The organism is Mucilaginibacter sp. (assembly GCF_036568825.1).
GTDB lineage: Bacteria > Bacteroidota > Bacteroidia > Sphingobacteriales > Sphingobacteriaceae > Mucilaginibacter.
Genome location: NZ_DATCRU010000090.1, coordinates 1 through 57,671, shown reverse-complemented (window position 1 = coordinate 57,671; position 57,671 = coordinate 1). Strand labels below are relative to the sequence as shown.

The 57,671-nt window shown below is 43.6% G+C and carries 32 protein-coding genes (1 of these 32 running past the window's edge); 20 read left to right on the top strand and 12 right to left on the bottom strand.

Features of this window, described 5'->3' with window-relative positions; all coding sequences use genetic code 11:
* Positions 1 to 2,010 carry the 3' portion of a TonB-dependent receptor gene (locus tag VIM89_RS19805; protein ID WP_488157919.1) on the top strand. Its footprint begins 663 nt before the window's first position, so 2,010 of the gene's 2,673 nt are visible here — the last part of the coding sequence; its start codon lies off the left edge, out of view; its stop codon occupies positions 2,008 to 2,010.
* A 79-nt stretch (positions 2,011 to 2,089) separates the two neighbouring features.
* On the opposite strand, the gene VIM89_RS19800 is transcribed toward VIM89_RS19805, so the two are convergent.
* Entirely contained in the window at positions 2,090 to 2,698 is a 609-nt protein-coding gene (locus tag VIM89_RS19800) for a super-infection exclusion protein B (protein WP_488157918.1), read from the bottom strand.
* Between the two features lie 230 nt (positions 2,699 to 2,928).
* Here VIM89_RS19800 and VIM89_RS19795 point away from each other — a divergent pair, with 230 nt between their 5' ends.
* Together VIM89_RS19795 and VIM89_RS19790 are read left to right on the top strand one after the other, a co-directional pair.
* Positions 2,929 to 3,126 (top strand): hypothetical protein, encoded by a 198-nt coding sequence (locus VIM89_RS19795; protein WP_488157917.1) that lies wholly within the window; start codon positions 2,929 to 2,931, stop codon positions 3,124 to 3,126.
* A gap of 193 nt (positions 3,127 to 3,319) precedes the next feature.
* Positions 3,320 to 3,523: a DUF2683 family protein gene (locus VIM89_RS19790; protein WP_488157916.1), complete on the top strand. Its 204-nt coding sequence runs from the start codon at positions 3,320 to 3,322 to the stop codon at positions 3,521 to 3,523.
* 128 nt (positions 3,524 to 3,651) lie between these two features.
* Here the strand turns inward: VIM89_RS19790 and VIM89_RS19785 are convergent, their stop codons facing one another.
* Genes VIM89_RS19785 through VIM89_RS19770 form a run of 4 tightly spaced genes read right to left on the bottom strand, consistent with a single transcriptional unit; the run spans position 3,652 to position 10,620 of the window.
* Positions 3,652 to 4,854 (bottom strand): PQQ-dependent sugar dehydrogenase, encoded by a 1,203-nt coding sequence (locus VIM89_RS19785; RefSeq protein WP_488157915.1) that lies wholly within the window; start codon positions 4,852 to 4,854, stop codon positions 3,652 to 3,654.
* Positions 4,855 to 4,882: 28 nt separating this feature from the next.
* Entirely contained in the window at positions 4,883 to 6,313 is a 1,431-nt protein-coding gene (locus VIM89_RS19780; RefSeq protein ID WP_488157914.1) for an efflux transporter outer membrane subunit, read from the bottom strand.
* 17 nt (positions 6,314 to 6,330) lie between these two features.
* On the bottom strand, positions 6,331 to 9,483 hold the full coding sequence (locus VIM89_RS19775) for an efflux RND transporter permease subunit (RefSeq protein ID WP_488157913.1): 3,153 nt from the start codon (positions 9,481 to 9,483) through the stop codon (positions 6,331 to 6,333).
* A 15-nt stretch (positions 9,484 to 9,498) separates the two neighbouring features.
* Positions 9,499 to 10,620 carry an efflux RND transporter periplasmic adaptor subunit gene (locus VIM89_RS19770; RefSeq protein ID WP_488157912.1) on the bottom strand — a complete coding sequence of 374 codons (1,122 nt, stop codon included), beginning with the start codon at positions 10,618 to 10,620 and terminating at the stop codon, positions 9,499 to 9,501.
* 563 nt (positions 10,621 to 11,183) lie between these two features.
* Between VIM89_RS19770 and VIM89_RS19765 the strand changes: the two genes are divergently transcribed.
* From VIM89_RS19765 to VIM89_RS19740, 6 genes are all read left to right on the top strand, one after another.
* The gene (locus VIM89_RS19765; protein WP_488157911.1) at positions 11,184 to 13,808 is read left to right on the top strand and encodes a carbohydrate binding domain-containing protein; all 2,625 of its coding nucleotides are present in this window, start codon (positions 11,184 to 11,186) and stop codon (positions 13,806 to 13,808) included.
* 345 nt (positions 13,809 to 14,153) lie between these two features.
* Positions 14,154 to 14,711, top strand: a complete 558-nt coding sequence (locus tag VIM89_RS19760) for an RNA polymerase sigma-70 factor (protein ID WP_488157910.1) — start codon at positions 14,154 to 14,156, stop codon at positions 14,709 to 14,711.
* Between the two features lie 74 nt (positions 14,712 to 14,785).
* Positions 14,786 to 15,955, top strand: a complete 1,170-nt coding sequence (locus VIM89_RS19755; RefSeq protein WP_488157909.1) for a FecR family protein — start codon at positions 14,786 to 14,788, stop codon at positions 15,953 to 15,955.
* A 264-nt stretch (positions 15,956 to 16,219) separates the two neighbouring features.
* A complete protein-coding gene (locus VIM89_RS19750; RefSeq protein ID WP_488157908.1) occupies positions 16,220 to 19,621 on the top strand; it encodes a TonB-dependent receptor in 3,402 nt (1,133 codons plus the stop codon).
* Positions 19,622 to 19,641: 20 nt separating this feature from the next.
* Positions 19,642 to 21,138 carry a RagB/SusD family nutrient uptake outer membrane protein gene (locus VIM89_RS19745; RefSeq protein WP_488157907.1) on the top strand — a complete coding sequence of 499 codons (1,497 nt, stop codon included), beginning with the start codon at positions 19,642 to 19,644 and terminating at the stop codon, positions 21,136 to 21,138.
* A gap of 143 nt (positions 21,139 to 21,281) precedes the next feature.
* Complete coding sequence (locus VIM89_RS19740; RefSeq protein ID WP_488157906.1) at positions 21,282 to 22,607, top strand: MutS-related protein; 1,326 nt, start codon at positions 21,282 to 21,284, stop codon at positions 22,605 to 22,607.
* Between the two features lie 64 nt (positions 22,608 to 22,671).
* Here the strand turns inward: VIM89_RS19740 and VIM89_RS19735 are convergent, their stop codons facing one another.
* Together VIM89_RS19735 and VIM89_RS19730 are read right to left on the bottom strand one after the other, a co-directional pair.
* Entirely contained in the window at positions 22,672 to 23,547 is an 876-nt protein-coding gene (locus tag VIM89_RS19735; protein WP_488157905.1) for an alpha/beta fold hydrolase, read from the bottom strand.
* A 205-nt stretch (positions 23,548 to 23,752) separates the two neighbouring features.
* Entirely contained in the window at positions 23,753 to 25,180 is a 1,428-nt protein-coding gene (locus tag VIM89_RS19730) for a DUF1593 domain-containing protein (protein ID WP_488157904.1), read from the bottom strand.
* A 281-nt stretch (positions 25,181 to 25,461) separates the two neighbouring features.
* Here VIM89_RS19730 and VIM89_RS19725 point away from each other — a divergent pair, with 281 nt between their 5' ends.
* The 10 genes from VIM89_RS19725 to VIM89_RS19680 all read left to right on the top strand — a co-directional run bounded on the left by VIM89_RS19725 (position 25,462) and on the right by VIM89_RS19680 (position 43,350).
* Entirely contained in the window at positions 25,462 to 27,834 is a 2,373-nt protein-coding gene (locus VIM89_RS19725) for a glycoside hydrolase family 31 protein (RefSeq protein ID WP_488157903.1), read from the top strand.
* A gap of 244 nt (positions 27,835 to 28,078) precedes the next feature.
* Positions 28,079 to 29,611, top strand: a complete 1,533-nt coding sequence (locus VIM89_RS19720; protein ID WP_488157902.1) for a GH35 family beta-galactosidase — start codon at positions 28,079 to 28,081, stop codon at positions 29,609 to 29,611.
* A 288-nt stretch (positions 29,612 to 29,899) separates the two neighbouring features.
* Positions 29,900 to 30,703: a hypothetical protein gene (locus VIM89_RS19715; protein ID WP_488157901.1), complete on the top strand. Its 804-nt coding sequence runs from the start codon at positions 29,900 to 29,902 to the stop codon at positions 30,701 to 30,703.
* A gap of 92 nt (positions 30,704 to 30,795) precedes the next feature.
* Complete coding sequence (locus VIM89_RS19710) at positions 30,796 to 31,389, top strand: RNA polymerase sigma factor (RefSeq protein ID WP_488157900.1); 594 nt, start codon at positions 30,796 to 30,798, stop codon at positions 31,387 to 31,389.
* Between the two features lie 92 nt (positions 31,390 to 31,481).
* Entirely contained in the window at positions 31,482 to 32,462 is a 981-nt protein-coding gene (locus tag VIM89_RS19705) for a FecR family protein (protein WP_488157899.1), read from the top strand.
* 114 nt (positions 32,463 to 32,576) lie between these two features.
* The gene (locus tag VIM89_RS19700; protein WP_488157898.1) at positions 32,577 to 36,236 is read left to right on the top strand and encodes a SusC/RagA family TonB-linked outer membrane protein; all 3,660 of its coding nucleotides are present in this window, start codon (positions 32,577 to 32,579) and stop codon (positions 36,234 to 36,236) included.
* Between the two features lie 23 nt (positions 36,237 to 36,259).
* Positions 36,260 to 37,792, top strand: a complete 1,533-nt coding sequence (locus VIM89_RS19695) for a RagB/SusD family nutrient uptake outer membrane protein (RefSeq protein WP_488157897.1) — start codon at positions 36,260 to 36,262, stop codon at positions 37,790 to 37,792.
* A gap of 53 nt (positions 37,793 to 37,845) precedes the next feature.
* Entirely contained in the window at positions 37,846 to 39,147 is a 1,302-nt protein-coding gene (locus tag VIM89_RS19690; RefSeq protein WP_488157896.1) for a YdcF family protein, read from the top strand.
* Between the two features lie 151 nt (positions 39,148 to 39,298).
* The gene (locus VIM89_RS19685) at positions 39,299 to 41,752 is read left to right on the top strand and encodes a bifunctional YncE family protein/alkaline phosphatase family protein (RefSeq protein WP_488157895.1); all 2,454 of its coding nucleotides are present in this window, start codon (positions 39,299 to 39,301) and stop codon (positions 41,750 to 41,752) included.
* Positions 41,753 to 42,153: 401 nt separating this feature from the next.
* Positions 42,154 to 43,350, top strand: coding sequence for a serine hydrolase domain-containing protein (locus VIM89_RS19680; protein ID WP_488157894.1), 1,197 nt, complete (start codon positions 42,154 to 42,156; stop codon positions 43,348 to 43,350).
* 101 nt (positions 43,351 to 43,451) lie between these two features.
* Here VIM89_RS19680 and VIM89_RS19675 read toward each other — a convergent pair whose 3' ends face one another.
* Genes VIM89_RS19675 through VIM89_RS19665 form a run of 3 tightly spaced genes read right to left on the bottom strand, consistent with a single transcriptional unit; the run spans position 43,452 to position 51,130 of the window.
* Positions 43,452 to 46,823 (bottom strand): DUF5107 domain-containing protein, encoded by a 3,372-nt coding sequence (locus VIM89_RS19675; protein WP_488157893.1) that lies wholly within the window; start codon positions 46,821 to 46,823, stop codon positions 43,452 to 43,454.
* Between the two features lie 16 nt (positions 46,824 to 46,839).
* On the bottom strand, positions 46,840 to 48,198 hold the full coding sequence (locus VIM89_RS19670; RefSeq protein WP_488157892.1) for a sugar porter family MFS transporter: 1,359 nt from the start codon (positions 48,196 to 48,198) through the stop codon (positions 46,840 to 46,842).
* Between the two features lie 58 nt (positions 48,199 to 48,256).
* Positions 48,257 to 51,130 (bottom strand): glycoside hydrolase family 2 protein, encoded by a 2,874-nt coding sequence (locus tag VIM89_RS19665; RefSeq protein WP_488157891.1) that lies wholly within the window; start codon positions 51,128 to 51,130, stop codon positions 48,257 to 48,259.
* A gap of 493 nt (positions 51,131 to 51,623) precedes the next feature.
* Between VIM89_RS19665 and VIM89_RS19660 the strand changes: the two genes are divergently transcribed.
* A complete protein-coding gene (locus VIM89_RS19660) occupies positions 51,624 to 52,514 on the top strand; it encodes an AraC family transcriptional regulator (RefSeq protein ID WP_488157890.1) in 891 nt (296 codons plus the stop codon).
* Between the two features lie 50 nt (positions 52,515 to 52,564).
* Here the strand turns inward: VIM89_RS19660 and VIM89_RS19655 are convergent, their stop codons facing one another.
* Both VIM89_RS19655 and VIM89_RS19650 read right to left on the bottom strand, forming a co-directional pair.
* Complete coding sequence (locus VIM89_RS19655; RefSeq protein ID WP_488157889.1) at positions 52,565 to 54,091, bottom strand: RagB/SusD family nutrient uptake outer membrane protein; 1,527 nt, start codon at positions 54,089 to 54,091, stop codon at positions 52,565 to 52,567.
* A 19-nt stretch (positions 54,092 to 54,110) separates the two neighbouring features.
* Positions 54,111 to 57,179, bottom strand: coding sequence for a SusC/RagA family TonB-linked outer membrane protein (locus VIM89_RS19650; RefSeq protein WP_488157888.1), 3,069 nt, complete (start codon positions 57,177 to 57,179; stop codon positions 54,111 to 54,113).
* Positions 57,180 to 57,671: the final 492 nt, after the last annotated feature.

Below are 57,671 nucleotides of genomic sequence, written 5' to 3'. Positions count from 1 at the left end.
GCCCTGAACCTGCAAATTAAAAAGGGCGCCAAACTGCAGATGGTAGGGCAGGAGAGCATTGGTGCGGGCTTACCGGGCAACTATGATGCAGAACTGAACGCGATGATGTTTAAGGACAAATATAAAGCGATCAATTATCTGAATGGAAACAATATCGGCTACGATTTGACACAGGATTTGGCATCACATAATTATAACGACTACATGCAGCGTATCGATAACAACATACCGGCAACGATGCTTTCTGTCGGATCAGTGAATACGCCTGCTTTGGCCGAGAGTCGCTACCTGTTTAACCAATCAGGCATTTTAAACCTGAACAACCTGGTGAGCCTGAAAAACGGAGTCAAGCTAAGGCTGAATGCCTATTACCTGCACGATACCCAAAAGCAGGATTACAGCCAGCAAACTACTATTTTTCTGCCGGGAGATACGGTACATTATACAGAAACGCAGCATAACCAATACAAACCAGATATATTTCATGCTGAATTTACCCTGAATGTGAACCAGGACAAGTATTACCTGAACGATGCCCTTTTGCTGGACGGCAATCGCTCGGCCTGGAATTCGGCGCTCAACACCAATGGAAATATGGTGGGACAAAATTTGAAGGATAATGCGACGAGTTTTTCCAATGAGTTTAACCTGATCAAATCCTTCAAGTCTAATAACGTCATCCAGGTATATTCTTATTTTAGCCATACTACCGAACCGGAGAATCGGGCTATATACCCTAATTATAATGATTCGCTGTTTAACCATGGTGTGCCTTATTCGCAGCTGGTGCAGAATGTGAATGTGCCTACCTGGTATACCAACAACTATCTTTCGTTTAAAATACCGGGGAATGTTGTTACGCAAAGTTTCAGGGCCGGTTTTAGTGTGCAATCGCAAAAACTGACATCTGATTTGGGCATTGTTCAGAGTAATAACAGCATCAACCTGGAATCAGATAGCGCGGTTAATCGCCTTAACTGGATGAAGAAGAAGGTATATACCGAACTGGCCTACGATATACCAGGCGATAAGCTCAAGGCCAATTTGACGCTGCCGCTCATTTTGCAGCAGATCAATTATTCAGATACCACTTATGCACTGAACAAGAGTTTGACCCGCCTGTATTTTAACCCGCAATTCAGGATGAAATACCAGGTTGGTCTGGAAAATTACCTGAACCTGATGTACAGCTATCGGAACCAGGTTGGTACGATAGAAGATATTTACCAGGGAGATATACTGAAAGATTACCGCTCGCTGTATGCCAATAGTCCCGAACTGACCTTGCAGCAAAGTCAGCAGGCCGGGGCAGGGTTCAATTACCGAAAGGCGCTTACGTTGTTCTTTTTCAGCATCAATGCACTTTATAGTCATACCAGCGCTAACAATATCGCATCGAGTGTCATTACCAACAATATACAGGAACGTGTGATGCTGCCTTATGCCAACAGCACCAATTCGTGGGCGCTGAGTAGCGCTGTCAGTAAATACTCATTTGCATTGCGCACTACCTTTAGCGCTGGCATTCAATGGCAGAGCAACCGCTCGGTGCAGATACAAAACGATGCGCTGTTGCCCTTTAACACAGTCACCGAAACGTTGACGTTTGGCGCCGAAACCAAGGTGAGCGACCACGTAAACTTCAGCTACAAAGCTTCCGGTATCCAAACCGAAAGTCATTCGACAGTGGAGGCTTCGGCTTTTCACATCGATCAATTGCAGCAGCAGGCCTCGGTGTACTATAACCCAACAGACGAACTGCAATTCAAATTAGCCGGCGAGCATTACTTCACCCGCCAGCGGGGAAACCCTGATCTGAAATACTTTTTTGCCGATGCCTCAGCCAAATTCAAGATCAAAAAATGGAAAACAGATTTTGAGCTCAGCGCCGTGAATTTTCTCAATGTGAAAACTTATAATGCGCTGTATCTATCGGCCAATACCCTAACCGCCAATTCTTACCAATTGCCGGGGAGGATTTTATTGTTGAAGGTGTTGTTTAATTTGTAGGCCACTTATCAAGGGTTATCAATAACCTTGTATGGCTCGATATCTTAAAATATTTTACTGATGCATAATTAATATAGGTTTACCATCCCGAATTATACATGTTATCCCATTTGGTTTTTTCTTTTGCCCAAGCTGGCCTATTTTCGATAATTTTTCGTATATCTTCTTCGGCAGGATTCTGTGGTAAATCGATTAGCTGAAGGGTTAAATTTTCTCGAGCTATTTTTGTTAAGGAATAGGAGAAATAGATACTACGTAACTGAGTAAAACCGGTGCCAGATGCTTGATATATAATATCTTTATTTAAAAGGCCAATAACAGTTTCATTATCCATGGGCATTTGCAATGTTTGCTTTTTATTGATAAAGAATTCCCTTAATAAAGCTTTTTCATGAATGTCAAGATATTGAATGTCTCTAAGTATACGTTTCCGTATTTTTTTTCTATGCGTCTTAATACTAAGTTGACTTAAAACATAACTTATAAGAGCAATTACTAAAAAAGCTGAACTTACTATGAATGAAATACCGATGTATTTCCCATAATCCTTGAGAAAATCTTGGAGATTAAGTTTAACTAAAAAGCGTTCAGGTACAAAAAGAATTAATCCGGAACTTAAACAGATTACAAAAAGTAATTTAGTCGGTATCCGTTTTAAATCAAATAGCTTTTCTAAAAATTTTTCCATAACCAAATTATTTGGAAACCGTCTACGTTCGTTAAAATCCTTTATACAAGAATAACGATATCTTCCCGATTTTTCGATAAAGATTTAGTTGCTTTGCTAATTGGTTTAAGTTATAGTCCATAATTTTGCAAATTATTTTAAATTTTATCGAATAAATATAAATATCAATAAATCAGCAAGTTAATTGTTCTTTATTATTATATTTGATTGTTAAACTAATTAAATACATCATGGAAGTAGAATGCGATAAATGTTATGGGAGCGGTATGGTTGACTGCCCTACATGTGATGGACGTTATTCTGTGGCAAGACTTTTGGATGACGTTGCAGGATTGGAACATGAAGTGTGTCCAAATTGTGATAACGAATTTGAAGTAACGTGTAATAAATGCGGCGGCACCGGAACGATTGAAGAAGATGATGACTAATATAGTTGTTGATTAAATAGCTCTTTTTGCAATCATTTCGAAAAAAAATCTAATCAAATAACAGTAGAAGAATTTTTCGGCCCAATGATATTTTACTGCCAGATTCTTGAAGTCAAAAACCCAGCCTATCTTAAAGAGATACCAGCCCGCAAACTGCCAATCAAATCCGTATTATTTTAATTAAATTTGTTTTATGGAAACATTGATCATGCACCCCAAAAACGAAGAGCAGCTTTCTGCATTGAAAGCCATCGCCAAAGCATGGAAAATAAGCGTTGAAACAAGCCCATATAATCCGGATTTTGTTGCCCAAATAAAAGAAAGCACAAAGCAAGTTAAAGAAGGAAAATTTACTACGCTTGATCCCGGTAAATCCGTATGGGAAAATTTAAGGTAATCGTATCCGACAAAGCAAAAAAAGATTTCCTTACAATACAAATATCCGGTGACAAGGCTTCTATAAAGTTATACGTTTTACCCGCTAACGTATAACGTCTCGCGTAAAACGTATAACACATCGCCCACTTACTTCCCAATCCTATACAAATTACCATTATCCGTCACCCCATAAAAGGCACCATCCTTGCCGGTAGCAAGGGAGCGCCAGCGTTCGTTCTTGTCTTTCAACAAACGCTCTTCGGCAACAACTTTGTCACCTTTCAAGATCAGGCGCGCGATATGCTGACCGCTTAAACAGCAAACAAACAAATTGCCTTTCCATTCGGGGATCAGGTTGCCTTCGTAAAAAGTGATGCCACAGGGCGATATACTTGGGTTCCAGTAATAAATAGGTTGGGTCATGCCTTCTTTTTGCTGAATGCCTTCACCAACTTTCACACCCCTGTATTCGATGCCGTAAGTGATAACCGGCCAGCCATAATTTTTACCGGGATGGATCACATTGATCTCATCACCCCCACGTGGACCAAATTCTGATTCAAACAGCTCCCCGGTTGCCGGGTTCATGGTCATCCCTTCAGGATTCCTGAAGCCATAAGCATATATTTCGGGTAAGGAATTTGCTTTTTGTGCAAACGGACCGCCGGGAACTGGTTTGCCATCCCTGGTGATATGCAGAACTTTGCCGATGGCAGTGCTCAGGTCCTGTGCTTTTACGCGCATTTCATCCGCACTATGTTCGCCTGTGCTAACGAACAGGTTACCTTCTTTATCAAAAACAATCCGCGAACCAAACTGAAGATTGCCTTTATAAGCCGGTTTTGCGTGATAGATCACTTTAACATTTTCCAGTTTGCTTCCATCAGCCGACAAGGTTCCTTTCGCAACAGCCAATTGAAAACCTTCGGGAACCTCCTCAGAATAAGTCCAGAACAATGTCCTGTTTTGAGTGAATTTAGAGTCGAAATTCACATCCAGTAATCCACCCTGACCGCCAACCGCAACTTTCGGTAAGCCGCTTATCTCTTTATCAAAGCTGCCGTCAGCTTTTAAAATCCGCATCGTACCTCCTTTTTCAGTCACTATAAAGCGGCCATCAGGCATGCAGCGTAACGAAAAAGGTTGTTTGAGGTCGTGATTGATCACCTTAACATCAAGCTTAGTTTTAGTTTGTGCGCCGGGAGCTCTTGTTTGACCGGGGAAGGCGGGTTTATAATCTGCTGTCGGTGATTGTGTCTCAACCGGTGGCAACGACTGTGCTTTGGACTGAGAGACCGTAAACATCAGGCATGACAGCGCCAGCGCCCCTGTAATAAATAGTTTTTTCATAGTAATGTATTTGGTAGATGAATATCTTTTATTGCCAGCCTCCGCCTAATGCTTTATACAGATCGACTATTGCCTGCAATTGCTGCAAACGGTCGTTAACGCCATCCAATTGCGCTGATAACAACGACTGCTCCGAGGTCAACACGTCTGTATAATTTGTAGCCGAACTATACCGAAGCAGTTCTTTAGTAAAGTCAACCGCCTTCTCAAGCGATGCGATTTGATCTTTGCGTGTACCCTGTTTTTCAATCGCTGTTTGATAACTGTACAGGCTGTTTGAAACCTCCGAACCCGCGTTAAGCAAGGCTTTCTGATAAGCGTAAAATGCTTCCTGCTGCTGCGCCTGCGCTACATGCAGCCTTGTTTTATTTTGACGCTTATTGAAGATTGGTTGAGTCAAACCTCCTATGATATTATAAAATATCGAATTGTCAAAAAAGTTTTTGATGGTTAGGTTGGAAAAACCGCCCTGGGCTGTTATCGTTAATTGCGGGTAGAAATAAGTCTTCGCCACATTCACATTTTCAAATGCAGCACGAAAGGCAAATTCAGCCTGTTGAACATCCGGCCTGTTTCTCATTAATTGCGAAGGCACCCCTGTTTGAAGATTTTGATAAGGTTGTTGTTCCATTAACGAACCTCTTCTGATCTCGCCCGGCACACGTCCCAAAAGTAAACTCAACGTATTCTCTGTTTCCCTGATGTTTTGTTTGATATCCGGTACCAACAGCTCAGCTGACGAACGATTGGCTTCACTTTGTGCCACTGCTGCACCGTTTGAAACACCACTCTCTTTCAGGGCCTTGATCGTCGAAACGTCTTCACGCCTGTTCTTTACTGTTTGCTCGGTTATTCTTAGCTGCTCATCGTAGGCAAGGAGTTTATAGTAATTGGTAGCAATGTCAGAAATAAGCTGTGTCTGTATAACCCTTTTTGCGGCGTCACTTTGCAAAAACGTTGCCAGGTAACTCCTTTTTGAGCTGCTTAACTTACCCCATATATCGGCCTCCCAGCTTGTGCTCAGATTTGCCTGGTAGGATGTGGTGGTTAATGGATAAGCGTTTATGAATTCAGGCGGAAGATTTTGAGATGCAGCCGATAGCTTAGACCGCGTAACCGTTGCACTGGCACTCAGATCGGGCAGCAATGCCGCTTTTGCTTGCTGGAGGTTTTCCCGTGCTTCAGTCATCCTTTGCATGGCGACTTTCAGATCTAGATTCTCTCTCAGTCCCTCAGTGATTAGTCCCTGTAGGATAGTATCAGCAAACAATGATCTATAAGGCAATGTTGCAATCGTGGTGCTGTCTGTGGTATTCGCCGAGCGGTATAATTCTCCATGAACCGCCATTCCCGGTTGCTGGTATTTTTTTGTCACGCATGAGCAAAGGACTACCGTCGCCAGCGTAAACAGGGTCAATCTTTTGTTCAATGAATATTTATGCAATGTATTTGTCGTCATTAAAATTCTTTCTATGGTTATTCAACATCGACTGTAGCTGGTTCAACCACGGCAGGCTTCCGGCTTATCCGTTCCTGTATATTCTGGAAAATGATAAATAAAACCGGTATCACAAACACGCCGAAAATGGTGCCTATAAACATACCGCCAACTGCACCTGTACCGATTGATTTGTTCCCGGCTGCACCCGCGCCTGTAGATACCATCAGGGGCATGATGCCGAAAATGAAGGCAAAGGAAGTCATCAAAATTGGCCTCAAACGGGCAAGCGCACCGTCAATGGCTGCCTGAACGATTGACTCACCCGAACGTCTTCTCGATACCGCAAACTCGACGATCAAAATAGCATTCTTGGCTAACAGACCAATCAGCATGATCAATGTGATCTGCAGGTAAATGTTGTTCTGCACCCCAAAAATATTCGCAAAAATGAAGGCTCCCGCAAGTCCGATCGACAGTGATAAAATTACTGCGAACGGCAGGATATAACTTTCATATTGGGCGCTCAACAGGAAATAAACAAACACAAGACACAACACAAATATTAAAAGTGTCTGGTTGCCGCTGGATAATTCTTCCCTGCTTAATCCCGAAAACTCAAATCCATATCCAACAGGAAGATTTTTAGCAGCCACCTCCTGTATAGCCTTGATGGCATCGCCCGAACTATAGCCCGGCTTTGGCGCCCCTGAAACGGCTATGGATGTAAAGAGGTTAAATCGATTGATAAACTCCGGACCGTATACCCGCTTCAATGTGACAAACTCAGTAACCGGAGCCATTACATTATTAGCATTCCGCACATATATCTTATCCAGGCTTTGAACCGTGCCGCGATAAGCTGCATCGGCTTGTATCATCACTCGGTATTGTTTACCGAATTGATTGAAGTTGGAAGCATAAAGTCCGCCAAAATATCCCTGTAAAGTATTGAGCACGGTGGCTGGCGAAATGTTAGATTCTTTACATTTAGCTACGTTAACATCCACCTGGTATTGTGGGAAATTGATATTAAAGAAGCTGGTGGCGTATTGTATTTCAGGACGTTTGCTCAATGCGGCCAAAAAGTTATTGGTAACCTCGCTGAAATGCGCAATATCTCCACCGGTATGGTCTTGTACCTGGAATTCAAAACCGCTGGTATTACCGAAACCCTCCAAAGTAGGCGGGGCAATGAAGAAAACGTTGGCACCTTTAATACCCGACGTTGCACCGAATAGCCGACCAATGACTGCATCAACACTATGGTCAGCTCCCGGGCGCTGCTCCCAGGATTTCAGGTTCATAAATAGTGAACCGTAAGAACCGCCGTTGCCACCGCTCAATATGCCGGAACCTGCAATTTCTACTACAGAGTTCATTTCAGGCTGTTGTTTGGATATCGTCACTACCTGGTCTGCGATTGCTTGCGTGCGCTCCAGTGACGAAGCAGGGGGCAAGCTGATATCAGCCATAATAAAGCTTTGATCCTCATTAGGCACAAAACCGGAAGGCGTAACCTTGAGCAAAAACGCAAACAGGGCCATAAAAACCAGCACAGCTGCTACGGCGATCCACTTTCTGCGGGATAAGAACAGGACGGCCCGTTTGTATTTTTTTGTCGTAACCTCAAAAGCAGCATTGAAGGCTGAGTAAAACCGTTGAAGGAAACCCTTACGCAACTTATTCTCATGGTGAGGTTTTAGAAGCAATGCACACAATGCCGGGCTGAGCGTTAATGCGTTCAACGCCGAGATAAGAATAGCCACGGCCAACGTTAACCCAAACTGCTTATAGAATACACCTACCGAGCCTGTAATAAAGGTAACCGGGATAAACACTGCCGCCATTACCAGTGTAATGGATACCACTGCGCCGCTTATTTCACTCATCGCATCCAATGTTGCGGCCCTGGCAGTAGGCACATGCTGGTCCAGTTTTGCGTGAACCGCTTCTACCACCACGATGGCATCGTCCACCACGATACCGATTGCGAGCACAAGCGCGAACAAGGTGAGCAGGTTAATAGTGAATCCAAACAACTGCAAAAAGAAAAACGTACCCACAATAGCTACCGGCACTGCAATAGCCGGAATGAGGGTGGATCGTAAATCCTGTAAAAAGATAAATACAACGATAGAAACCAATATGAAGGCCTCGATCAATGTTTCCACTACCTTATGGATCGATACATCCAAAAACTGGTTGGCCGTAAAGATCATATTGTATTCGATACCCGAAGGGAATCTTTTTGAAGCTTCTTCCAGGGTCTTTTCGCAATCTTTGATCATCGCGTGGGCGTTGGAGCCTGCCGTCTGAAATACCGCGATCACGATAGATGGTTTTTTATCGGTAGTAGAAGTAACCGAATAATCCAATGAACCCAGTTCAACACGCGCCACATCCTTTAATTTTAGAAGCTGGCCATCAGGCGTTGCTTTGATGATGATGTTTTCATATTCCTGAGGAGTCTTAAGACGTCCCTTATATTTAAGAACATACTGAAAGGACTGATCGCTGTTCTCGCCTATCTTCCCCGGGGCAGCTTCAATATTCTGCTCGGCCAATGCGTTATTGATATCATCCGGCACCAGTTTATAGGCAGCCATTGCATCCGGCTTCAGCCATATTCTCATAGAATAGTCATGCGTACCAAATGCAGTAACATCACCTACGCCATTCACCCGTTTCAGCATTGGGATCACGTTGATGTTGGCGTAGTTCTGAAGGAAGGTGGCATCGTATGCCTTACTGGTACTGTTGATAGAAAATACCATCACCATACTGCTTTGACGTTTGCTTGTACTAACGCCGGCCCTGGTAACTTCGGCAGGCAACAGCGGCGTTGCCCTCGACACGCGGTTCTGCACGTTTACGGCAGCCAGATCGGGGTTAGTGCCTTGTTTGAAAAATATGGTGATACCTGCAGAGCCGTCATTACCTGCGGATGAAGTCATGTAGGTCATGTTCTCCACACCGTTGATCTGTTCTTCCAGTGGTACGATAACGCTATTTAGTACTACATCAGCGTTTGCGCCGGGATAGGAAGTGGAAACCTGCACCGTTGGCGGAGCTATTTCCGGATATTGCGTGATCGGCAGCGAAATAAGGCCCAGGATACCGAGTATCACAATGATCACCGATATCACGGTAGAAAGTACGGGCCGTTCAATAAAAACTTTTAAGGTCATTTTTATGCTGTCGGTTTATTTAATGTCTTTATACACTTGATCTTCCAGCTGCAATTGGGGCTTAATGGCCGTGCCGTCGGCAATAGGTGCAGCAGCTTCGTAAACGATCTGGTCGCCCGCCTTTATACCATCTGTCACTACAAAATATTGACCAGCAGGATCAGGCATGGTCATGATCTCGGCACTTTTTACCTTGTCGCCATTGACCAGGTAAACAAAACGTTTGCCCTGCAATTCGTAAGTCGATCGTTGCGGCACCAGCAAAGCATCTTTTACCGGAACCGGAATAACAACCGTAGCGCTGCCCCCGCTGCGGATCAATCTTACCGGGTTAGGAAATGTCGCCCGGAAACTTGCCGCACCTGTTTCTGAATTGATCTGCCCTCCGATACTTTCAATTTTCCCTTTTTCAGGGTAATCCGTACCGTCAGAAAGGATAAGGGAAACCTCGGGAAGTTGTTTTAGCTTCGCCTCCAAAGTATTGCCTTTGTATTGTCTTGAAAAATCCAATAACTGTTTCTCATTCATTGAAAAGTAAGCATATACGTTTGAGATATTGGAGATCATGGTAAGTGGCGAAGTAGTAGTACTGCTCACAAGACTTCCTAGCTTATAGGGTATCATTCCTGCAACCCCGTCAACAGGGCTGGTGATTGTTGTATAAGACAAATTGGTCCTTGCGTTGGCAAGGGTTGTTTTGGCCTGTAGTAATGCTGCCTCTTTTACTTTTAAAGCGTCTTCAGCCGACTTCAGTTCATATTCGCTGATGATGCCTTTAGCGACCAGCGGCTGCGTTTTTTCAACCTGTAATTTAGCTGTGTTAACATCGGCTTCAGCGCTATTAATAGCAGCAAGGGCGTTTTTAACATCCTGCTCATATTGCGGAGCGTTGATCTTGAACAGCAGCTGACCTTTTTTTACAGTTGCACCTTCGTCTATATAAATATGCTCAACATAACCATCTATCTTCGGACGGATCTCGATGTTTTGCACACCCTGCAAGGTAGCCGGGTATTGCGATTGCAGCGTGGTGTTGTGGGTTGTTACCTTTAATACCGGATAAGCCTGTGCAACCGGTGCTCCGCCTTGCTGGCTTTGTCCGCCTTGTGAATTTCCGCAGCCAAGGTTTGCCATCATTGCACAACCTATTATTATCGCGAGTGCCGGTTTTTTTCTGAACAATGTTTGATTTGGTTTTAATGATGTGGTTATATTCTTAATCATATAGCGCGTACAGGTTGTTTATCGTGCTGATAATTTAAAATTCGTTCAGTTTGAGTATTCAAAAAATCAAGCGCCTTTTATATTGGTCGCTTAGGTATATTGTCGTTGGGGCCGCCGACAGCAAATAAATGCACCCGGCATTCATTTGACCAATTATTGATCTACTTGTTACGTTATAAAGATGTTTTCTCTGTAAAGAAAACCTTTTGTTTATAATTATTGACGGCGCGAAATTAATGCAAACTGATTAAATGCACTCATTTCGACTACAAAAAATCAATTTTAGCACATTTCTTTCGTTTTGATTTGTATTTTCAGACGTTTGGAATATGCCGGCTGGAACTGGAGCCTGGTCACCTGGAAGTAATGCATACGCAATCTATCTATTCGGGTTTTTGTAAAGTTGCAATTACAAACGAGCTCATCTTTCACATAACTGTTTTATTAAATTACCTTAGATGTGTCAATCTGTCTGCATGAAACACATCACCATAAGTTTACTTTTTTTCATACTATCAGTCTTAAGTTTCAGCGCCAACGCCTCAAATAGTCCTGATAGCACAAGGGTATTCAGCAGATATAATTACTATATGCAGGGCCAGCAGGCAAGCATTGTCTATGTCGCTCCGGATAGTGCCGATATTCATTCTTATTCTTTAGAGTTATTCAAGAATAAAAAGATTTTAAAGGCCTCTGTCACAAGATATAACCATAAGATAATCTACGATTTAGCGACCGATGCACTCACGGATACGCTCAATCCAATCTCTTATCATGTGATGAACGGCCAGAAAACAGTTGCATCCGGAAAGGTGGATATTATAAGAAGGCCTGCTAAGGAAAACGCTGTACAGATAGACCTGTTAACAGGTAGCCTGATTGTTGATAACAGGCCATTCTTCCCCTTCGGGTTCTATTGCGGACCGGTCGGGAATTTGCCGGAAACTGAGGTTGCTCATGGATTTAATATGATAGGACCATACCAGGATAATCTGCCTAAAAATTACCAAACCCGCAAAGCCTATATGGACCGCTGCGCCCAGGTAGGCATAAGAGTTCAGTACGGTGTGAATTCACTGATCGGTAGCGGGCACAACGGAAGCAAAGGATTGGACCTGACCGACGCAGAAAAGTTGGATATTTTGAAAAAGGAAGTCATTGCATTCCGCGATCATCCTGCTTTACTATCATGGTATATTAATGATGAACCCGACGGCCAGGGTCGCCCGCCGGCAATACTGGAGCAAGCCTATCAGCTTATTCACCGGCTTGATCCTTACCACCCGATATCGATTGTTTTTATGATGCCCCAGAAGGCGAATGATTTCAGGAATACAATGGATATTGCGATGACCGATCCCTATCCTATTCCTGGTCCGCCTGACAAAGTGATGGACGATTTGAATAAATACGTAAACGCTTATCGTTATCAAAAATCTGTTTGGCTGGTACCACAGGCTTTCGGCGCACAGGAAATGTGGACACGCGAGCCAACAGCGCAGGAAATACGGCTGATGACCTACATGGGCCTGGTAAGCGGTGCAAAAGGGATCCAATATTATGTGCATGCTCCCGGCAATTTAAATCCGCAATCGGTTTCGGCATGGTCAGCATGCAGCGATATTGCCGTTGAAGCCGCACAAATGACGTCGTTCTTATCATCTGCTGATGATGCGCCCGGGTTTAAGTCTTCAGATAATAAATTGCTCATCCGATCTTTTAAATACAAAGGAAACCTGCTGGTAATTGTTGCCAATAAGGAGAATAAGCCAAAAGCATTTCAGATAAATACCACCGAAAAGGATACAACCCTGAAAACGACGGCTGAACTTTGGTTTGAGAACAGGGAAGTGCCATTCAGCAATGGTAGTATTGACGATATAATTGATGCCTATGGCACACGGGTATACCTGATTCGTAACAGCAAAAACACACCGCGATCAGCAACTGATCATAACCTGATGCTCAATCCCGGTTTTGAAAAGATTGTTAGTCCCGGATTGCCGATTGGCAGCAATGTTAACACACGAAGTAATGACAGAGCCGATAAAGGAGCCACTTTCTTTGCCGATGGCACTCAAAGCAAAGAGGGTATGTTTAGCTTAAGATTGATAACCCCGGTAGACAGCGGCGGCAAAAAGATCCGCTTTTTACCTATGGTGATGAATAAGGGAAATAGTTATACAGTGTCCATCTGGGCAAAAGCCAGGTCACAGGAAAATTTGCCATCGTTCAACCTTTCGGTAGATGGTATGCAGCAATCGCATACTTTTAAACTCACTGCAGATTGGAAGCAATACAGCTTCACTTACCAGGCGCCCGGTTCATCAACAACAGCTATCCTAACCCTTGATCTGATACAAAAGGGTATCGCCTGGTTTGATCTTGTTGACGTAAGCCCTGATCCGGTGATCAGCTACAGCATCGCACCAGATCACTCAGCCAATGTTACCGTCAGTGCCAGTGTTGCTAATGGGGTTATAAGATATGCTATTGATAAAGCGCCGGACGAGCATTCACCAGTTTACCACAGCAATATCAACATAAATAAGGCGGGTGTTTTTTATGCTTCGATATTTAAAGATGGCAAGCTGCTGGCATCATCACAAACATTTATCCCGGTTAATAAAGCTCTGGGCAAAAAGGTGAAGTTTGTAAATCCATACGATGAACATTATGTGGCCGCAGGCCATGGTAGTTTGACGGATGGCATAATGGGGACCACTGCTTTTAAAGATAACAAGTGGATTGGCTATAGCGGTAAGGATATGGATGCGGTGGTTGATATGGAAACTCCAACACTGGTAAAAAGTGTTACCGGCAGTTTCCTGGCTGATGCGAACAGTGGTATATTTCTACCTTCCGTGGTTGAAGTTTATTCATCTGCAGATGGTATAAATTTTACCAAAGAAGGCGAGGTAACCAACACCAAATGTACGGTTAGGGGTGAGCCTTATTTACAGAAATATACTATCAACGTCCAATCTAAATCGATACGCTATATACGCATCGTCGCTAAAACGATCGGCACAATACCGGATGGCTATTTATTTAAAGGTACCACAGCCTGGTTATTTACCGATGAAATCCTGGTAGAGTAATCCTCCTGCATCCCATTCCTCATCTAAAGACAAGTTTAAACGTTTTTTTGGCTTTGCTATGCCAGTAATCAGCATTACAAATGCGGTAAACTGTGCAAAAGCCACTGAATAATAAATACTTGCGTAATACTTAATTAAGTAACTGCTAGTAGAGGCACTTTGCCCTTTAATTAAAAAAATAAGGTTTTGCTTGTTTGAAATTGAAACATATCTGTTACATTTGATCTCCATCAACCACCTACTAAATGAGAAACAGTATGCATAGAGACCCTGCTGCGGGTCACTACATTGTACCTTTTGCCGGCAAATACCCCAATAATTCTGTCACTTCAATTATTGGAAATTATGCGCGATTATGATCTGCTGACGGACGGGGAACTAACAGATCTTTTAAAATCAAACAACAGAAGCGCATTTACCGAAATCTATAACAGGTACTGGAAACGATTATTCGGGATTGCCGCCAATAAGATAAAAGATCTGAACGAAGCCGAGGAAATTGTTCAGGACATTTTTGTGTCGCTCTGGCGCAGAAGAGATGACCTGTCGGACATTATTTCCCTGAGTTCCTATTTGGCCGTTTCAGTCAAATACCGTGTGATCAAGACTTTGGAAAAGCAGAACAATGCACAAAAATATGCTGATTATTATGAGTATGTAATGAGCATGGCAGATAACTCTACCGAAGAATGGATGGAGTTTGAGGAGCTGAAAACTCAATTAGCTCAATTTGTGGGTGAACTGCCTGAGAAATGCCAATTAGTATACAAAATGAGTCGTGAATCGGGTTTCCCGCAAAAAAGGATTGCCGAAGAATTAGGTATTTCAGAAAAAACGGTTGAAGCGCATCTTGGCAAAGCTTTGAAAATATTACGCACACGGCTGAGCCAGTTTCTTTTATAAAATCTTAAATTTTTTTTTTCTCCGGCACTAAGGGATTTGGTTTGTTCAGGAGACTTACTATTAAAACCTGTTGAATGAACAGCCAGTCTGACGAAAAACATTATCGGGAACTTGCCCAAAAATGGCTTGATGGAACCATTACTTCTGCCGAAAAGCAGGAGTTTGCAGCATGGTATAATGCAGATCAGGATGCCCCGGTAGATATCCCGTCGGAATTCGCAGAGAGTGAGGAAGTTCTCCGCGAGCGTATCCTGGATAAGATAAACAGCAGAATTTTCAATAAAACTTCAGGCACAGGGAAAAAGGCGCTAGTCTGGCTGGGTTCAATAGCTGCAGGTTTGGCCGTGCTTTTTATGGCAGCGGTTATTCATTTTCATTTAAAAAAGCATCAATCCCAATCTTTTGCCGCCGGTTATCAAAAGCCTAAGGTAAATGATGTAGCACCAGGTGGCGATAAAGCGATGCTGACGCTAGCCGATGGCTCAAAGGTAGTTTTGACCGACGCAAAAAACGGGGTAGTCGCCAGCCAGGGAATCACCACACTTAACAAGACAAAAGATGGGCAATTGGTTTATCAAGCGGATCAGTCATCAAAAACTGCCCCGGTTGTTTATAATACCATTACCACACCTAAAGGCGGTCAGTTCCAGGTGGTATTGAGTGATGGCACCAAGGTATGGCTCAATGCAGCATCGTCCATTACTTTCCCGACAACCTTTTCAGCAACAGAACGAAAAGTAACCATTACCGGCGAGGTATATTTTGAAGTCGCCAAAAATATGCAGGTCCCGTTTAGGGTAGTTACCGGCAAGCAGGAGGTGGAAGATGTTGGCACTTGTTTCAATATAAATGCGTATGACGATGAACGGTCGATCACAACAACCCTGGTAGAAGGAGCGGTAAAGATATCGTCAGGGCAGCAATCAGCTCTGTTAAAACCTGGTCAGCAGGCAAAACTTTCCAATCAGGAATCAGGGTCCATCAATGTGAGAAATGTGGACACCGAAACTGTGCTTGCATGGAAGAACGGCAATTTCGAGTTTGAAAGCGAAGAATTACATGCCATTATGCGCCAGGTAGCCCGGTGGTATGATATAAAAGTTATTTACGAAGGCGACGTAAAACCAAGGCGCTTCACAGCAAGTGTTCCACGAAATGTTAACCTATCCAAATTGCTGGAGATGTTAAAGTTTATGGGCGTCAATTTTAAGATAGATGGGCAAGCCGTAGTGGTTTCCCCTTAGGCCGATCATAAAACTACAGCCTAAACATTTCACAATTAAACCAGCATTACTCCGGTTGCATTACACCAATTGTTAAACATAAACATATACCGATGAAGAAACCCATACAAAGAGCCCCCTGAAAACCGGGAAGGTAACGCAAAAGACACTTAAAAATAAAAGCCGGGGAGCATTGCAGTGCCCGCCCGGCGTACGTCTGGGTTACCCGTTCCTACAATCGACAAATTGAAAAAACCAAGTTAAAAACCCAAACACTACAAACTTATGAAATTAAAAGGTAAGGCTTTGCCTGTGCACAGGTATGGTCTGTTCAAAATTCTATTAGCTATGAAGCTAACAGCCATTTTTATGCTTGTAAGCCTGGTTAGCGTAAGCGCCAAAACATTTAGCCAGGGTATCAGGATCCATCAAAATCAAATATCTGTAGATAAAGTGCTAAAGCTGATCAAAAAGCAAAGCGGCTACAGTTACCTGTATGAGGATGATGTTGTTTCAAGAACGATCAAACTTGATGTCGACGTCGATAATGCCACCGTTGAAGAAACGCTTAACCGCTGTTTCAAAGATCAGCCGTTGACGTATAAAATATTTGAGAAAACCATCGTCATAAAAGCAAGGCCACAGCCTGTAAAAGCAGCTTCGGTTGCTATAAAAGTGCAGGGAACCGTAAGTGACGAGAAAGGCCTGCCGCTTCCCGGGGTATCTGTCAAAGTTAAAGGCACCTCGGCAGGGACAGTGACGGATGCCAACGGAAAATACTCGCTCGCCAATGTGGATGGCAGCGCCACATTAGTATTCAGCTTCATTGGCTACAACACCCAGGAAGTAGCGGTAAGTAACCGGGAGCTGATCGATGTGAAATTGGCTGAAGCATCCAAAGAACTTAATCAGGTCGTAGTAGTTGGTTACGGTACACAAAAAAGAGTTGACCTTACCGGTGCCGTAGGTAGCGTGAGCAGTAAACAATTGCAGGAGCGGCCTGCCCAAACGGTAGAAGAAGAGCTTGCCGGTAAAATTGCCGGTGTCAACGTTTCGACAAACTCAGGTGCACCAGGCGGCGAAACCAAGATCAGGATACGCGGCTACAGTTCCATCAATACCAGCACCGATCCGCTTTATGTTGTGGATGGTGTAGTTTGGACGGAAGGCGGTTCATCCATCAACCCAAATGATATAGCAACTATCGATGTGCTTAAAGATGCATCTTCCACAGCCATATACGGTACACGTGGTGCTAACGGTGTAATTCTGATCACCACAAAAAGAGGCAGTAAAACTGGCGGTTCTGTTAATTACGATGCTTACGGAAGCATAAGCACAATGGCAAAGGAGCTGAAGGTGCTGAATGCCAAACAATTCCTGGCAGTTGAAGACCAATCTTATGCAAACATCAAAAAATATGACCCGGCTGGCTGGGCCGCAGGTAAATATACTGACGATGATCCTAAGGTGATCCGTACCGCGCTGATCGGTAAATTATTTGACGCTAACCTAAACCCTTTGTATGACGTGGACTGGCAAAAAGCAACCACACGTACTGCATACAGCCAAAACCACAACCTTTCGTTTACCAACGGTACAGAAACTCTGAATTACGGATTATTCTTAAACTACGGCGATGACGAGGGTATCATCCTCAATAGCTACCAGAAACGCTACAATGCCCGCCTGACTATTGACAACCAGGTAAAGAAATGGCTGAAAGTTGGCGCAACCCTTAATTATGATTACAGGGAAGTGCGCACAGCAGATGATGGTACCGGTGGCAACAATATTCCTCGTATGCTGATCGAGATGATCCCGATCATCCCGATCAGGTATCCTGACGGCAGCTATGGCAAACGTACCGATTATCCAAACATGGAAGGTGGCGATAACCCTGTTGCGCAGGCAAATGAGATCAAGTCATTGTTCTACTACCGCGTGTTCAGCGGCAACGGCTATGCTGATTTCAACATATTGCCCGGCCTTGACCTTCGCAGTACCATCGGCGTTACTACATCAAGCAACACGAACCCGCACTTTCAAAGCGGCCTGGTGGGTGGTTCAACAGCTAACCAAACTTACAGTTCTGCTTCCATCAACCAATATAACAACACCTTCTGGCAATGGGAAAACCACTTGACCTATAACAAGACATTTGGTAAGGATCATACCTTAAATGCTGTTGCCGGGGTCGAACTGCAAAACTTTTCACAATTAAGCTCTTATGGTTCTACCCAGGACCTTTCCGACAATTACTACGAATACTTTAATCTTGGCGGCGGTCAAATACCGGGGATACCTACCTCGGGTTATGATGCATGGCAAATGCGGTCGTTCTTCGGTCGTGTAAATTATAGTTACAAAGATAAATACCTGGTAACTGTAACCGGACGCGAAGACGGATCATCGCGTTTTGGAACGAATGTTAAAAACGGTTTCTTCCCTTCTGCGGCCGTAGCCTGGAGAATATCGCAGGAAGATTTCCTGAAGGATAACAAAACTATCTCCGACCTGAAACTGAGATTAAGCTATGGCTTAACAGGGAACTCCGAAATTGGAGAATACCGTTCGCCGGCGAATATCAATACCAACAATTATCCGTTTAACAACAGCCAGTCGATCGGAACAAGCCTGACCAGCATCGGCAATAATCAATTGGCCTGGGAAAAAACTGCAGAGTATGATTTGGGTGTGTCATTCGGATTATTCAATAACCGTATCAATGTAGAAGCAGACGCATTCCTGAAACGGACACGGGCATTATTGCTCAATGCGCCACTGCCTGAAACAAGCGGATTCAGTTCTGTATTTGAGAATATTGGACGCTTGCAGAATAAAGGCATCGAGTTGACACTAAATACGGAGAATATCAGGTCCGATAATTTTTCATGGAATACCTCATTTAATATTTCATTCCTGAAAAATAAGATATTAAATCTTGGCGCCTCTAACGACGATATATTCCTTGATCCAACTTTCCTGTCTCAATTTAACCTGATGCGGGTAGGTTTACCTGCCGGTACTTTTTGGGGATATAAAGTGTTAGGCACATGGGGAACTGCTGAAGCTAATGAGGCAGCAAAATATGGCCTGTTACCCGGTGACCTGAAAATATGGGATAAAAATGGTGACGGCAAGATCACTGCTGATGATAAGACTGTCTTAGGAAAATCCACACCTGATGGCTACGGTACTTTCACCAACAGCTTTAAATACAAAAACTTCGATTTTGCTGTCGAACTGCAGTTCGATTATGGCAACCAGGTCATGAACCTGACCCGCCACTCAGGCCAGGACCGTACCGGTCAGGCAAACAGCTACGCTACCGTACTCAACGCCTGGACGCCAACTCACCAGAATACAGACATTGCCGAAGACAGGCCTGCCTATGTAAGGTATCAGACCGAAATTTACTCCACTAAAGTAGAAGATGGTTCATTCATCCGCGGCAAGATGGTGACTTTGGGATACACCTTCCCGCAAACCACCACAAAGAAAATTGGCATGAGCCGTTTGAGGCTGTATTTACAGGCACAAAACCTGTTCCTGATCACCAAATACACTGGTTACGATCCTGAAACATCCACTTACAACGGATCGAGCAACTTTACCCAGGGCATACAGTTTTACGATTATCCAAAACCGAGAACCTTCCTGTTTGGTGTTAACGCAAGTTTTTAACCTAGCTTAAGTAAAAGATCATGAATTTAAATTATAAAAAATTTTGGGTGGGTTATTTCTTAATAATCCTTTCATTGGTGATAAGCAGTTGCAATAAATACCTTGACGAAAAAGACAAGAGCAACTTTATAAAAGACAATTATTTCACTTCAGGCTCGCAGGCGCAGACTTTTGTTAATGGCATATACACGCAGTTGCATCTTTTTCAAAACGGGGACGCTTATGGTGAAAGTCCGTTTATTACGATGGAACTGTTTGCAGGCCACGCCACCTCATTAGGGCAAAGTGTCAATAACGGCAACGTGATCAATCAGCGTACCGATGCCGTTAACCCCGGATTTGAAGATGTCTGGAAAAACAGTTACAATGCCATCGCTAATGCTAACCTGGCCCTTGAGCGCATTCCCGGCATCAGTATGGATGGAGATTTGAAGAGCAAGCTATTAGGGGAGACTTACTTTTTACGCGCATTCTTTTATTACCACCTGGTAAGATTATATGGCGATGTGCCTTTGATCACAACCAGTGTTTCAGTGGGCAGCCCGGATCTTTATCCTTCCCGTACATCGACTGAAAAAGTTTATGAACAGATCATAAACGATCTGCAAGCAGCTGAAAATTCAAAGTTGCCGGAAACCGATCAAACCGGCAGAGTATCACTCGGCGCGGTAAGAACCTTACTAGCCAGCGTGTACCTGACCACAGCAGGGTATCCTTTGCAAAAAACTGCAAATTATGCGCTGGCAGCTGCGGAAGCTCAAAAAGTATTGACTGATTATACCCTTTTTACAGACTATGCTTTTCTGCACGATAATGCCCATAAAAACCAGGGAGAGCTGATCTTCCAGGGTCAATACCTTGTTGGTGTGGCTACAAATGCTATACCGCAATTAACCATCCCTTTTAACTTGCCTGTTGGCGCATATGGTGACCATCTTGGAGCAATGATCCCAACCAATGCATTTTTTGCCAGTTATGAGGCAGGAGATTTGCGTGCTAAAGAACGCCAGTTTTACTTTTCGAGTTACCCGCAATATGGCGATACCACAAAGACAGTTGTTTTTGGCGAACACGCGCTTTATAAATTCTTCCACTTAGAAAGCGCTCTTGGAAATGGTCAGAGTGATGAAAACTGGACATTCTTACGTTTACCCGAAGCCATGCTGATCTATGCAGAGGCAAGCAACGAAGTTAGCGGTCCAACCCAGGCAGCCTACGACCAGGTAAATAAGATAAGAGCAAGGGCACAACTGCCTGCCTTAAGCGGCCTAACCCAGGCCCAATTCCGCGAAGCTATCTGGAAAGAGCGCTATCATGAACTAGCTTATGAAGATAAGGCCTATTTCGATATACAACGCACGCACATGATCTACGATGTCGTGAACAATAAGTTTGGCGACGCCTTTACAACACCAAATGAACAAGGCGTAACCATGAAACAACAATATTTATTATGGCCTATCCCACAACGGGAAATGAATACGAACAACAAGCTCACTCAAAACCCTGGCTGGTAATGAGTAACGGGTTAAATCAAAAGAAGCTGTCCAAGTGGACGGCTTCTTTTGATTATAGGAACAGAAGAATAAAAGACGCCGCTATATTTTTCTCTCGATCTTAACGTTGTCTATCTTTAACCTAAAGATAAACACCCGCTTACATGAACCTGGAAGTTGATAAACAAACTTTAACGGACTTAGCGCTTCTTCACAACAATCAGCAAAAACAGTCGGTATTTGCATTGCTGGGTAAAACGCGGACAATCGGAGGGCATGAGATGTTATCTGCTATGTTTAACAACCCTTTAAGTGATGCGGAGGAAATCAAAGGGCGGATTGCCGTTTTTGTTTACCTGGAATCTAACGAGATCAATTTTAATATAAACAAGAATACCTGTGACTTTGCCGAATTTTACTTAAAGGGATACAGTCCTGATCAAAAACCTTCGCTTTTGATGGATCTTCTGAGCAGGATCGGTTACACCTTCAAGAATAAAAGTGACCGTTATGTCATTCGGCAGGGAGTTACCAGCGTTTTAAAATTACTGGACGAACTGCGGCAGTTTGCAGATCATTTACCCGAAGATGCACCGGAAGTGTTGCTGGCATTCAAATCAGGAATTACTAATTTTTATCAAAAATTTGATCTTGAATGGATTATAAGCAAAAGAGATAGGGAAAGACTTACGGCAGCAGAGATTGCTAAAACAAACCATCTATTCAGAAATACAGCTCGTACTGAGGTAAAACATCTGTTGGATACCATTTACCAATTAGACGCCTACCTAACGGTAGCTGCAAATAGCAAAGCCAGGGGTTTTACCACACCGGTAATAGATGAAAATGATGAACCTGCTTTGGTTTTTAAAGGATTGTTCCATCCATTCATTGAGCAACCTGTCAGTAATAGTATTGATTTCAGCGTTCAAAAGAATATTTGCTTCGTTACTGGAACCAACATGGCTGGGAAATCTACCTTGCTTAAAGCTATGGGAATAGCTGTTTATCTTTCACAATTGGGCTTTCCTGTTCCGGCAGCTTACATGAAGACCAGCCTGTTTAACGGACTGATCACCACGATCAATTTATCGGATAACATAGATCAGGGACATAGCCATTTTTATGGTGAAGTATTGCGGGTAAAACAGGTGGCACAAATGGTTAACCAATCAAAACATGTCTTTGTCATTTTTGACGAGCTTTTCCGCGGAACTAATGTAAAAGATGCATTTGATGCTTCTTCGGCTATTATCGCAGCATTTGCAGGCGTCAAAAGTTGCTTTTTTGTAGTATCGACCCACATTGTAGAAGTAGCACATCAATTGGCAAAGAATGACAGTATTAATTTCAGGTATATGGAAACTACTTTTACAGGCGACAGTCCTGTCAATAGCTACCAGTTGAAAGAAGGAATTACCGAAGAACGCTTAGGTATGTGGACCGTCAACAATGAAAGAATACTGGAAATTATTAAGGGGGCCAAGTGACCAAACGATAAAAGGCCGACTTTCAACGGCCTTTTCTTCAATCTCCTATTGTCTTTCAAGTTATTTACTTTAAAAAACTGTTCAGATAACCTAATATGGTGTTCGTCTGCATCATCAGGCTGACATGGCTTTGTGAAGGAACAATGGCCAATTGCGATTTTGGCATCGGCGCCATATCCGCAACAACACCGCCGCCCAATAATTTATAGGTTTTTGCCAGCTCAACTTTATCCAGTCCGTCATTGTCGCCGGCTATGATTAATACAGGTGCAGAAATTTTAGAAATGTTGGCGTCACCAAAGTCGAATGGCTCCTGGGCGAAAGCGATCATCTGCTCAATAAACTTTGTCCAATTTGTTTTATCGGGCGCCACTGCATCATAGGCGGTTTTCATTGGGGTGTTTGCAAAAAATTCAGGCTTAAATGATTTAAATGCATTGGCTACTTCGGGCAGCCAGCCACTACTTTTATAAGTAGAAGAAATGATCACTAATTTTCTTAACCGTTTAGGACTTTGTATAGCAAACTTATAAGCTACAGAACCACCCATACTATATCCTACTACATCTGCACTGTCAATCTTCAGGTAGTCCATTACGCCTTCCACATCACTTGCCATAGCAGCATGCGATAATTTTCTGTCTGAATATGGGGTGTGCCCATGTCCCTGCATTTCAATGGCAATTACTTTTCTTGTCTTTGCAAGCTCAGGAATTATTTGGCTCCAGTTCCCCTCGATGGTCATAAAAGCGCCATGTATCAAAACTACAGGCCTGCCCTCGCCATAAACCTCGTAATAAACTTTGATGCCATTAACAGGTGCGTAGCCGCTGGCGGAGGGTTTAAGTTGTTGTGCGTTAGACTGAAATATTGTAAGAAAAAGCATGACAATTATTAATGCCGGTTGGAGGATATCAGATACTTTGAATACTCTTTTCATGACAAGCTATTTAAGTTGTTTGACTTTGTTGACAATACAAATATCGAAAGCATTTCAGGATTTCAAGCTGTATAAAAACGACGAACTTACGGGTGGATCGCGACAAAATATTGCCGTTATATACTATAATAGAAAAATTATCAAGTGTTCCTTCGTCGGTGCATGTATGCCCTTTAGCTTTTTACAATAAAATTAAAATTGCCTTCTATTTTGGCAATACGGTCACAATTACTCTTTTGTAACGGGTTAAAGCTGGAGTGCCTTTGTCGGTAACTTTTAAAATAAAATGTAAATTTACTGCGCTATCAACAACGGGAGCAGTAACCGGCACATCATACAAATTGGGCGAATAAGGCGCAAAACTCACATGACTTTTGTAGGTGCCTGCTTCGGGATATTGAAACCATAGATAACTCAATGAATCACCGTCTGGATCAGTTGTACCAACTGCGCTTAGATGGAATTGTTCGCCTGATTTTACCGTCATTTTTTCACCGCTTGCAACTCTTGGCACAGGCGGGTGATTACATTCTTTATAGCTTTTAGTAGTCCACTGCATACGTGCAGCAAAGTCATTCTGATACTCCACTCGCCAGCGCCATATAGTTGCCTGGTTGCTGTTGTACCCTTTTTTATCAACGGGAGAAATTAAAGAATCAGAGGCATTGGTCCAGATTGGCCTTGTTTCCGGTTCATCCTTCGGCCAGTTATCACGGTGGAACCTGCCGGTATTGGAATCCTCAAATTGCGGCAGGTACAATTCATATCTTCCGCCCCAACCACCGTAGTTAGGATGTTCAGGATTATTTAAACCATTGCTGATCAGATTCAAAAAACTGGGTGAATCACCTTCCATACCATAAGCCACGTCGGGATAAGCAGCGCCCATCGGTCCGTGCCCTTGTTGTATGTTTTTTGCCAGCCATTCGTTTGATACAACCTCTGTGTTCGATCCCGGCATACCGAACGACATACCCAGCCAGGTGGCTTTTCCGTAATTATAGCCGGGCGTCACTACAAAGAATATAGAAGGGAAAGTTTTCCTGATCCATGGCCCGCTGTCGTCCTGATCCGAAATAGTATGTACCCGAACTTTCTTGTAAATCTTTTCAGCCTCCTGAGCAGGCAGGTTATTTTTTATTTTCCATAACGCTTGCGCTAAAGTGTTAGGGCCGCCCCAAACAGCAAACCATACCGGACGATCATCATTCTTCCTTAACACGTTCACAATCCATTCCGAGCCTTGTGAATCATGTCCCTGACCCACACCCTCCATACCATACACTGCAAGGCCCTTTTTCACTTTGGCTTTTAATACCAATGCGGTAGGGTATCCAGGTTCGTGTTTGAGCAGATTGGGCTGAACTTTTTCGTAGGCATCTAATACCTTCAATATACTCTCAGGCGCGACGCGTGTTTTTTGGTGGATGGATGTTGTGGCGATCAAACCTTCCACATCCCACTGGTTACAATAAGTCAGGAAACGCACCATCGATTCCGTATCGTCTGGGTCGGCTTCAATATCTGTTAGGACTACGACTCTTAATTTTTCCGGTGCCTGAGCAGATAATACTGATGGCATGCTTAACAAAAGTGCTGTTACAAATGGCAGTAAAAGTTTAACCCTTTTCATAACTTAAATTTGGTGAATGTGTGTTATTAAGTTTAAATAAAACAAAATATATTGAAAATAAAGGGGAAAATCGTTGATCAAAACCTAAGAAACTACCTGCGTGTAACCGTCGGTTAACATTTTTATACCTAGAATGAACTTTTTGTATCACAGCGTTGCATTAATAATCCGGTAGTTTTGGAGCAAACCAATTATAGGATGGCAAAGAATTATTGCATTCCTGTTAGTAACAGTTTATTATAAAATATTAGAATAAAAATCCGTAATATCAGGATCGAAAAATGAGATTGAAAATTACTGCCCTGAATTTTTTTAAACTACTTTCTTTATCGGCCGCTTTTGTGTGTTTTAATGCAATTGCTGCGTTCGCAACCGTTAAATCGTACCAGGTTAAATCAAACGAAGTCGTCTTTAAACTCGATAAAGGCCTGATGAAAATTGTGATCTGCAAAGATGATGTGATCGAAGTGAAATACACCATTTTTGATGAGTTCCCGAAATTCAATTCCCTGATTATCGATCATAAATGGCAACCAACGACTTTTAAATTCGATCAGGATAAAACCAACTATACCATCACTACTCAGCGATTGAAGATCCTCATTAGCAAAGCTACCAACGCTATTACTTATAAAAACCTGAAAGGTGAAACAATCACCTCAGAAGATTCGGAAAATAAAACAATGAAGGCTGCTACTGTAGCAGGTATAGAAACCTATAATGTCAGCACACAGTTTAACTCGCCCTCAAACGAAGCACTTTACGGCCTGGGTTGTCATCCTGAAGATAGTTTATCCATTAATTATAAAGGGCGAAACCAGGATCTGGCCATCCGGTACATGACCGGCGCTATTCCTGTGCTTCTATCTACAAACGGTTACGGCTTGATGTGGGACAACTATTCAGCCTCGAATTTTTATGGCACGGTTGATAATAACACCAAATTCAAATACGTATCGGAGAGCGGTAAGCAGGTAGATTACTATTTCTTCTACGGCCCCGATTTTGACCAGATCATTAACCTGTACCGCATAGCTACCGGCAAAGCACCTATGTATGCGAAATGGGCGTTCGGGTTGTTCCAGTCGCAGGACAGGTATATGAGTCAGAAGGAAATCTTATCTGTTAAAGATAAATATCGCGATAATCATATCCCGGTAGATGTGATCGTACAGGATTGGTATTACTGGGACCCGCTACCTATCGGTTCACACGTAATGAAACCTGAGCGCTATCCTGATCCGAAAGCGATGATGGACGAATTGCATAAGGCGCACATTCATGGCATGATTTCCATCTGGCCGGTATTTGGAAAAGGCACCAAAAACTACGATGCGCTTGAGAAAATGGGCGGATTGACCAGCATCACCTGGGATAATATCGTTACCCATACTTTTGATACTTATTATGATGCGCACAACCCCAAAGCCCGCGAGCTTTACTGGCAGCAGGCTCGCGACAGCCTGGTAAAACGCTATGGCTGGGATGCCTGGTGGATTGATCAATGCGAACCGGATAATGGCACTCTACTCGATGCCCGTCGTCAGGCAACATTTTATACCGGCAGAGGGATAGATTACTTCAACACCTACTCGCTGGAACACACCAAGGGAATTTACCAGGGCTGGCGCAGAGATATCCCTAATAAGCGGGCATACTTCCTTGCAAGGCAATCATTTGCGGGAGTTCAGCGTAATGCATCCACTTTATGGTCGTCGGATATCTTTTGCTCGTTTAAGGCTTTCAAAGAGCAGGTGCCGCAAGGTATTAATGCCTGTGCATCAGGTATACCGTATTGGACGTCGGATATAGGCGGCTACCAATACCATTGGAAAGCCCCGGATTGGTCAAAGCCTGAATTCAGGGAATTGTTTACACGCTGGTTCCAGTTTGGCGCATTCTGCCCAATATTCCGTATTCATGGCAAGGGCGAACGCGCCTTGTTCTCCGACAATTGGGATGCGGATACCAAAGCTATACTGCTGAAATATGACAATCTGCGGTACAGATTGCTGCCTTATATCTATTCTCTGGCTGGACGTGTAACTATTGATAATTATACTATCATGCGTTCGCTGTCTTTTGATTTTAGAAAAGACCCTAACACTTATAGTATTCCTGATCAGTACATGTTTGGTCCGGCATTTTTGGTAAACCCGGTAACCGCAGAAGGCGAAAAGGAAAGAAAAGTTTATCTACCCAAGACAAAATGGTACGACTTCTGGACAGGAGAAGAACTCAATGGCGGGAAAACAATTGACGCACCTGCGCCAATAGCCACTATGCCGCTTTATGTTAAAGCGGGTTCAATTATCCCCATGGGCCCAGAAATGGAATACGCTACCCAAAAGCCTGCCGATAAGATCGAATTACGCATTTATCCCGGCGCCGATGGCTCTTTCAAAATGTATGAAGATGAGAACGACAATTACAATTACGAAAAAAGTGCCTACGCCACTTTCACTATCACCTGGAAGGATAAAGCCCACGAGTTGGTGATATCCAACACCAAAGGAAATTTTCCCGGAATGCTAAAACATCATACATTTAATGTGGTACTTGTTAGGAAAGACAAGGGTACAGGCGTTACCATTGCACAAAAATTTGATACGGTGGTACAGTATTCCGGCAAAGCTATAGTAGTGAAACTGTAAGAAGATATATAAAAACTAAAAACATGTCATTTCGAATCCATAGAATGGGTTAAGCGATGGGGCGGGTGAGAACTTATACGCCTTGTATAGCGGACTTTGCATAGCGCAGAAGATTTCTCCTCACTCTACTGCGCAAATTCTCCGCTGGTTCGTCCGAATGATAAATTTATTTTAAAAAATGACAAAAGCTATATTTTTTTGCCTCGCGTTTGTTTGGTGCGGCAGTATATTCGCCCAAACTACAATGCCAAAAATCATCGAAAAAGATGGTCGCCATGCACTATTGGTAGATGGCAAACCTTTTCTGATGCTGGGTGGTCAAGCTCACAATTCAAGCGGTTGGCCAGGCATGATGCCAAAAGTATGGCAGGCTGTGAAATTGATGCACGCGAATACGCTGGAAATTCCGATTTATTGGGAGCAGATTGAGCCACAGCGCGGAAAGTTTAATTTTTCTATTGTCGATACTTTGCTTACACAAGCGCGTCAACATAAAGTGCGTTTGGTACTGCTTTGGTTTGGCACCTGGAAAAACGGCAGCAGTCATTATATGCCCGGATGGATGAAGGAGGAGCCGGCCAAATATCCAAATATCACCGGGAAAAATGGTCAGCCTATTGATTCGCCTTCGCCACACATCAAAGCGACTTTGGAAGCTGACATCAATGCATTTTCAGCAGTAATGCGCTACTTAAAAAAAGCAGACCCGCAGCATACGGTGATCATGATGCAGGTAGAAAATGAATCAGGCTCATGGGGAAGCGTGCGTGATTATTCCACCATCGCTCAAAAATTATTTGAGGAACCTGTGCCCGCTGAACTTTTAAAACCCGAAGTACTAAAAGCATTAAATGTACCTGAAGGCTCACAAGGCACATGGGCAAAAGTATTTGGCGACCGCGCCGATGAATATTTCCAGGCCTGGTCAATCGCGCGTTTTGTTGGACAGGTGGCCGCTGCCGGTAAAAAGGAATACCCATTGCCGATGTATACCAACGCGGCCCTTCGTGACCCGCTGACTAACCCGCCTGCGACCAATTACGAAAGCGGTGGCCCTACAGATAATGTGATCCCGATATGGAAAGCTGCAGCTCCGGCAATCGATCTGGTTGCGCCTGACATCTATTTATCAGGTAGCGAAAGAATACTAAAAGTGATCGAATTATATGACCGGCCGAATAATGCACTTTTTGTTCCAGAAGCAGGTTTAAGTCCAGAGAAGGCAAGATACCTGTATGATGTTCTTGCTCATGGCGGCATTGGTTTTTCGCCATTCGGAATAGATGATAACGGGAGAGACTTAACGGAAACAGAAGTTAAAACCGAACTTGCGCCTTTCGCGCAGGACTATGAGGCATTATCGTCCATGATGCCGGAACTGGCAAAATGGTCATTTGAAGGAAAAGTAAAAGCTGTTGTTGAGCATGAAGATCACGCGGATCAAACAGTCGACCTGGGCGCATGGCAGGCAATAGTAACTTTCGGTACCCGTCGGGGAGGAGAAAAGTTCCAGAATAAAGAGCCTCACGGAAAAATGATGATCGTTCAGTTAGGCGAAAATAAATTTGTATTGATCGGTTCACTTTGCCATATCACCTTTCATCCAACGGGTAAAAATACCGGCAAGGCATGGCAATATCTTAAAGCTGAAGAGGGAAGTTACCATAACGGAACATTCAAACCATTGCGCATACTTAACGGCGATGAAACCGATTGGGGCGGCCCAGCTTTTGGTGTGAAACCGACTGTTGTGCAAACTGCATTGATTACACGTTAAAAAAATATCCCCTCCATTTTGCTTGCAAAAGGGAGGGTGGTCGAGCGTAACAATGACCGGGTGGGTAAAATATGCGAGCTGCATAGGGTTGTAACTTATTTTTCGCCAATTAATTGTTTAATATACAATTATGGATCCGGGCATAATCATGCTCGGTTAGTATCAAAATAACAATTGGTTAATCCTTCCTTAATATTCCTCGGTGTACTTTTGACACCGAAACTTATGAAGACCTTTTTGATACTTGGGCTTATTTTAGCCCCATCTCTCTTTTTATCGGATGTACATATGTCCATAAAAAAGCAAACAACAGTTGACTCATTGGGTGCCTGCCAGGGCATATCGTATCAAAATGGCAAGGCCTTTCTGTATGGAGACCGGGAGGTGGGTATGATCAGGCAATTCCATTTTTATAACGACAGTTTAATTTATGATGGAAAAGAATGCAGGCTGACTGTTGATGGAAATGATGTAATTAACCATCCAACCGGGATAGCTTACCATGGCAATTTACCTGTTTTTATGGGTAACTCCATCCGCCTTAATAAAGAAGGCACGTCCTGGAAAGCTGTGATCTATAGCATAAACTGGAATGGTTTATGGAAAACAGGCACATTGGACGGGAACCTGCTTAATACGATTGAAGATGATGCCTGCATACAAGGTACCCGGCCTGAGTATGTGAAGTATCAAAACAAGTGGTATGTTGCCACGGCCGATTATGGTAATCATGGTAATGAAGTACGTCTTTATGATCCGGAGCGTTTAAGCAAATGTTCAAAAACCAGCGAAGCGGGAGTATTATACAAAAAGTTCACCTGTACACCCTGGGTGCAAAACTTATATTACCTGGCGGATAAGGGGATCCTGGTACTGATCCAAAATCAGATCGAAGGCCGCAAATGGCGCTTCACTTATGTCGATCTTGAAAAATCTATCCAAACAGGCCGGCAACAGGTTATAAAAGAAGTAAATGTTGATGAACGGGCTGATGAGCTGGAAGGATTTGCTTTTACCGGCAGTAATAGTAAGGGTGTCGCTGTAACATCATCCCGTAAAAACAATGTTAATTATATGGATATTGGCTGGTAGTAATAAATACAGGCGAATATCTTTTTGATAATATGCCCTTAATTGACTATTGATAATGGGGAGATAGATTTGTGGCTTTAAATTCAGGCAATATGGTATATCAAAATTTATCAGAAGAATTGCTGTTGATCAAATGCGGTAATGATGATGCAGGGGCGTTCCGGGAAATTTACCATCGGTATAAAGAGTTTGTATATGCTGTCGTCGCCGCCCGGGTTGAAGATGAGGACGAAGCAAAAGATGTGGTTCAGGATATTTTTACAAATTTATGGGCATCCCGCGCCGGGCTTCATAGTTTAAAAGATTTTAAACCCTGGTTATATGTTTTAAGCAGGAACCAGGTTATATCTACCTACCGGAGAAAGAATATACGCATCAGGGGAGAAGCCTATCTGCTGCAACAACTTTCTGAAATCGAACTTTCAGCCGAAGATCGCCGCCTGGCAAAAGAACTTAATAGTACGATAGATCATGTTGTGGGGCAATTGCCTGAAACGATGCGGCATTGCTATAATTTAAGTAAAAATGAAGGCAAACGGAATGGTGAAATTGCCGGCATTCTGAATATTTCTGAAAAGACAGTCCGGAATAACGTTTCAGAGGCTTTGAAACGCCTTAAATTAAAATTACAAAATAGCCATCCCGAATTGCTGATACTTTTATTGATCCCGGTTTTCTGCGCCTGATCCCTCTTATCGTAATTATTAGTAACATATTCTTAATGTTTTCTTAAAGGACAACCGGGCTTCTGGCGCGTGCTATATTAAAAGCACATTTAGTGGATATCAGAATAAAGGAGTTATTTGAACGCTACCAGGCAGGTAAGGCAACTGCCGAAGAAAAGAAGCTGGTAGAAGAATGGTTTGCCCGCTTTGACAACCAGCAACATGAGATTCTAAATGAGAATAAAAAAGCGGAATTCTTTGATCAAATAGATCAGCATATCCACAGCTCGTTCCCGGTTTATGAAAAGAAATATTGGTTAGCTTCACCATGGCTCCAGGTAGCAGCGGTGTTATTGATCGGCTTGGGTATTTTTTTATTTAAAACTTTCAGAAGCCAGGATAGCGCAATCAAACCGGTTACTTACACACTCATTTCTGCTCCTGCAGGGATGAAAAAGCAATTCACGTTACCCGATGGAAGCTCCGTGTATCTCAATTCGGATTCCCGTGTTAGTGTCCCTTCAGATTTTGGAGTTAAAAACCGGCGAATCTTACTTTCGGGTGAAGCATTCTTTGTCGTAACGCATAATGCCTCGAAGCCGTTCAGTATCGAATCCGGAAAATTGGTTATAGCCGATATAGGCACCTCATTTAATGTTAAAGCATATCCCGATGAAAGCCAAATAAAAGTAGCTGTTGAAAGCGGCGAAGTATGTATTGAAAAAACTGATGCCGGCAACAAACTCAAAACGATTGCCCGCTCACTGGTGCATAATCAACAGCTTACCTACAACAATCAAAGTCAGGAACACATGCTGAATTATGTACAGGCCAGTGACATAAGCTCATGGAAACAGAACAAGTTGCGTTTTGACAATGCTTCATTTAGTGACATAGCCCGGACATTAGAACGATGGTATAATGTAAAATTAGTCCTGAAAAATGACAACCCGCATTTGAGACATTACACGGTCAGCTTCAATAACGAACCGGTTGATAAAGTACTCTATGTGCTGGAAAGGCTTTCCGGCATGAATTACCGGATCAATAATAAAAACATAGTAGTCAACCTCAATAACTGTAAAAAGCAATGAAGTAAAACAGATTTAGCAAAACAGGGAATGTTGTGACCATTCCCTGTATAAGCGGGCGCTACAGTAGCACCAGCATTTTTAAACGACTATACAATCATTAAAAATTAATCGAAAATGCAAATTTTTTATCGAATCAAGTCTCTATTTATTTTATTAAAAAATATTATTTCAGCATCCATACCGCTCCTCATTATCGTCATTTTCCTGTTTAATCCGGCAATCTCCGTTTACGCTGCCGAAGGTCAGACGATCAATAATACCCGTATCTCCATTTCTGCTGAAAATGAGACGCTTAAGGATGTATTTAATATCATTGAAAGAAAAACGGAATTTATTATCGCGTATGACAATTCGGTGGATGTTAAAAAAAGGGTCACTTTAAACATGACCAATAAAACCATCAGCCAGATTTTGCAACAATTATTACAGGATTATAAAGGAACTATTAGCCAGGTGGACGACCACCACATCGTAATCCGGGTAGAAAAAAATCCTGTTTCCCAAAAGACGCCATTAAAAGTTCAGCAGATACAAGTTACCATTAGCGGTACTGTTACGGATGAGCAAAATCTGCCGGTACCGGGGGTAAGCGTTTATGAAAAGGTTACTCATAAGGGTACTGCAACCGATATGAATGGAAAATACACCATTACGTTAGATCAGGGTGCGACATTGGTATTTTCGTTTGTAGGTTATGAAAGCAGGGAGATTGTCGTTAACAATCAGACAGAGCTTAATGTTAAATTAAAACCGTCCAGCAATATATTGAATGAAGTAGTTGCCATCGGTTATCAATCGGTGCGCAAGAGCGATTTCACCGGTGCAATAGCAAGTGTTAAAGCAAATGAGCTTAACAGTACTGCTCCAACGCTTGGACAGGCCCTGGTTGGCAAAGTAGCTGGTGTACAAGTATCGCAGGTAAGCGGTGCACCCTATCAAAGTACCAGGATACGCGTGAGAGGGGTAGGTACCATCAATGCCAGCTCAGATCCTTTATATGTGATTGATGGCTATCCTGCCGGAAATGACCTGTTTATTAATACAGAAGACATTGAATCGATCGATATCCTGAAGGACGCGGCTTCTGCTGCCATCTATGGTTCGAGGGCCGCAGGGGGCGTTGTATTGATCACAACAAAGCATGGCTCCAAAGATGAGAAAGGCACGTTTGAGTATGATTATCAGATCGGCATAAATCAATTGGCCAAAAAAGTAGACCTATTGAATGCCGACCAGTTTGCCCAATTAGTTATCGACGGGCGTAATGATACCTATCATGATCTATGGGTAAATACAGGACATACCTGGAACGATGCTATGTATTCTGACAATAATGCCACCCGTGTAGCAAACGTAGGTAATGCCAGTTCCGTACAGATTCCTACAGGTTTGTATGATTTTGCCACGCAGAGCCTTATTCATCAAACTGTTAATACCGACTGGCAGGATGAATTATACCGGAATGCCTTGACCCAAAACCATAACCTGTCATTTACAGGGAGCTCAACCAATACAAAGTATTACCTGAGTGCAGGTTACCAGGATCAGCCCGGCATTATGCTCGGCACAGGCCAGCAAAAAATAAACCTCCGCGCCAATATCAATGGTAATATTGGTAAAAGATTAAAGATCGCGGCCAACGTAGCTTACACACACAATACCAACCAGGAAACACAGGATGGCCGCTGGGATCACAGCCCGGCAATGGGCGCACTGATCTATATGCCTATTTTCCCTGCGTATAACCCGGATGGCAGCATTGCAACAAACCTGGCCGCTGCACAATCAACAGCTTATGGTTACCAGTCTATCGAAAATCCAATTGCGACTGCCGAATTGATCAAAATCAACCGTACCGGTAACAGGGCAACTTATAATACCCAGGCGACCTATGAGATTCTACCAGGCTTCTCTTTTAAAGCGAACCTGGGCATGCAGACCTACGGAGAAGATTATAACTATTACCTGCCAACCGATATCAGTAACGGAGCAAACCCTCCGGGCTCTCCGCAATCAATCGCAGCGGCTAAAGCAATTCAGCAAACGGTAGCTTTCCAGGATCAGCTGGGAGAATTTACGCTTAATTACACCAAGCAGTTTGGAAAAAACCATATAGACGGGTTAATCGGATACACTGCCCAAAAAACTTCAAACGATGTTTTGACACTACAGGGAATAGGTTTTCAGAATGACAACGTGCCAAACATTACAGGCGCTGCACCCAATAATATAACGCTGATAACCACCGGCGCTCCGGAAGGCGTTCAAAATACTGGGACATCGGTTTATACATTATTGTCTTACCTCGGCAGGGTAAATTATAATTACGACAGCAAATACTTTTTATCGGCATCATTTCGCCGGGACGGGTCTTCAAGGTTTGGACCGAACAACCGCTATGGTACGTTCCCTTCCGTATCCGCCGGCTGGAATTTATCCGATGAGTCGTTTTATCACAATTGGCTCGGAGAACAATCAACTGTAAAACTGAGGGCAAGCTGGGGCCTGAGTGGAAATAATAATATTGGTAATTACAATACGCAGCAAACACTTAATGCACCGGGCAGCGTTGTTTTTGGAACCGGTACGGTTACTTCGGCTAATACACCGGCAGGAATAAAAGATCAGAATCTGGGTTGGGAGTCTACATCGCAATATAATTTTGGTGCGGATATGGGCTTATTTAAGGGCCGGCTTTTCATTATTGCCAACTATTACCTGAGTTATTCCTACAATTTATTGTTTAACCAGCCCGTGTCTGCGGTTTCCGGTAGTTCGACCATTCTGACCAATTTGAGGAATTCAAAGGTAAGCAACAAAGGGTTTGATATCCAGGTAGACGGTAAACCAATTGTCACCAAAGATTTCACTCTCGGCTTATCTGGTAATATATCCATTAACCGGAACAAAGTATTGAACCTTGGCGGTGGCAATACCATTATTACCAATGGCGCCGAACGTTCTTATTTAACCAGTATAACAGAAGCCGGTTACCCGATTGGCATGTTCTACGGCTACCAGGTAGCAGGCATAGTTACCCAAGCAGACCTGGCAAACATCGCCATCGACAAATCACATTATAACGCTGCAACGCAATCCTATCCCGCGGGTTACAAACCCGTAGGGCCACCAATTTCCACCTTTTCAACCAATCCGCTTGCAGAGGGAGATCTTTATTTCAAGGACACCAACGGCGATGGGGTTATCAATAGCAAAGATGCCGGGATCATAGGTAATCCGTATCCTAAATTCACTTATGGTTTTGCAATCAATGCAACTTATAAAAACTTCTATTTCTCATCGGCATTTAACGGATCGTATGGTAACCAGGTGCTTGATGGCCAGGACTATTACCTGTATAATATGGAAGGCTCAGGTAATCAATATGAGGATGTAGCAAACCGTTACCGCAACCCTTCCGATCCGGGGAATGGTACGGTATACCGGGCATCGCGCGGTGGAACGCAGAGCAACAGCACAAGGCTATCTACGTTTTATCTTCAAAACGGTTCGTTCCTGAGAGCCACCAATATCAGCTTAGGGTATAATATCAAATCGGGCTCACTTTTGCGTCAATTGGGTTTCACCGCCCTGAAAGTGTACGGCTCAATAAATAATGCTTTTACGATAACAAAATATAAAGGCTATAATCCGGAAGTAGATTATGATTATTCATACGGTGGTTCACAAGGCGCAAACCTTGCCCCGGGTATTGACTATGGGGTATATCCTCTTGTACGGTCCTATAACCTGGGTATTAAGGCAACCTTTTAATCTATCAATCAACATAGCATAACATGAAAAATAAATATATTAAATTATTGAGCCTGACCATATGCCTTGCATTAGGTTCATGCAAAAAAGACTTCCTGCAGCAAAACAATCCTGATGCTATTGCTGTAAGCAATTCCTTCAGAAATGAAAACGATGTGTTATTAGCGGTCAACGGATGCTATGCTGCTTTAAGAAGCGGCAATACCATTGGTGAAGGTAGTGACTTATGGACCGACCAGCGATCAGACGATACCGGAACGAACGATAATCAGTCGAACGCAGGCGAACCCTTTCAGTTCAACAATTTTTCATTGATACCAACAAACAGCTATCTGTATACCCATTGGCTGGCCATGTATAATGTAATTGCAGATTGCAATATTGTACTATCCAACATCAATAAAGTATCTTTTGCAAACGCTGATACCAAACAGGTGTATAAAGCCGAAGCTGAATCGATCCGTGCCTTGATCTATTTTCACCTGGTGCGCGAATGGGGCGATGTGCCCCTGGTGACTAAACAACTCACCACCACAGCTGACATTACGGCTAATACTTTTCGCTCGCCGCAGGCAGACGTTTATGCTCAAATCGTGAGCGATTTAAAAGATGCCGTTAAGAGCCCGCTTCCATCCACTCAATCTGCCGGTATTATTGGCCGGTTGTCCTTGGCTGCCGTAAATACGCTACTGGGACAGGTATATTTAACAATGGCTACTACAGAAGATCAGAGTAACCGTACGACAAACCTTAACAATGCGTTAACTTATCTTACAGCGGCTTATAACCTTAAGACCTTCAGCAGTCTTTCGGATATTCCATACACTTCTGTATTTGATGTAACCCAAAAATCAACCTGTCCTGAATTAATATGGCAGATTGTAAATAAGCAGGGCGATCCTGTTTATAGTTCAAGTATCGCGGCCAACAGCCAGGCAAAAGGCGAAACGATCAACTCCCAAAAATCTTCGTCAAGCGTGGGCGACAATGTAACCCATGACCTGGTTAACGAATACGAAGCCAATGACCCCCGCGGTACATTTTCTATCAAATATGCCAACGACCCGAATGTTAAGGATTGGTTTGTGACCAAGTTCAGAGACACAAGTCCGGGCGCCGGTATAAACGGCTATGGCGGCAATGACTGGATTTTAATGCGCTATGCTGATGTGATTCTGATGCTTGCCGAGGTGAATATGTATCTGGGCAATAATACCGCCGCAATTCAATACCTCGACATGGTTCGCGCGAGAGCGGGAATGCCATCTTACGAGGTTTCTTCCCAGGACCCGGCGTACAGTGCCAAATTCCCTACGCTTAAACTGGCTATATTGCACGAGCGCCGTGTGGAGCTGGCTTTTGAACACCATCGTTGGTTTGACCTGTTGCGCTTTTTTACAACGGATGAATTGGTTAGCTATTTTCATGCAAAAAACCAGGCCGATTTCGGATCAGCCATCCTGGCTAATTTCGGAACTAAGGACAGGTATTACCCAATCCCATTCAATGAAACCAAGTTAGACCCGGTTAAAATGTTTCAAAATCCAGGTTATTAAATTTCAATACCGGGGAGCCCTAAAAAGCTCCCTTTTTTTATAATAGAAAGAATATGAAAAACACCGGAATCAGCAACATATGGCATTGTATCTGTTTTATACTATGCCTCTCCGTTTTCTTTACCAATTTTTCGGCAGCACAGTCTCAACAAGGTGCCGGCTTCGATAAAAATTATCATTTTTTGCATTCGGGCAATTTGGTTGCCGACAAAAATTTTTACCTTCTCACCGTTATTGACCATTCGCCGGATATTAAAAAAATAATTGCCGGTGATACCTACCTGAAGCAATTGTTTGAGGCAAGGTTAGATCTGATAAAAAAGCACGTTACTGATACGACTTCCATGCCTGCCTCTATGGTAGGCGGTTTTAAATACAGCAAAGAGGATTCTACGCAACTGGCTCAAACCATGCTGGCATTGTATGAAAACCACCGTGCCGAATTTGACAGGCTGATCAATAAACATTTGCGTCCTTCAGGATATTATCAGCGTTTTGTGAGCCTGAGCAACAAGGATCTGTTTTTAAAGGCATTGGGACAATATGTTTATGGCATCAATTATATGATCGATCAGTTTGGGCTGGGAAAGAAAATGCGATTTCCCCGCATTGACACGCCTAACTATCCGGTTAATAGTCGCTACTACCGGATGGTGATGAAGGATATGTTCGCCCTTCTTGATGAACAGAGTGATACGATGAGCATGTTCTACCAGCCATCTCTGGCTGTGGCCATGCATCTTATGGATGCCAACGACCGCGATGAACCGGCCCGTTTCGAGCCAATGGAACAGGGCGAAAATAAAGCGGCGGTCAGCAGCATAAAAACAACACAATGGAGTAAATATGCCTACGCTGCTATCGTTATCCCGGGCAACGGACCTGAGCTGACTACTACCCCGATCAGTCCTGACAATAAAATACATTGCGATGTGGCCGCCATACGCTATCTTAATGGAATGGCTCCTTTTATTATTACCAGCGGGGGGTATTGTTACCCTTTCAGGGGGCCGTATTGTGAAGCCATGGAAATGAAAAAATACCTGGTAAAAAAATATGGTATACCTGCCGCTGCTATTATTATTGATCCGCACGCACGGCATACCACCACTAACTTCAGGAATGCCAACCGGCTGATGATACGCTACGGTATACCCACCGATAAGCCCTCGCTATTTGTAACCAGCAAGAGCCAGCATGATTATGTCATGATGGATGCTTTTGATAAAAGAAATATACATGACCTGGGTTATTTACCTTATCGCGGTAAAAAAAGCATATCCTATCATGACATTGTTTTTTATCCAACCTGGGAGAGCCTGCACATGGATCCGCTGGATCCATTGGACCCATAGCATAAGGTTTGCCTTTTCACCAGATTCCGGATCAAAAAATAGGAGTTAATCTTAAATTCATAATCGGATACGTTCTTTGGATATAAAGCCGACGAAAAACTTACGCCAATGCTAAACACGCCAGGGCGTATCCGAACATATCTTTTATCATATGTCATTAAACAAAACTCTTTTTGTGGCTGCCAGCCTGTTGCTGGCCGGCTGTATTTATGCACAGGCGCAGGAACTCGCTTCCATCGAAAAAAACAGGATAAAATTGCCTAACGGATGGTCGGTTACACCGGTTGGCAAAAGCCTTCCGCTTGGCGACCTGCCTTTGAACATTGCCGTAAGCAGGAGTCATCAGTATGCCGCTGTTACCAATAATGGGCAAAGTACTCAAACTATTCAACTTCTGGACGCCCGGAATGACGTGGAACTGGACAAAGTGGTTATCAGTAAAGCCTGGGGCGGCCTTGTTTTCAGTGCCGACGAACGTTCGCTTTATGTTTCGGGCGGCGATAACAACTGGATCATCCGGTATGCTATTGACAACAAAAAATTAGTGGCGCGGGATACCATAAAGCTGGGTGATGCATGGAGCAGAAAAAAGAATCCAAGCACAATCTCGCCCACAGGCCTGGCGCTTGACGACAAGAAAGGCATATTGTATGTAGTCACCAAGCAGGATAACAGCCTTTATCTCATCGATCTGAAAACAAAAAATATCAGGCAAAAGATTGGTTTGGGCACTGAAGCTTATACCTGTCTTCTTTCACCTGACCGGTCAAAATTGTATATCAGCCTTTGGGGAGGCGACAAAGTAGCCATATTTGACACGAAGCAAAATAAGCTGCTTGATCCAGTTGCAGTCGGAGACAACCCGAATGATCTGTGTATCTCCAGGAATGGAAAATATTTGTATGTGGCTAATGCCAACGACAATACCGTTTCTGTGATCGACGTAAACAAGGCGGTAGTTATAGAAACGCTGAATACTGCGGTGCACCCTACGCGGTTAAGCGGAACAACCAGTAATTCTGTAGCCTTAAGCAAGGATGATAAAACATTATATATTGCCAACGCAGATAATAATTGCCTGGCCGTATTTGACGTCAGCAAGCCTGGTGCCAGCCGATCACTGGGATTTGTGCCTACGGGCTGGTACCCCAGCGTAGTGCGCGTGATCGGCAATAAATTGTACGTGGCCAATGGCAAAGGCTTTTCATCATTTCCAAATCCATACGGCCCCAACCCCACGGCAAAAGGCCAAACAGTGGTATTGCACGGCGGTGACCCTGAAAAGCCACATCCGGTCCAATACATAGGCGGAGGCTTGTTAATGGGTACGCTGAGCATAATCCCAACCCCAACCGAAAAACAATTGTCAGTGTATTCGCAGGCAGTTTATCATAACACGCCTTATCAGAGAACGCAGGAAACTAGTGCGAGTAGCGAACCGGCTAATCCTGTTCCGGGCAAAGTAGGCGATCGGTCGCCCATCAAATATGTTTTTTATATCATCCAGGAAAACCGCACTTATGACCAGGTGCTGTCTGACATCCCTGGCGGCAACGGTGATACCAGCCTGCTTTTATTTGGCAAACACATTACACCAAATCATCATGCCCTGGCGCAGAACTTTGTGCTGCTGGATAATTTTTACGTGGACGGTGAAGTAAGCGCCGACGGGCATAACTGGAGCCTTGGGGCCTACGCCACCGATTATATGGAAAAGAACTGGCCTACCAGTTACGGCGGCCGTGGCCCGGGGGCTGTCGGCGCAACGGCCCACAACAAACTGTACATTTGGGATCAGGCAGATCGTTTTAAAGTGAGTTTCCGCACTTACGGCGAGTTTATATCCGCTGACAATACGCCACAAATTCCTGTTTTGAAGGACCATTTTCCAAAGGCATATCCAACCCACGACCTGCGCGATCCCGACACCATGCGCTATCATGTATGGGAAAGAGATTTTGATTCATTGATGCATAACAACGTTCTGCCTCAGCTAATGACCATTCGTATGCTTTCTGACCATACCGAAGGCACTACTGCCGGCAGACCTACCCCGTTCGCGCATGTGGCGGATAATGATCTCGCCGTAGGTATGCTGGTTGAACACATAAGTAAAAGCCCCATATGGGAAAACAGCGTCATCTTCATTCTAGAGGACGATGCTCAGAATGGCTCCGATCACGTGGATGCACATCGCTCTCCTGCATATATAGCCGGGGGCTTTGTAAAACGCAATTTCGTTGACCATACTATGTATTCCACCTCATCTGTGCTGCGTACCATAGAGCTGATACTTGGACTGCCGCCGATGACCCAGTATGACGCGTCGGCAACACCCATGTGGCGCTGTTTTAATAGCAAGCCTGATGATCGGTCATTCCAAAGTCTTCCCTCTAATATCAACCTGAATGAACTTAACCCTAAGGGTACAAAGTTGGCGGCGATGGCTAAAGGGCTTGATTTTTCCCGGGTTGACCGCGTGCCCGACAACGTAATGAATAATATGATATGGAAAGCGGTTAAAGGCGAAAAAGCAACAGCGCCTGCCCCTGTTCACGCAGCCTTTGTAAAGGCAGCCCAGGCGGATGACGACGATAAGAAATAATAAAGGGGTTTAACACATCTGATCACAAATGGCATCAGAACAAATTGTGAGGGAGGAAAATACACAATTTGTACAAAATCTTGTATGTGAAAATAAAAAATCCGCGGAACTTCACCGAAGTTTCGCGGATTTCGCGATTTTATGGTAGCCCATAGGGAAACATTTAGAACCCTTTCTCTTCGATTTGACACTATTGGCCTACCGATGAATTTGATTATACTTTTGCCGAACGAATTATATCGTGCATCAAAGCCGGACATTTACCGTATCAATTCCGGACGGGTCACATTTGGATTTGAAGCAACAAGTTGATAATCAATTTTATACAATTATGGCATTTTCTTTGAACCCGTAAAATCACCGTCACTAACACAAGCCGGTTTCAATACTCAAATAAATAAATGGTAAAAGTAATAGCGGTTTTTCTGGCAGTTGTATTTATATCTTCCGTTCTGACCGGTTGTCATTCGCATTACCGTTCCACAGCATATTCGTATGCAGAACCTATACAGCTTTCCGATGGGCTGCCTGTCGATGCAATGTATAATAACGGTATGGACACCGGCAGAATTGTAGCGCTTACCAAACTTATACTGGCTGATAAATATCCCAATATCCACAGCATGCTCATCCTCAGGCATGGCAAACTCATCTATGAAAATTATTTTGCCGGTGAAGATGAGGTTCATGGCGGGGCACCTGTAGGCTATGTAAACCACACGATCAATGACCTGCACGATTGCAGGAGTGTTTCAAAAAGTTTTACCTCGGCGTGCATCGGCATTGCCGTAAAACAAGGATTTATCAAGAGCATTGATGAACCCATCTTTTCCTACTTCAAAGAATATGCAAAATATTTCGACGCGGCTAAGAGAAAAATAACGATCCGGAGCCTGTTAACCATGACAAGCGGTTTAGAATGGGATGAAAAGATTTCCTACCTCGATTCAGACAACAGTGAAACCCAAATGGACAGGAGCCACGACCCGATTTTATTTATTTTGAGCCGAAAGCTTATATCAACGCCGGGTAAGGTTTGGAACTACAGCGGAGCCAGTGCCATGCTTTTAGGAGAGATCATCAGGAAAGCTACCGGCGAAAGACTGGATAAATACGCGGAGAAGAATTTGTTTGCTCCGCTCGGCATCCGGAAGTTTACGTGGGAATCCATGCCTTATAATAAGAATTTAACTGCTGCTGCGTGGGGCCTCAGGTTAAGGTCGAGGGACCTGGCCAAATTCGGGCTTTTGTATATGAACTATGGCAAATGGGGCAATATGCAGGTATTAGATACGGATTGGGTAAAACAATCATTAAATACCCAGGTTTCCAGGCCATCGGAAAATCCACATATACCCCAAGGTTATGGTTTTCAATTTTGGGTAGGCTTTATGAGCGAATACAACCATTACAAAACTGATTTGCCGTATGCAGATGGTAATGGCGGCCAGAATATATTTTTTTGGAGGGACATGGATATATTACTTGTATTTACCGGGGGCAATTATAATCGAAGGGATATACCAAATAGCGGGTGGGAAGCATTTGGCTATTTAGTACCTTCGGTCAAAGAGATGCAGCCTTACTTAAAGAAATAGGTGAAGCCTTGCTATTAGATAAAATGCCCCGTCGGGGCATTTTTATTTATCCGCAAAATAATAAAGGATATTCAACAAATAACCATTCTCATGCAGCGTCTCTATAACCCGGTTTGCCTGATTGAATCTGTTCGCATAGCTTCCGCATTATTTTGCAGGTATGCCAACAGCCGCAAATGGGTTATTGCGCCAAAGTGCATTGCATCTCCTGCAAGAACTTCCTTAAGAAATTGTTCTGCCATGTCATATTTTTTTAGCCCAAGATAGCCGAGGCCGGAAATGTACCTGCAGTGCAAGTAGTTTCTTTTTTGCAGGTCATCGTCAAAAATCAGCAGATCAGGTAACGATACAGCAAAATAGTCTATCCGCACTTCTTTATCTTGATTTCTTTCGCCGTATTTCACCAGATTGTGAAAGATATTTTCTGCTTGTACCAGGTCGCCTAATTTCTCCCAGGCCAGGCCCTGGTAAAATATCTTGTCAGGCTGCTGATCATTGTAAAAGACTGCCGCACTTGGCTCGGTCAATCCTTTGGATGCCTTCTTCCAATTAATCTCTGCATTAATTGAATCCCCTGATCCTGTATATGCGCAGCCCAGCCAAAAGAATATATCGTTTTCCTGAGCGCCATAAAGCTTACCTTCACCGAGATTATGAGGAAAGTGCTGCGCCTCATTCAATCGTTTAATGGCCATTTCATATAAACCATTAGCAATGTCCTGTTTGGCAAGCTCTGTCAGGCTATAAACGTATTGGCCCGATACCTTGCCTTCACCGCCTTCCCACGGATGAAATTTTCGGGTCATTAAAAGGTTATATGCCAATCCGAAATTGCCGGAAAAATTTTCCAGGGAAATTTGCTCCAGGTACAGATCGTCCCTTTGCTGCACCAGGGATAAAAGACTTTTTAATTTCTCAAGGCGCCACGAAACAGGTTTGTTCATTCTTTTATAAAGCTGATCCAGCTCCATCAATACTCTCGAATCGGATATGTCGCATTGGAACGCTTTTTCAAATAAATTAAGCGCTGTCTCCGGCTGTTTTCGCTTATTGTAAATGGCTATTGCGAGATTGCGGTAAGGTGTCGGAAAAGTGGGTGAAACCACAATCGCTTTCTCCCAGCAAATCATTGCCTCCTCATACTGTTTTTTATCATACCAAAGATTTCCGAGGAAGTAAAGTGCCTTTGCATCTGAAGGAATATTTTTAATAGCATATTGCAAGACTAAAATGTCCTCAAGGCGATTCGGAAAGCAAATGCCTGGTTCGGACTCTGCTGCCTTCATCAGGTAAACGTAGCTTTGGTCCACATTCCCTGCCTTTTTCCAGTAATAGGCCATATAATAGTTAATCAGAGGCGAATTCAACTCTGCCGACGCGGTATTATTGAGCAGCAATTCAATTGCCTGGGTGAACAGCCCCAAATCAGCAAATTCAATAGAAAATTCGATCAGTGTATGCGCATTGCCTCTGCTTAGTTTTTGCAAGTTGTCGATGACTTCTTCAGCCCCACTTTGGTCGCCTTGATCCAGGTAACAAAAATACAGCTCAAATAATGCGCCCAGGTTAAAATGATCGCGCTTTAGTGTCTCTTTGGCAACAGCTACCGCTTCCTGTATTCTGTTGAGTTTCCGTAGTACATGAACTTTTACCAGGTACGCTCTGCCGTTCCTGGCGTTTCTGTCGAGCGACCAGTTGATATGCTCTAATGCAAGCTCGTAGTCACCGCGCTGAACATCGATCTTCGCTATAGCAAAATAGGAACTATCCTGCCAGGCGCTGCTCCATGCCGCCTTAAAAAATGCATCATAAGCTTCATCGGGTCTTTGCTGATAATGAAGTGAGAGCCCAAGATTGTAATAGGACTCACCATCATATGGATTAGGGTTTCGCTGTGTAGCCGTTTCAATCGCCTTCCTGAAATAAGATTCACTGACCTCAAATTTACCCCTGCGAAGGTACCACGCCCCTAAAGCGTTATTGCTTCTTACGTCGCCGGGTTCCCTGGAAAGCGCCTCTTCATAATAAGGTACCGGGCTATAAGTTGCATGCCGGTATTGCTCCAGGTGCTGGCCGGTAAGGAAAAGCTGCTCAATGCTATTGATGTCTTTCGGCATAAGTGCAGGCGACGCCGGATCAGGAATCGCCGGCACCTCATCGCCTCGATCAGGTTGATAGGTCAAAAGTTCTTTATTTTCGTGATCTAACGCAGAGAGCCGCAAGTCGCAGGCATTTAAATGGGCTATCTTTAACGACTTTTCAAACAGTTTTTCAGGCGAAATATCCACTGTCTCGTCGATAAATAATTTGTCGCCAATTTTCAGCCTAACAGTCAACCCCCGTTGGATTGATGTAGCAAACACCCTGACAGTAATGGTATCGTCTTCTGTATCTAATCCAAGCAAGATATCCTTCGTAGCATTTTTAACCATCCCAACTTCGCGATAAGGAAGAAAATATTGCGTAAAAGACTTCTCTTCATTAGGCATGATCCAGGCAAAATCCGGTTGATTATCGGTGTAAACGCCCGTCATTAATTCAATATATGGGCCGTCTTCATCAGTCAGGTTCCTGTCCCAGGCGATTCCAAAATCACCATTACCCCATGTCCATTGTTTTTTACCGGGTGATATATGATGATCTGCTATGTGCAGCATCCCGGCCTTTTTATCGTGCTCATAGCCACCCACGAAATTATATGCAGATCCTACTGCCATATATGATGTAGGAACAGGGATATTCTTATAGCGCGAAATATCGGTGCCGGGCGAATAATCAACTTTATAATAAGTGCCTGTTGCGATTGGAAACGAAGAAACATCCCGTTTGCCGTGGTCAAACACGGCGTGCACGTCAGGCGGAAAAATGGATTGGTATTGGTCGTTCACATGCACCGCCGGGTTTGCCCACCAGAGAAAAGTCTGAGGAAGATTGGTCCGGTTATATAACTGCGCTTTAATTTCCAGGTAAGCCTTATCGGGATATAAGGTAAACCCAGCCATGCCCTTGGTATGAAACATTTTTTCGACTTCGCTTACCCATACTGTTTTGCTCCCATCATTGTTGTTTTCTGTCAGGTAGTCAATTGGTTCGAAAGTGCTGGGACGATGGTGTTGCGGCCAGTTGAATTCAATACCACCTGAAATCCATGGGCCGCACAAGCCGACAAGCGCTGGCTTAATCACCTGGTTATAATATATGAAATGACGGTTCGCTATTTTATCAAAGGCCATATGTACCCGCCCGCCTATTTCGGGCAATATCATGATCTTCAAATATTTATTCTCAAGAAAAAGCGCCTGGTAGAATTGGTCAATTTTTTCGTCTTCAATTGATTCGATCACAGGGTTCGGGTAGACAACGCCGCTGCTTCCCTGGTATACCCTATTCTCAAAAAACATTGGGTTTTTATCGGGCAACCCGGTACGATAAGTAGGTAATACCACCTCTTCCTGCCATATTGAAACTTCCATATAAATTTAACTGTGGTTAATGTCCTATAAAATTCTGTTCTAACTCTTCGAGCGTTCGCCCTTTTGTTTCTTTTACTTTTAATCTGACGAAGAAAAAACCGCAGAGACAAACACCTGCGTACAGGTAAAATGGGCCGTAGGTACCCAGGTGTTCTGCGAGAATTGGAAAGGTGAAAACGAGGATAAAATATGCGATCCACAAACTGACTATCGCCACCGAAGAAGCAACGCCCCGTATTTGGTTCGGAAATATTTCCGCAATAATGACCCAGGTGACCGGTGCCAGGGAGGTTGCGTATAATCCGATGGCGATCAAAACAAATATGGATACCAGTCCGGCACTTGCCTGATGCCCTAATAAGAAGGCGAGCACTACGTATACAACCGACAAACCCAGAGAACCGATAAGCATCAATGGTCGCCGCCCTAGCTTATCTACCTGCCACATCGCCAATAAAGTAAATAGGGTGTTAACTAACCCTATAGCCACCGTTTCAAATAGTTGTCTGTCAAGGTTAGCACCAACTGACTTGAAAATGGTAGATGTATAATTGAATACAACGTTAATACCGCACAGTTGCTGAAACACAGCCAATGTGATACCTACAATAACCGCAGGCCGCACATTTTTTGCAAAAACATCCCGGTAAGAACTGCCTGATAAATGGTTCGACGTTTTATTGACATCTCTAATAGATGCGTCGACATAGGCAGCTGAACCAATTTTAGCCAAAATTGTAGCGGCTTTTTCTCTGTAACCGGCATTTAGTAACCATCTTGGGCTTTCGGGCAGAAACAATACGCCCGTTAAAAACAATGTCGCTGGTATTGTTCCGAGGCCAAACATCCACCGCCAGCTATCAGTGCCTTTCCCGGCCAGCAGATAATTGACCAGGTTGGTGATCAATATTCCCAGCACGATTGTCAACTGGTTAATTGCCACATTGCGGCCTCGTGTATGGGCCGGTGAAATTTCTGCAATATAAAGCGGGCTCAGCATAGACGCCATGCCGACGCCAATACCGGCTGTAAACCGCATGGCAATAAATTGCCAGAGCTCGGCAGAAGATGCCATTCCAATGGAAGAAACAGCAAAAATGGCTGCGGAACAAACGAGTCCCGGCCTTCGGCCATACCTGTCTGCTATTTTCCCCGCAATCAGGCAGCCGACAATGCAACCAAGTGCAAGCGAACCCGTCAGGAAGCCTTCCCACCATGATGACAGATGAAAGGCTGTTCTCAAAAACGGCAAAGCTCCGCTGATCACCGCAAAATCGAACCCGAAAAGATAGCCTCCAAGGGCTGATATAAACGATATCCCTAAAATGTAACCGTTGTTGAATTTAATAACTTCTGTTTTTTGCAACACTTCCATTTTTTCTAATGTTAAAATTGAACAACCATCTTATATTCAGGGATGAAATACTTATAAATCAATTTTTTGAATTATACAAAGCTGTAATTCTGCTTAGCTCTACTTCTGTTTTTGGATTAAATTCATCACTTTTCATATAGTTTTCGATGCTGTAAGCGAGTTGTTTTGCTTCCGGCCTATCCGCCATATCTGTGAGAAGGTCGATGCCCGAAACCATTAGTTTGCCTTTGCCAACTTTGCACTCAAACAATAGGGAAAGCGACCTGGCCTTTACCCAATCATCAATTACACGAACAACGGGATTGAGGCCCTTTGCAACACTGTCGAGCATGATCGGGCTGCTGTGTGTCATGGCGTCCCACCATTGATAATCTGTATGATTCCCGGTTGGGAAATATTTAAACGCCGCGTGATGAGGGTCGCACAAAATACCGAGTGTCTCCGGTGCTTGTCCATGCGTCCAGGCAGTATTCCAGAAAATGCTGGAAAATCCGATGGCCACCTTTCCTCCATATTCATCCTTCAGAGTTCCTTTCTTTAAGGTTAATAAAACTCTGGCACCGTTCTTCAGTGATGAGATCACTTCATCTGTTAGCTTGTCGGTTACAATGACATGGGTATCGGCCTGCTTAACCTGTTGCGGGTAAACAAAGAACCGCCAGTTGTTGGCATAATTACCTACTCTAACAGTGAGCGTTAATTCTGATGGCTGAGTGATGGTTTTCAAATCGGCTTTTATTGAACCAAGAGGAATGCCATTCCCTTCAGGAATATCCTGTTTTTCGAATGTCCCTGAAAAAATGGTTTTTGCGGTTGCATCGGTGATGGTCCAGTTCGGAGAGGCGTTTTTAAGAATATGTTCAGAAAATTGCGAGATCTCGACAGGAACGTTCAGATTTTCATCGTTTAGATAGATCATTTTCGGAAAACGCGCCAAAGGGACTACATCGTTGCAAAACCTATTATAGATTGCTGCCGTGATGTACGACTTAGGCTGGTAAAACGCATTAAGTACCCCCACCAGGGCAGTTCCCTGGCCGGGAAAATCTTCTAATCCCAGCAATTGAAAACCGCCAAAGCCCTTTGTTCTCAATGCTGCTTCAATGTCAGCCTTATAACAAAGTGTCTGCAATTTACCGGAAGCATCGAGAAATTCATCTTCATAGGCGCTTAGCCCGTTCGCCGCTAGCTGATCGCGGAATATTTCGAAATTATGAGCTTTGAAAATGCCTTTATATTTACTTATTTCTTTAAAATCCGGATAAACGCACCATTGACCTATCTCATGACTAACTGTAGGGTGCTGCCATTTTGAAATAATTTCAGACCAATCATAATCTGTCGAAGGTTTCTTACTATTAATAATGCTTTTTAAACCTTCACCCCAATGTTGGATGCGTGGGTCGGGAGTGCTGTTATAATCAGCTTCAGCAATAATAGGCCAGCCGGAACCGGTTGTGTATAAACGCCTGGAGTCTTTCGCCTGCCAATATTTTACAAATCCGGTCAGGTACTCCGTCAGATGTTTACCTGCCGGCTCGTTTCCATAATCCATCAGGCAGAACGACGGGTGGTTTCCATATGCCTCTACGATTTTTCTACTTTCCTCGTAAATATATTTATCCAACGGCTTCCCATCGCCGATTACAGCACCCTGGTTGGCCCATGAGGAGCATTCGATCTGGAAATAAAAGCCCAGTTGGTCACCTGCGATAAATGCTGCTTCCGGCGGGCACCACGAATGGAAACGAATATGATTTAAGCCAAAAGACTTGCACGTACGCAAAATCTGCAGCCAGGATGCTACATCAGTTGGCGGATAACCAGTTAATGGGAATGCTGCGCAGTCAAGTGTACCGCGCAGTATGGTAGGATGTCCATTGATCCGGAACTGAGTACCCACAGAACTGAATTTGCGCATACCAAACTGGATTGTACGAATGTCCTGTCCTGCACCTGAAGCCAGGCTGACCTTCATTGCATATAAATTAGGATGATGTTCGCTCCAAAGCTCTGGGTGAGCGCCCATTGGGTAGGTTATATTGATGGTATCTGATAAAGTACCGGATATATTTGTTTTGGTCACAGCCGGTAAAATCGCTTTGCCGTGTGACGAAACTGCCTGGAGAGTTATTTTCGCATGCTCTTTAGTCAGTTGATTTTGTTCAATAACTATTCTGGCCAAAACTTGCTTCCGGTCGATATCCGGGTATAGCTGGACATCTTTGATAAAAAAAGCTGGTTTCGCCGTCATATAAATCCGGCCAACCATGCCATTCCAGTTACCCTGGGTGTGGTCGCTTACGCTGTGTGAGTTTATCCCTACATTAATTTCGTTGATCCGGTTATCAACCCGTATGGTCAGGGTGTGTTTACCTGCGGTTAGCCCTTTTAATAGGAGATAGTCATGCGGCGTACCGAGGCTATTCTCCCGACCGATTAACTTGTCATCAACATACACAGTGGTTGCCCAATGCGCACGTTCGATAAATAGTTCAGCCACTTTGTGGTTCCATGAGGCTGGGATATTCAAGTTGGTTTGATACCATGCTACGCCTTTATAATACTTTTCTGGTTGCAGCCAGAATGGCACCTTAATGTGCCCGGCTTCGCGGTATTTCGCGTACTCCGGCTTGCGAAACCATGATGAATCCTCAATTCCACCGGTCCACTGCGTATTGACTGTAATTTCATCGCCCAGATGATTGCTGGTCATCGAGCCGGGCAATTTGATTGCCCCTTCAAGCTGTTTTTTATACCAGCTTTGTTTAATGCCAATATCATTCGGGTCTGTCTGAAACCTCCATTTACCCGAAAGACTGACCGTATCGCTCTGCGTCGTTATTAAGCTTTGCGCAGCGTTAAGATGAATAGAATAAAGAATGAATGGGCCTGCAATCAGAACGGGAATGAACCGTTTTTTGATACTCATAGTGATTCGTTTTATCATAATTTATCGAAGTGCTAATAAATTTAATATAAAGTTTTTATAGGTCTGTGTGAAATCTCTGTTTCGCTATCTTTTGCCTTCATTACTCCCAAAATCCTGCATAGGCAAATTCAGGTATAATAAAATTCATTTGTTTTCAGGAATAATCGGCGGATGCAAATTACCATGCCGGGTAAAAACTACAAATGGACTTTTATTGGAAAAAGATGGATTTAATTGCTACTAAAATGTGTTGAATTATTTAAGAAAAATATCAATTAACCACTGGGGAATTATGGAGCTTCGATAGGCTTATAGATTAATTTAATTAACTTATTATGAGTATATTAAGTGTTTAAATTGGCGCGAATACATCATTCATAGGCTGTCTGATTTAGGATTTTAATGGACATTGTCATCGTATTAATGGATTTTTATACCATTATAGTTTTATTACTTTTATAGCTTTTAAATTTACTTAAGGAGTACTTTTTCCATGGCTGTTGTAATCAAAAAAATAAAGGAAGGTTTTGTTGGTCAGCGGATGATTGTGCTGCCGCCGAATGTGAAAAAACAGGTGGTTAAAAATGAGCTGATCAAAAGGTGCTATTTAACTGCCATAGGCTTTTATCCCCGTGCGGTAAACCACGACCGTGAACGAAAGGGAGGCAGTCCGCAATATATATTGTTGTATTGTGTTGAAGGCATAGGGTATATACACATACAGGGGGTTGAAATTATATTGACACCAAATTCATATTTCATTATACCGAAAAATGTCACACACCATTACCGGAGCAGTATTGAGAACCCCTGGAGTATTTACTGGGTGCATTTTATGGGAGAAAGTGCAGATCTGCTTTATCAAAGATATGCAGAGCGTAATCAGCCGGGCAAAATGATGATCCCTTATGAAGAAAAGCGGATACTGGCTTTTAATGAGATTTATGACCTGGTTGAAAATAGCTTTGATATAAGAGAAATGGAAATCTCTAATATCAAACTACTGGACTTTGTTTCCTCATTTATTTTCCATAAAGAGATCAATCCATCGCTCCAGGAAAGTGATGTGATAACCGACTCTATCAGTTTCATGAAAAGCAACCTCCACCAAAATATCTCGCTTGAAGAATTAGCTGACCGGCAGCATTTATCTGTTTCTCATTATTGCAGGTTGTTTGCTGCTAAGACCGGGCGTTCGCCCCACCAATATTTTAACCAGTTGAAAATATGGCAATCATGCCAATACCTGTACTTTAGCGACCGCAACATCAAGGAAATTTGTGCTGAGCTTGGCTTCGACGATCCTTACTATTTTTCCAGGCTTTTTAAGAAATTAATGGGGATTTCGCCTGCTAAGTATAAAAATCAACATAAGAAGATATAAAAAAAGCGCGCCTTTCAGCGCACTTTTTAATCAACCAATCATTATTAATCTTACCATTTCGGGTTTTGTACCATTTTGCTGTTTGAATTGATCTCAGACTGCGGTATCGGGTAATAGTCATGTTTCCCGGGAACGAAATATTGCCTGCCAACCTTGTCGCTATTAGTGATCTCCTGCTGAAGAAGCCCCCAACGCTTCAGGTCATAAAACCGCTGATTTTCCCTCGCAAACTCAATCATTCGCTGATGACGGATCTCAGCCATCATAGCGTCCTGGCTGGCCGGCACGGCAATAGCCGGCAAGTTTGCGCGGTCACGGATCTGTTTTACGTAAGTAAACCCTTCGGCAAGTTTGCCTTGCATAGTGAGCGACTCACCGATCATTAACAACACATCCGCATAACGTAATGCCCTTTCGTTGTTGCTCGATGTGTAGTCGGAAGCACCGCTGGCACCGGTAATTTCCCCGTTTTGATTAAAATTCTGATATTTCTTGAACATGGAGCTATAACCAAATAACAATTGGAAGGAGCTGAATGGTTTGTTATAGAATGTAGCCCCCGGGTAGTTCCAGATAAGCGTAGCATACATTCTTGGGTCAAAATCATTGTTTGTGGTCTTTTCCTTTTGAAATTCATTGAACAGCTTATCGGTCGGGCTCACTTCAAACCATCCGGCCACTTCAGCCGGGGCAAATTCCTGTGCAGTAGTTACACCAATGGCTTCATTGGCATTTTCGCCCGCCCAGGGATTAGTACCGCCAACATCAGCAAGCTGAATTTCAAAAACCGATTCAGCATTATTTTTTGTTGTTGCCAAAAAATTATCCTGATAGTTTGGCATTAAAGAATAGCTAAATGGCGCAGTTGTTAATTGTTTGAGCGTCGTTTCAGCGCCTGTATAATCTTTTGTGTATAATTGAGCTTTCCCCAGGTAAGCAATGGCCGCGCCTTTTGTAGCACGACCCACAAAATTGGAAGGGTAACTTACCGGAAGGTTTGTTGCTGCATCTGTAAAGTCCTGGATCACTTGCTTCCACACGTCTGCCTCAGGAGATTTGGCTACGAAGTAATCATCTTTGCTTACCGGAACTTTTAGATGCATAGGGACGTCTCCGAAATTGATGACCAGGTTAAAATAATTTACTCCGCGCAGAAACTTGGCCTCAGATACATACGCCGCTTTAGAGGCATCACTTAGCCCCGGGACCTTACCTACATTCTCGATGATTTGATTCGCGCGAAATATGGCACGGTAACTGCCGTTCCAGAAGTCGTTTACAGGGCCATCGTCGGGCGTATTTGTAAATGTTGACAAACGGTATAAGTCAGCGACGTCATTACGGATGAAAAAATCGTCACCTCTTCCGTTAGATAATTCAATCCCGCGGACTCCCCAATAACCGCCGTTAACATCTCTGAACAAGCTGTAAGTTGCCGCAAGGGCCGCCTGCACGTCAGACTCGGTTTTCCAATACGTATCCGAGGTGATCTGGTTAGGGTTGACTTTCTCCAGTACGTCTTTTTTACAGCTAAACAAGCTGAAAAACGCCAGGGTAAATAGTAATATCTTTTTCATATATCTTCCTTTTATCATTTTATAAACCTAATTGTAAACCGACGCTGAATGTCCGGGCCAATGGGTATGCCACATGACCAAAGTCGACACCACGATCAAATATGCTTCCTGTCCTGCCCAGGTCCGGATTGAAGCCTGTATATTTAGTTATAGTAAACACGTTATCTCCACTAACATAGATACGCAGGGAGTTAACCTTCAGGCGGCGCTTCATATTGTCCGTCAGTGTATAGCCTATTTGCAGGGTTTTTAACCGCATATAGCTGCCGCTTTCCAGGAAGCGGGATGAAGTCTGATCGTTGAAATTCGGATCATCAATTACTGCACGCGGTACGGTAGTGTTGGTGTTCTGAGGTGTCCACGCTTTAAGTGTTGACGTTGAATAGTTAAATTCAAGGCTCATACTTTCCAGGTCCTGGCGTAAACCGTTGTATATTTTGTTGCCCTGTGTTCCCTGGAAAAAGGCATTAATATCGAAATTCTTGTAGGATAGATTGAAGCCAAAGCCATATTCAAAATTAGGGAAGGGGCTGCCCATATAAACTTTATCCTGGTCATTGATCTGTCCGTCGCCATTGGCATCCAGAAATTTGATATCTCCCGGATGTGCATTCGGCTGGATAAGATTCCCATTTTTATCCTTATAAGCATCGACTTCAGCCTGCGATTGGAAAATACCGACGTCTTTGATCAAATAAAAGCCGGTAACAGGTCCCCCGGCTTCAGTCATTGTACTTGAAGCACCGTGATGCGTTGGCTGGCCGCCAAAGATTTGCTGCGTACCGGTACCCAATTGGAGTACTTTGTTTTTTACGGCGCTCAAGGTACCGAAGACACTATATTTCAGCTTTCCGATCTGATCGCTGTAATTGACCCCAAACTCAACACCCTTATTACGAAGACTGCCGGCATTAACTACGGGGTTGCTGGTTGACCCGGCTGAGCCAGGGATAGGTACATTCAGCAATACATCGTCTGTGGTTTTAATAAAGTAATCAGCGGTCACAAACAATTTGTCGCGGAAAAACCCTGCATCAAAACCGGCGTTCACTGTCTTGGTACTTTCCCATTTGATGTTGGGGTCGGCAAATGATGTCTGGATGGCCCCAAACCATTTTTGTTGCGTAGTTCCCGTTACGTAATTAATATTTGATGCAACTGCAGCGCTATACTGGTAGTCGCCAATTTCCTGATTGCCAAGCACCCCATAACTCGCCCGAAGCTTAAAAGTGGAAAGTATATCCTTCAAAGAAGAACCGTAAAATTTTTCGTTAGATGCATTCCAGCCCAGGGCAACAGATGGGAAATTGCCATATTTATTATTGGCACCAAAACGTGAAGAACCGTCCCTGCGAATACTGGCCGTCATCAGGTAACGGTCATCATAGGAGTAGATAATACGACCTAATGCTGAAAGCAAAGTACTCTCAATGCTGTTTCCCCCTGTTGTGGAGGTACCGGCACCTGCGTCGATGTTTTCGAGTCCATCGGGCAAATCCGTCCTGGCTGTCAGCAAATAGGTGTAATCATTTTTTTGGTAAGTATAGCCCGCCAGCGCCTGGATACTATGTTTCCCGAAAATCTTTGTGTAATTCAACGTATTTTCCACCAGTAACAGATCTGTTTGATCTTTACTGATACTTAAATCATTCGTTGGGTGCGAAAATAACGTACCGACCACGTAACGTTTATCGTAATCGGTGCCTGTTCCAAAGTCTGCGGTGTAGCCGAAATTAAGTTTGTAAGTCAGGCCCGGTAAAATAGTAAGCTGGCCATATGCATTCGTTAAAATATCGGAAGACACTCTATTGATGTCTTCAAGATTTAATTGTGCCACCGGGTTAGCGACGTTAACAACAGGACCCGTTGCACCTGCGAAACCACCCACAGCGGTTGGATCATAAATAGGGAAAGCCGGTATCATCTTGGCAGCAGAACCAATAGGGTTGCCGCCTTGCCCGCCCCAACCCCCCGGCATCGTGATCGTTTTTTCCCGGGTAAGAACAATGGTTTCGCCAAACTTGAACGGACCTTTGCTGGTTTCTGACTTTGCCCGCAGGTTATAGCGATCATAGCCTGTAACTTTTACGATCCCATCCTGATCCAGAAAGCTTCCCGAAACGCTGTAATTGGTAGACTGATTTCCACCACTTAAGAGTAGATCATATTGTTGAATGGGAGCGCTGCGATAAATTGCATCCTGCCAGTTGGTGCCGGCGCCAAGTGATTCCGGATTCTTAGCTATATCCAGTCGGGCCATGCCTGCTGCGTCATGCGCCTCATTGCTCACCGTCGCCCATTGTTCCGCATTCAATACATCCACACGATGAGCGATATTTTGTACACCATAATTGGCATTTGCCTGTATCACGGTTTGACCATTTTTTCCCGATTTTGTCGTTACCAGCACGACCCCATTTGCAGCACGCGATCCATAGATTGCGGCAGCCGATGCATCCTTCAATATATCAATAGATTGGATATCATTTTGACTCAGGTTATTGATATTGGCCACCGGCACACCGTCTACCAGGTAAAGCGGGGTTGCGTTATTTAACGAACCTACGCCCCGGATCAATATTCTTGTTCCTGAGCCTGGATCGCCGCCCGCCGCCTCGATAGTCACACCGGGTAATTTACCCTGGAGGGCTTTAGTCACATCACTTACGCCTTGCGATTTGATGTCGGAGCCTTTTATATTGGCAACTGCGCCGGTGAGGTCCTTCTTCTTTACAGTGCCATAGCCGATCACCACGACCTCATTAAGATTGTTCTGCCGGGCAGAAAGACTAACGTTTACCACCGGCCCGTTGACGGCAGCCTCCGCGGGTTCGTATCCAACAAGTTTAAAAACAAGAATAGCCCCTGGCGGTACATTCAATGAAAATTTTCCGTTTGCATCAGTAGCAACGCCCTGTTGGGTGTTTTTAATAGTTACGGTTACACCAGGAATCGGCGTATTGTCCTCCCTGGCGGTCACAACACCGCTAACCGTCGTTGTTTGCGCTGCGGCTGAAAAACAAATGGCACAAATTGTGACCAAAATGAAAATCGTTCGCCGCAAAAATAGTTTAGTAAATCTTTGCATAGTAAATTGGTTTTTGTTTGGTTTTTAGTTAAAAGTTCCGCAACAAAACTGCCTTATGAAAAAATAATTGTCTTTTAGACAGTATTTCATCAGGGTATAGTGCGGGGATAATTGGTGTGGTAAACGTAACGGAAATGTGACTCTTTTTAAATGGACATTATTTTTAAAAAGATGGATTTTTTAACCATAAAAAAGAGTCCGGATAGACCTAAAGCGAAGCTAGGGTTAGTATTGGTTATGAAACTAGATACCTATAATCCCTTTCAGTAATAATCCTCCCTTAGAAGCCATCTCCAATGAATTTCGTGGTGTTAACAATGAGACGTTATGATAATTAGCAATTCATTTGGCTTACTCGTAAATAAATTATTATATTGCGTAAAAATTAAAAAAAATACCTGAACACATTCCTGGATTGAGAAGAGAGAAAGGAACCAGATCACAAGGACAATGAAAAGTTCAATTCGCACGGCGTCAGCTTCTGCTGCCCGA

What these genes read in the sequence shown, in the direction of transcription:
- VIM89_RS19800 (WP_488157918.1), bottom strand. Translation starts at nt 2,698, where the DNA reads ATGGAAAAATTTTTAGAAAAGCTATTTGATTTAAAACGGATACCGACT.
- VIM89_RS19795 (WP_488157917.1), top strand. Translation starts at nt 2,929, where the DNA reads ATGGAAGTAGAATGCGATAAATGTTATGGGAGCGGTATGGTTGACTGC.
- VIM89_RS19790 (WP_488157916.1), top strand. Translation starts at nt 3,320, where the DNA reads ATGGAAACATTGATCATGCACCCCAAAAACGAAGAGCAGCTTTCTGCA.
- VIM89_RS19785 (WP_488157915.1), bottom strand. Translation starts at nt 4,854, where the DNA reads ATGAAAAAACTATTTATTACAGGGGCGCTGGCGCTGTCATGCCTGATG.
- VIM89_RS19780 (WP_488157914.1), bottom strand. Translation starts at nt 6,313, where the DNA reads ATGACGACAAATACATTGCATAAATATTCATTGAACAAAAGATTGACC.
- VIM89_RS19775 (WP_488157913.1), bottom strand. Translation starts at nt 9,483, where the DNA reads ATGACCTTAAAAGTTTTTATTGAACGGCCCGTACTTTCTACCGTGATA.
- VIM89_RS19770 (WP_488157912.1), bottom strand. Translation starts at nt 10,620, where the DNA reads ATGATGGCAAACCTTGGCTGCGGAAATTCACAAGGCGGACAAAGCCAG.
- VIM89_RS19765 (WP_488157911.1), top strand. Translation starts at nt 11,184, where the DNA reads ATGAAACACATCACCATAAGTTTACTTTTTTTCATACTATCAGTCTTA.
- VIM89_RS19760 (WP_488157910.1), top strand. Translation starts at nt 14,154, where the DNA reads ATGCGCGATTATGATCTGCTGACGGACGGGGAACTAACAGATCTTTTA.
- VIM89_RS19755 (WP_488157909.1), top strand. Translation starts at nt 14,786, where the DNA reads ATGAACAGCCAGTCTGACGAAAAACATTATCGGGAACTTGCCCAAAAA.
- VIM89_RS19750 (WP_488157908.1), top strand. Translation starts at nt 16,220, where the DNA reads ATGAAATTAAAAGGTAAGGCTTTGCCTGTGCACAGGTATGGTCTGTTC.
- VIM89_RS19745 (WP_488157907.1), top strand. Translation starts at nt 19,642, where the DNA reads ATGAATTTAAATTATAAAAAATTTTGGGTGGGTTATTTCTTAATAATC.
- VIM89_RS19740 (WP_488157906.1), top strand. Translation starts at nt 21,282, where the DNA reads ATGAACCTGGAAGTTGATAAACAAACTTTAACGGACTTAGCGCTTCTT.
- VIM89_RS19735 (WP_488157905.1), bottom strand. Translation starts at nt 23,547, where the DNA reads ATGAAAAGAGTATTCAAAGTATCTGATATCCTCCAACCGGCATTAATA.
- VIM89_RS19730 (WP_488157904.1), bottom strand. Translation starts at nt 25,180, where the DNA reads ATGAAAAGGGTTAAACTTTTACTGCCATTTGTAACAGCACTTTTGTTA.
- VIM89_RS19725 (WP_488157903.1), top strand. Translation starts at nt 25,462, where the DNA reads ATGAGATTGAAAATTACTGCCCTGAATTTTTTTAAACTACTTTCTTTA.
- VIM89_RS19720 (WP_488157902.1), top strand. Translation starts at nt 28,079, where the DNA reads ATGCCAAAAATCATCGAAAAAGATGGTCGCCATGCACTATTGGTAGAT.
- VIM89_RS19715 (WP_488157901.1), top strand. Translation starts at nt 29,900, where the DNA reads ATGTCCATAAAAAAGCAAACAACAGTTGACTCATTGGGTGCCTGCCAG.
- VIM89_RS19710 (WP_488157900.1), top strand. Translation starts at nt 30,796, where the DNA reads ATGGTATATCAAAATTTATCAGAAGAATTGCTGTTGATCAAATGCGGT.
- VIM89_RS19700 (WP_488157898.1), top strand. Translation starts at nt 32,577, where the DNA reads ATGCAAATTTTTTATCGAATCAAGTCTCTATTTATTTTATTAAAAAAT.
- VIM89_RS19695 (WP_488157897.1), top strand. Translation starts at nt 36,260, where the DNA reads ATGAAAAATAAATATATTAAATTATTGAGCCTGACCATATGCCTTGCA.
- VIM89_RS19690 (WP_488157896.1), top strand. Translation starts at nt 37,846, where the DNA reads ATGAAAAACACCGGAATCAGCAACATATGGCATTGTATCTGTTTTATA.
- VIM89_RS19685 (WP_488157895.1), top strand. Translation starts at nt 39,299, where the DNA reads ATGTCATTAAACAAAACTCTTTTTGTGGCTGCCAGCCTGTTGCTGGCC.
- VIM89_RS19680 (WP_488157894.1), top strand. Translation starts at nt 42,154, where the DNA reads ATGGTAAAAGTAATAGCGGTTTTTCTGGCAGTTGTATTTATATCTTCC.
- VIM89_RS19675 (WP_488157893.1), bottom strand. Translation starts at nt 46,823, where the DNA reads ATGGAAGTTTCAATATGGCAGGAAGAGGTGGTATTACCTACTTATCGT.
- VIM89_RS19670 (WP_488157892.1), bottom strand. Translation starts at nt 48,198, where the DNA reads ATGGAAGTGTTGCAAAAAACAGAAGTTATTAAATTCAACAACGGTTAC.
- VIM89_RS19665 (WP_488157891.1), bottom strand. Translation starts at nt 51,130, where the DNA reads ATGAGTATCAAAAAACGGTTCATTCCCGTTCTGATTGCAGGCCCATTC.
- VIM89_RS19660 (WP_488157890.1), top strand. Translation starts at nt 51,624, where the DNA reads ATGGCTGTTGTAATCAAAAAAATAAAGGAAGGTTTTGTTGGTCAGCGG.
- VIM89_RS19655 (WP_488157889.1), bottom strand. Translation starts at nt 54,091, where the DNA reads ATGAAAAAGATATTACTATTTACCCTGGCGTTTTTCAGCTTGTTTAGC.
- VIM89_RS19650 (WP_488157888.1), bottom strand. Translation starts at nt 57,179, where the DNA reads ATGCAAAGATTTACTAAACTATTTTTGCGGCGAACGATTTTCATTTTG.